This window comes from Serratia bockelmannii (genome assembly GCF_051803255.1).
Classification (GTDB): Bacteria; Pseudomonadota; Gammaproteobacteria; order Enterobacterales; family Enterobacteriaceae; genus Serratia; species Serratia bockelmannii.
In genome coordinates this window covers 1,592,797-1,650,467 of sequence record NZ_CP196512.1, presented here as the reverse complement: position 1 = coordinate 1,650,467, position 57,671 = coordinate 1,592,797, and the positions used below count along the sequence as shown (strand labels likewise).

Genomic DNA, 57,671 nt, shown 5'->3' with positions numbered 1-57,671 from the left:
TACTCGTCAGCGATTTGCTTGAAGTATGGCGCCAGCAGCAGGTTGGCGATATCGGCATCCGCCGCGTAAGCGTCGGTGATCTTCTGCAGGAACTGGGCGCGGATGATGCAGCCGGCGCGGAAGATCTTGGCGATTTCGCCGTAGTGCAGATCCCAGTTATTTTCTTTAGAAGCGGCTTTCAGCTGTGAGAAGCCCTGTGCGTAGGACACGATCTTACCCAGATACAGCGCGCGACGCACTTTCTCGATGAATTCGGCTTTGTCGCCGCTGAACGGCGCCACTTTCGGGCCAGTCAGCACTTTAGACGCGGCAACGCGCTGGTCCTTCAGCGAGGACAGGTAGCGTGCGAACACCGACTCGGTGATCAGCGACAGCGGTTCGCCCAGATCCAGCGAGCTCTGGCTGGTCCACTTGCCGGTGCCTTTGTTGGCGGCTTCGTCCAGGATCACATCGACCAGGTATTTACCCTCTTCGTCTTTCTTGGTGAAGATGTCTTTGGTGATGTCGATCAGGTAGCTGTTCAGTTCGCCCTTGTTCCATTCGGCGAAGGTTTCGGCCAGCTGCTCGTTGCTCAGGTTCAGCGCCTGCTTCAGCAGGGAATAGGCTTCGGCAATCAGCTGCATGTCGCCGTATTCGATGCCGTTGTGCACCATCTTCACATAGTGGCCGGCACCGTCAGCGCCGATATAAGTCACGCAAGGCTCGCCTTCCGCGACCGCAGCGATTTTCTCCAGGATCGGTGCCACCAGCTCGTAAGCTTCTTTCTGGCCGCCAGGCATGATGGAAGGCCCTTTCAGCGCGCCCTCTTCACCGCCGGAAACGCCGGTGCCGATGAAATTAAAGCCCTGGTCGGACAGTTCGCGGTTACGACGGATGGTGTCCTGATAGTAGGTGTTGCCGCCATCGATCAGGATATCGCCCTTGTCCAGGTGCGGAGTCAACGAGGCAATGGTTTTATCCGTCGCTTCGCCCGCTTTCACCATCAGCAGGATGCGGCGCGGTTTTTCCAGCGATTCGACAAACTCTTCTACGGTGTAATACGGCGCCAGATTCTTGCCCGGGTTCTCAGCGATCACTTCGTCAGTTTTGTCGCCAGAACGGTTGAAAATGGAAACGGTGTAACCACGGCTCTCGATGTTCAGCGCGAGGTTGCGGCCCATTACCGCCATGCCGACAACGCCGATTTGTTGCTTGGACATTTAGGAACTCCTGTCTGAGGATGACCCTGCCGGCAACGTCGGCCAGCAGGTTTTGTGATGTGGCACACATGTTAACTCAGGATTGAGCCGCGTGGGTAGTGATTGGTGCGATAGGTCACATGATGTCGCAATATATTCATATCCTCCCCACAAAAAACCACGGCACCCTAAGGTGCCGTGGTCTGCGGTTCAGTCAATCAGTACGAAACGAGGGGCTTGAGTCACCGCACCTGGGCCGCCTTGAACGCGTCTACTTTTTCCTTCAATAAACGCTCACTTTCACTGATCATATCCAGATATTGAGTATTTACGAACCCCCACAACGTGGAGGTTTGATCCTCAGCATGCCCAACCTGGAAAGGTAGAGTGGTCACCACAACCAGATTTGGCACTGACTCCAAATAGCGATCTATGGTATTGGTTTGAGCATCAACGTTACGTTCATCCCAGTGGCTAACTGCCTCTATCCCACGACGTGAGTAAATATTCATCACCGTGCTTGTCATGCGATTGATATAAATATACTCAATGCCATCGACCTCCTCGACAGCCAGAATCTCCGTATCTTCATTCAAATGCGCAATAATGCCCGAGAAAATGTGCCAATCCCAATTGCTGCGTTCCAGATAAGCAACAATCTTCTCAAGTTTAATGTCAAAGTCGTCAGGGAATAACGCATCGTCCTCGCAGATCATAGCCATTTCGGTATTACGATCGGCAAGCACAGACAGCATGTATTTATAACTCATGCCACATCCGATCCAGCCAATACGGTGTCTAACCCCCTCAATGACCTTGAAACCATGGGTAGGCTTACTGAGGAAATCTTGCTTCCGTACCGGTGTTTCCGTCAGTGAGAGGCAGAGTTTTGGAATATCCGCCTCTATCGCAGGGATAAAATCAACGCCATTTTTATAAGTTTCGAAATCAATCAAATCATTCGCCAAAAGATAGCGTTTGAAATAGCCTTCAAAGTTGTTGTCGCTATGAGTAAACAACGCAATATTTTTCTTACGGCTAGCATGATAATCTTGATCGTTCAAGAGACGATCAATTTTTTTCGCCATTGCGTCAATATCGCCAATAGGAGCAAAATCAATAACATCAATGAGAGACGTATGCTCCGCGATATCCACACTTTCTTCACTAACAATTGGCGTTCCCAACGATAGCACTTCGTAAATACGTGTGGTCTCAAGCAACGCATTCTCATAGTAATGCAGGTTAATAACCAGTTTGGCATTTTTCACCAGCCGGGTCAGCTCATCGCCGAATACACCAGAGGCAATATGAATATTAAAACGTTGTCCCAATTGTTCAAGATAATGACGACGACGCTCACAATTCGTATCACCATAGAAGAGAACGTCAATTTGCTCCTCATTGCCGTTCAACTTATGACCTTTCTGGGTCAATTTTGAGCTGTAGTCTGCAAAAGAAGCAATTGGGAGGTAGAACAATTTCTGATAAGGGATACCATGTTCTAATAAGTAATTAATGTTAGTCAGGGAATAGTCAAATATAGCCATTGCACGTTCGAGAATCGCAAAATACTCTGGCGTAAACCAACGTGGGTTAATAGATTGTTCCATTTGAAACGCAACAAAGTTTTGCGGCAGCTCAGCAAAAATTTGAGGGCAAATAACAATATGCAGTTGCCCACTGTCCGCCGGCGCTGAGTATGCTTCAATTATGGTAACGCCGCGCCCCACCTCTACAAGCGTTTTCTCAAGCAAATGGGCCACAAACAGTGTATGCCTAGTAGTGAGAATAACAATATGGTCGGTATCTATATTAACTAGCGGCATCGGCGTATTAGCGGTATTTTTCGCCACACGTAGAAGACTGCTACGCAACTCACCGAAACGGCCGGTTAGCAATAGTTTGCCTGCCACTTTAGTTTTGCGCAGCAAAGCCTTATAAGGATGCGGACTTGCACGAAACGCTTGCCAACTTTTCCCAACCAAAGAGGTCGATTTTGTCCCTTTACGCTGTCGCATGTAGTGTCTGGATATATCCCTGATTACCCCAAACTCACCGCGAATGGCCCGACCAAGCATACGAACAGGTACCGTTAGTCGCCACGACAGACTTTTTCGCATATTGTTCATGTCGGACTGACTTTCACTAAGTTGTTGACTCAGTGTTTCAATCTTTAATTTAAGAGGTTCGTCTTCAACATAATTATTATTTAAAAGAAGAACTTCTTTTTGCGCATTCTCCAACAATTGCTGAGTAACCAGCTGTTGCTCTCGCTGTTGTATAAGCGTTTCCTGAAGCAACAGCAATTGCTCTTGCATAGAAGAAATCATTGCCTGCTTTTCTTCGTTATCGATCATCAGATGATGCTCAGCAACACGAATTTTTTGTTGCATATCATCCTGCTTTTCATTTTCTTGCTTAACCTGTTTTGATAGCAACTCACCCAGAGTCAACCCCTGCATTTTTAAAAATCCTTCCTTCTCAGTAGAATAATATTCAATATGGCGACTGACTATCGCCTGTTCACTTGGCCGAGATAAACGGAATCGCAGATAATCAATATCGAAAATCAATTCGAATGGAACTAAGTATGAAAATAGATAAAATGCCAAACGATTAGTTCTTTCTTGTTCATCGTCTGCCAAGGTTATATATTTATATGAACTGTCACCAACGACTGTCGTTGGTATACCAGCGAAAATTCCTTCTAATCCCACACTAGAATTAATCGTTAAAATCTCTCGACACCGCTGGACGAAAGACAAACTGGTCGGTGAACTGTCGATCTCATACTCACCCTCCTTGAGCTGGAACTGACTACCAGGATGAGTGCGAATTAATAATTTTTTCTCTGGAAAACGTGTACGCGCATAGGAAAGCAACGTCAGATTAGTGAATTCTTCACCATAAGCAACGAGATTTGAATCGTCTTCAACCTGTAATGCGATCCCCAGATCGGCATCACACTGCTGCTCATGAGTATTTGGCACACGCAGGAAGTAACGATGCAACTCCTCTATGGAAAGATCGACCTGGCACTGTTCCTGAACCGCCAAATAGCGCTTCTCTGCCTCTGTGTGACCGTTAACACCTGAGAAATCCAAATACCCTGTACTATAATAAGAGGGCATTCTCAACGGCCCTACTTCAAAGTGCATGACAGGAATAGATAAGGACTCGGCAACGGCCTCCAGAGAAGGGCAATTGCAAATTGACAATATCCCCTCTATTTTTCCAGACTCATAGCCTTGGAGATGGTTTAGCAGCTCAGCTTCCAGCTCGGGGATTCGCTGGGTCAGCATTTTCTTGAACGCCAACATCGGATTGTAGTTTGAAGAGTCTAATAAACTCTCAAATACACTCTCTCTCAAATGGTAATAATCATGACTGGCCAATAGCTCATCAGACGGAATGCTGTAACCCAAATTATTCATTGTAGGTACATCAAATTCCCAACGTTCTGACTTGCGCCACTCTTCCGGAGACAACAAGTAATCATTACCGGCGATAAAAAGTGAACGCTGCTGCAATGAGTTAAGCAGGCGATAAAATATCCATAAATAGGGAGCTTTCACTCCCCTAAACGGATATGGCGGTAAGAATACAGCAATCATTGCTCTAATTACTCCTCGCTTAAAACACTGATAGGGGCATAAACAACCCCCCCGAGTTCACGAGAGGACCAAAACTTCAATCTCATCATTGGTCTGCGTTGATCCAACTCTTCTCGCTCGCCGCCTTGCAGCGATGCCAAGCCGCAATGAACCAGGTAATCTCCTGAGTTAATTGGCAATTTAACCTTATAAATCACATGCTGCTCACCAGCCTTGAGGATTAAAGGTTTGCCGGCTCCAATGTTGCTGTCCCCCCAAATATCTCCCCCCTGCGCTTTAGAGATGGAGATTCCCAAGGCAACATCTCGAATCTCTTCTGAAGCAAGGATAGTAAAATCCAAGGTCAGTTCATCACCAGAACGTACCAAAGGCTTATCGGAGAGTGAAGTGCCATCCGATTTTATCACTTCGAGATTTTGAATAATCGCTCGAGCACTGCCAAAGCGCTTTTCTCCCACTTCGGTATTCAACTGCCCCTGTTGCAAACCCTGCAAGTCAGATTGATTCATCACAACAGACGAGGAGATCTTGCCCGTATTCTCTCGTTTCACTGCTTGCGACAACAGCATTCCTTTCTCATAAGCCAGAACAGCAGCCAGTACGTCATAGGTGTCGCCCACTAACTCCCCATTGTTCATAACCAAACAACGGTCAGCGTATTCCAGAATACTACCGGTAGAGTGAGTCACCATGATAATAGTGACCCCCTTAGCACGAAGAGCCTCCATGCGTTTATAGCATTTATATTGAAAACCGATATCGCCTACGGCTAACGCCTCGTCCACGATAAGGATTTCAGGTTCGACACAGGCTTGGACAGCAAAAGCCAGACGAATATACATCCCGCTTGAGTATGTTTTAACGGGTTGATCGATAAACTCGCCAATATCTGCGAAGTCAGTAATCTCCTGAAAACGCTCATCGATCTGTTCACGGGAAAAACCTAGAACAGAGCCATTAAGATAGACATTATCACGCCCCGTGAACTCAGGATTGAACCCTGCGCCTAACTCAAGTAGGGCCGCAATACGGCCATTGACTTGTATTTCTCCCTGAGTTGGAGTCAGCGTACCGCATATCATCTGTAATAACGTTGACTTACCTGCACCATTTCGTCCGATAATACCTACGGTCTCACCTTTCTTAATAGAAAATGAGACATCGCGAAGTGCCCAAAACTCGCGGAAATAGCGGCGAGACTCACGTCGTACTACACGTTGTAACCTCGGAGCAAAAAACTGTTTTAAACGATCTCGTGGACGATCATAAATTTGATAACATTTGCTCAATGCAGTCACTTGGATCGCGATTTCATTAGAGGACATCAGCAAACCCCTTTCTGGTTTTCTGGAAGAATACAAAACCGAACCATGCAACTAATGATGCCGCCAGGGTGTAAACAGCTAAACCTTGCCATTCAGGCAAACGCCCCCAAATTAAGACATTCCGTGATTGCTCAATAATAAATGTTAGGGGATTAAGCATTATCCAAATGCGATATTTTTCCGGTAACGACGTGATAGGGAAAAATACTGGTGACAAAAACATCATAACCGTTGTGATAATGACAGTCGTCTGACCAACATCGCGTATAAAAACACCCAGGGATGCCAATATCCATGCCAATCCAAGGCAAAAAACGACCAGCGGCAAGAAAACTAACGGTATAAAAACGACGGTCCAGTGCAGAAAACCGTTGAATAAAAAGAATGCACATAGCAGTACAACCAAGCTGATCAGGGTATGGAACAACGCAGCGCATAACCCAATCACTGGCAACGTTTCCAAAGGGAAAACCACTTTCTTCACATAGTTGGTATTCCCTAGGATAATTTGCGGTGCCCGATTAACCACCTCGGCAAAAAAACCATGCACAATCATGCCAACAAAGAGGATTACAGCAAACTGCGTACGGCTTTCATCACCACCGACGGACCAACGTGCTTTAAAAACAACCGAAAAAACAAATGTATAGACCGTCAACATAAACAAAGGATTGAGGAACGACCATGCCAGTCCCATAGTGGAACCCTTGTATCGCCCAACAACCTCACGTTTTGTCATTTGCAAGATCAGCGATTTGAACCCCCAAATGTTACGGATCAGAGCTAGGGGTGACAGAGGTTGCGATTTATGAGGATTACTCATTACCCCACCCCGCTGCCATACCAACATTTTGCGCTTCGAAATTGCATCCAGTCATAACAAACATAATCAATACCTTAGATGTAATTGAACTCATAAAACATAGACATCATCTTCAATCATGTTACCGCTTGATTTCAGGAGAAGTCATGGGAATAGTCTTCAAACAGGTAGTATTCACCTTGGATCTCTGTGGATCGTGCCACCATCCCCATTTATTGAAATATAAGACAACTGATTTCATGTGATAAATGAATAAATTAAGGTTTTTATAAGAACCTTTACCAAAAACATGGATGATAGTAGCACCAGGGAAGTAGACAATATCGCTCATTGACAAAGCCCGGCGGCACAAATCCACATCTTCTAAATACATAAAATACCGTTCATCAAATCCTCCCAAGTTCGCTAACAACGTGGATTCAACCAGCATAAAACAACCAGAAACTGAAGGAACTGCGAAGGATTTAGTGTAATCAGCACGCTGGATTTCATAAGTGGCATCCAGCTTAGCTCCCCATTTAGGGAAAAAGCGCCGAAGAAACAAATTGGCAGGTGTAGGCAGTAAGCGGCAACTGTATTGGAATCGCCCATCGCTATATTGAATGCGAGGAGAAACAAAGCGGTGTTTTTGGTTCCGCGCAAAATTGTAGAGACTCTCGAGCGCCCCCGAGGTAAAACTGATATCTGGGTTACAAATCAAAAAATATTCACATTCATTCAGATAACGCTTCATTGCCAGATTATGGCCGTAGCCAAAACCGTTATTGGCTTCCGCACAAATATAACTAATGCGATGATTATCTAGTTTTGCAGCCCATTCAGAACCACCGTTATCAACCAAAACTATTTTTTGAACACATTTTTCGCTAAGCAAAGAAAGTAACGTGTCTTCTAGTTGGGCATAGCTATGGTTATACAATACGATTGAAGCAACAATTTGGTATTGTTTTTGTTTTGAAAACATGCCGTATGAAGTTCCTAACCAATAATCATTTAAAAACAATCAGTTACAAGAGTGTGATGGCTGATGTATTATCACTCGTCTATTGGAACGCAAACCGTCACCAATAAACAAAAACATCAAAGGGGATAAAATTATCCCCTTTTATTCCATGCAAACCAAGATCCACCTACTGCAACAGTTTGCGAATCACAGCATGTAACTGCTGGCGCCAAGCGCTAGGTTTAAGATTCAACGCGCAGATCTTATCAGTGTTAAGAACAGAGTATACAGGCCGGGACGCAGGTGTAGGATACTCTTGCGTAGTAATCGGATTCACGATGACCTGATGTGGGTATAGCCCACTTTCAGTAGCCTGTTGGAAAATTATCTGCGCAAACTCATACCAAGAAACCATTGAATCACCACAAAAGTGATAGACACCGTATTCACCTGGTTCTTGCAGCATGGAGATTATGGCATCAGCGATATCACCGGCATAAGTCGGGCAGCCTTGCTGATCGCTTACCACGCCAAGTTCACCCCTTTGTGACCCGACGCGCAACATCGTTTTAACAAAATTATTGCCGTACTCGCTAAACACCCAAGCCGTTCTTATTACAATAGTTTTTGGATTAGCCTTCAGCGCAGCAATCTCACCTTCAAGCTTGGTTTTACCATAAATGTTTTGTGGCGAGCAGGGAGCATCTTCGCAGTAGGGTTCTTCCGAACGGCCATCAAAAACATAGTCGGTTGATACGTGTACAAAAGGAATATTTCGTGCAGCAGCAGCTGCTGCCAGGTAGCCAGGCCCGTAGGTATTGATTGCTTTAGCTACATCTGGTTCAGATTCAGCCTTATCAACAGCAGTATAAGCGGCGGCGTTTACGATAACATCGGGCTCAAATTCCGTCACCGCTTGCTCAATTGCATCAGAATCACAGATGTCAAGTTGCTTGCTGTCCAGTGCTAGCAGGCTCCAATCGGTAGGAAACCTATCGCTGAAACAGCGTCCCAGTTGCCCCATAGAACCTGTCAAAAGTACACGCATTAAAAAAGCTCTCTAAGTAATTTACCTTGTAGATCCTTTGGCGATAGCAATGGCTCATCGACTGGCCAATCAATGCCAATTTCAGGATCATTCCAAAGCAAGCATGCTTCGCTAGCAGGATCATAGTACTCTGTGCACTTGTATTCGAAATCAGCAATGTCTGAAATCACTAAGAAACCATGTGCGAGACCTGGCGGAACCCAAAGTTGGTGGTGGTTATCTTCCGACAAGTGAACACCAACCCATTTTTTGTACGTCGGCGAATCGACCCTGATATCCACTACAACATCATAGACCTCCCCACGTACAACTCGGACTAGCTTGCCTTGGGGTTTGATTCGCTGGAAATGCAAACCACGCAATACTCCTTTAGAAGAACGCGAATGGTTGTCCTGAACAAAATCCACATCAATATCTAACATTTCTTGATAGCGGTTTTTTTGAAACGTTTCGACGAAAAAACCACGATGATCACCGAACACTTTCGGCTCAATCAACTTCACACCTGCGACTGGTGTCTCAATCACTTTCATTAGGTAACCTGCTAACTAATACGCTCACCTCAGAGGCCCAAAGGATGGCCGCCTGAACATGCATCCCCAGCAGTCTATCACTACCCACTCGCCCAGTTTTCGAACAGAAACTAAACGAGAATAAATTTTGGATAGCTCAATGAACGCACCGTAGACGAAGGTATCGGAGATTAGCACAATTAATCAAAATATCCGACACTCATCCACAAAAAATAGTCAAAATTTATGTGGCTCATTGAAGGATGAATCATGATATCTCATTGTTATTAAAGATATTTTAATTGCAACCAACATAGAAATGGTCAATCGAGCCCTCGTTGGTTACAATTAATTTACATTATGCCATATTTTGTCATTAACGAACTTCGCTATCAACCGGGACGATAACCCCGAGGATTGTTCTTCTGCCAATTCCACGCATCACGCATCATCGCATCCAAATCACGGGTAGCCTTCCATCCCAATTCTTTGAACGCCAATTCTGGAGCGGACCAGCATTCTGCAATGTCGCCCTCTCGACGTGGTACAATTTGGTAAGCTACATTGCGACCTGAAGCCTTTTCAAAAGCATGGAGCATCTCCAACACCGAATACCCTACCCCAGTCCCCAGATTATAGACCGTAAAACCTTGGTGATCATCGATGTGTTCAATCGCCTTGAGATGACCTTCAGCCAAATCCATGACATGAATGTAATCTCTGACACCCGTGCCATCCTGTGTCGGATAGTCGTCACCAAAAATTGACAGTTTCTCCAGTTTTCCGATTGCCACCTGAGCAATATAAGGCATCAGATTGTTAGGAATACCATTTGGATCTTCACCGATCATGCCAGATTCGTGCGCACCGACCGGGTTGAAGTAACGTAAGGCGGTAATGGAGAATTGCGGTTCGGCTTTAGCGAAATCTTGCAGGATTTGTTCTACCATCAACTTCGACGTGCCGTAAGGATTCGTCGTACCGCCAACGCGTGACGTCTCAGTCAAAGGAACTTGCTCTGGAGTACCGTACACCGTGGCAGAAGAACTGAAGATAAACTTATGCACACCCGCACGACGCATTTCCTCCAACAATACCAACGTGCCAGTGACATTGTTCTGATAATACTCTAGCGGCTTGCGCGTCGACTCTCCGACAGCCTTTAGCCCAGCAAAATGGATCACGGCCGAAATGGCGTGAGCCTCGAAGATACGGTGCAGACACTCAGCATCCAAGATATCGCCTTGGTAGAATTGAGCACTTCTGCCCGCGAGTTTCTCAACGCGACGCAGAGACTCATCGGAAGAGTTCGATAAATTATCTAACACTACGACATCTTCGCCATGTTCCAACAAAGCCAGAACAGTGTGAGAACCGATATAACCGGCCCCACCGGTGACTAAAACCGCCATAAAAACTCCTTACTCGCGCCCCTGGCGCTCAAGATGAACTGTCTTCTTTAAGCAATCAATTGATTTTAAACGAAGCTTGCACTCACGCACGCCTTTTCGATCATAATTGACCATCCATATGTCCCCAGAGTTCCCTTGGTACGATTGGCTTTGAAAACTTACAAACGAAAAGAGCTGTCTTAGACAGCCCCAGAATATTCCCTTTTGCGCACAACATGCTGATGTAGCCTGAATAACCGGGTTCATCAACCTAAGTCAATTTCAGCCAATTGTTACGTTTTTGCTAACAATATCTGCTATCTCTCGCCACGCGCCTCTTAACAAGATTATGTATGAAAATAGAACAGACCAGCGAAAGAATGAAAGGAACCACCAGCCGATAACATAACGTATTAACGCCAAAAAGAGCAGCATAGTACTACTCTTTCAGACTAATGCTCATGACCCGTCCTGAATAGCGTTGACACATTTTACTCACGCACAGAGGAAAATGTGATGAACCAGTATATTAAACGCACACAACGCGATTACTCTCTATCCTTTAAACTGGCTGTCGTCGAACAGGTCGAAAAAGGCGAGATGACATACCGCCAGGCGCAAGATCGCTACGGTATCCAAGGCAGCCAGACTGTCATGAACTGGCTGCGCAAATACGGTCAACTTGACTGGCGAACTTCTCCTTCCACCAGAACGTGCGGAGACAACATGCCCAAACTCCCCCTGACGCCCGAACAGCGTATTAAAGAACTTGAGCAGCAACTGGCTGAATCTGAAGTCAAAGCCCAGTTCTTCGAAGCTGTCGTCAAAGTGATGAACACCGACTTTGGCGCCACGCTGACAAAAAAGCAGCTAACCGCCTTATCGCGCAAACACAAGTACCGGGACTCACAGTAACGCGGGCCTGCCGATGGATGGGCATCAGCCGACAAGCGTGGTATCAGTCCCTGCAGCGTGAAGCAGGCAAAGAGGAGCAGGCCCGGCATCTCGTCGAACAGGTGACGGCCATCCGCTTGCACCAACCCCGACTGGGGACACGTAAGCTGCATCACCTGTTGCGGCAACACCCCGAACCGGCGTTGCATGTGGGCCGTGACCGGTTGTTCAGTATCCTGCGCTGCGCGCGGTTACTGGTGATGCCTAAACGGGCATATCACAAGACGACGCACAGCCATCATCGTTTTTATCGCCATCCCAACCTGCTAAAAGCGGGAGACAATCAAGTAATAGCCAGCCGTCCGGAACAGGTATGGGTGGCGGATATCACCTACCTGCCGCTGAGAACGGGGACGGCGTATGTCAGCCTGGTAACGGATGCCTGGTCGAGAAAAATCGTGGGATATCACGTGCATGACAGTCTGCATACCCGGCATGTCGCCTGCGCGTTCAAAATGGCACTGGCCGGCAGACGCACGGCGTTGCCGTTGGTGCATCACTCGGACAGGGAATACCTGCTCGGCAAGACAGAAGATATCGCGCAGGCAAGAAAGATGGTCAGGGAGTCGGTGGCCCTCTACAACACACGGCGGCCGCACCTGTCGAGAAAATACAAAACGCCCGATGAGGTTCATCGGGCGCTATCTGGCTGAAAAGTGTCAACCTATATCAGGACTAGTCATCATAGTGAATATATTGCTAACGACTGCGGGCAAAATACTGCGCCACGCGCAGCACATCCTTCTCGTCCAACGTCCCTGAGTCGCTCAGCAAGGTAATCCAGGACTTGATGTAGGCGTACTTGGCGGAGGCCAGATCGCGCTGAGCGCTATAGAGCTGCTGTTCGGCGTTGAGCACGTCAACGTTGACACGTTGCCCGGCCAGCACGCTTTGCCGGGTCGCCGTCACCTGTGTGGTGGCAGACTGTACCGCCAGCTCATAGGCCGCCACCTTGGCGCGGCTGCTGATGCACAGATTGTACTGCTTGCGCAGATCGTTGAGCGTGGTGCCCGTCTGCGCATCCATTTCATACATCGCCTGGCCATAGCGCGCCGCCGCCTGCCGGGTCGACGCCGAAACGCCGCCGCCGGAATAAATAGGCATACTGACCTGCAGGCCGATACTGTCGGTACGGTATTTCTGGTTAACCGTGTTATCGCTGCTGGAATCGTTTTCCGAATGCGAAGCATACAGCTGAACCTGCGGCATAAAGCCCGCCCGATTCCTTTCGACGTCATACTTAGCGGCATCCACGCCATGACGCGAGGCGGCTAGCACCGGGTTGTTCTCCAGCGCGATCTTTTGCCACTCTTCAAATTTGGACGGGATCAGCGGCGCCACCTTAAACTTGCCCGGCCGCAAAACCTGCAATTCATCCAGTTGGTTCAGCGGTATGCCGATAATCACTTCCAATTCGCGCTGCGCGGCGTCCAGCGCATCGCGCGCTTCGATTACCTGCGCTTCGGCCAGGCTGTAGCGCGCCTGGGTTTCTGATACGTCGGTAATGGTGCCTTCACCGGCGCTCATCAGGCGATCGTTCAAGGTCAACTGTTCCTTGTAAGCCGCCTTTTGCGCTTCGGCCAACGCGATTTGATCCTTGGAATAGGCCACTTCGACATAGGCGTTAATCACCCTAACAGCAAGATCCAGCAACTTACTGCGATAGCGCTCGTCCGACATCATCGTCTGCGCTACGCCGGCTTTGTAACGCGCGTACGCTTCATAATCGAACAGCGGCTGCGTCAGCGTGATCGAACTGGAATAACTGCGATATTGTTGCCGCCGGGTGACCTCCGAAACATTGCCAAAAAAGTCGCTCTGCGGATATTTTTGCGTCTGCCAATTGCGCGGCGAATTCTGATAGTTCAACGACACTTTCGGCAGCAGCCCCGCCCTGCCGATGTTTTCGTTCTCATCTCCCGCTTCTTTCTCTTTTATAGCCGCCCGGAAGGTCGGGTCCTTTTCTAATGCCAGCGAATATGCGTCTAAAATCCCTATCGAATAAACCGGCGCAGATATCGCAAACAAAAGGGTGCCGATAACCAGACCGGCAGCCTGTCGTTTTGATTGAATCAAAATTATTCCTCGGTTAATGAAGTATGAGCGCGATCCAAAATAGGTTTAAACAGATAACTCAGCAGTGAGCGCGCCCCCGTTTTCACGAACACCTCTACCGGCATCCCCGGCTTGATGTCCTCGCCACTGAGCATCTTCATGCCCTCCGGTGAGACCGTAACCTGCATCTGGTAGTAAGGCTCACCGTTGGCTTTGTCGACCAGACGGTCGGCGGAAACCAACGTGACCGTTCCCGGAATTTTCGGGGTTTTGTTTTGGTTGAAGGCGGTAAACATCAGATCCACCGGCAACCCGTTGTACACCTTATCGATCAGGTCGACTTTCAGGCGAGAATCCACCACCAGCGTCGCCTGGCTGGGTACAACGTCCATCAGGTGGTCACCCGCTCCCACGACGCCCCCCTGAGTGAAGATATTCAATCCGACCACGGTGCCGTCCACCGGTGAGGTGATGGCGGTGTTGCCCAGATCGAAATCGGCCATTTGCAGCTTATTGCGAAACTCACTGGCGTCCATTTGGGTTTGTGCCAGTTGCGTTCTGACCTCGCGTTGATAGTCGGCGAAACGTTGATCGATACGCTGCTGAGATTCTTGCAGCTGCTTTTGCAATTGGCCAATCCGCCCGACAGTTTCATCGATGCTGCTATTCACTTCGGCGAACTGACGCTGAACTTCCAGATAGCGATTGCGTGGCAGGTAGCCGTCCGCAGCCAGCTGCTTCATGCTGTTCATCTGTTCACGCAGGCTGGAAAGTTGGATCTGCTTGTTGACGCGTGAATCCTGTAGGCCTTTCAATTGGAAACGAATCCCGTCCATCGACTGCTTATAACCGTCAATTTCACTTTGCAGCCCCTGGCGGCGGGAAGCGAACAGCTGCGTTTGCAACGCGATAATTTCAGCCACACGCGGCTGATCCTTGATCTGGGTAAAAATGGGAGAAAAAGTGACGCTACTCAGACCATCGCGTTCGGCGAGTAAACGCCCTTCGGTGGCCAGCGTGGTGTAGTACTGGTCGCGCAGGGAATCGACCTGCGCCTGTGCCTGCACCTGGCTCAACTGCACCAGGACTTCACCGGCTTTCACCTTGTCGCCCTCTTTCACCGCGATATTTTTGATGATGCCGCTGGCCGGAGCCTGCACCGTTTTGCGGTTGCCGGAAACGGTTACCGATCCCGGTGATGCCACCCCTTTATCCAGGGGCGCAAACGCTGCCCAAGCCAAAAATCCGAACAGACCAATTCCCACGACCAGCCAGCCCATCCGGGTAAACCGCCGTTCATCCTGTGGGATCTCTTCAATATACGAGTCTTGCGGCTCGCCAATGTGCGTCGACATACCAACTCCTTTAAACTGCGGACGGCAATAAAGCCATCAGGCAATTCACGGCTTAATTAATTTGCGTTTTTGGGATATTGCCTTCATCTGGCTCAGAATTTACCGCCCTCACCGCTTGCTGAGGCTGTTGCGTCTGCGCTTTTTGCGCATTGGCTAACGCCTGAAGCACTTGTTGAGTCGGGCCGAACGCGTTGACGTTGCCATTCACCAAGAGCAACAGCTTGCTGGTCATCGACAGCAAATTGGTGCGATGGGTAATCAGAACCACCGTTTTATTACGTTGCTTGAGGAACATAATGGCCTGGTTCAACGCTTTCTCGCCCGCATCATCCAGATTGGAGTTAGGCTCATCCAAAACCACCAGCGAAGGGTCGCCGTACAGTGCGCGCGCCAGGCCGATACGCTGTTTCTGCCCACCGGACAGCCCAGCGCCACCGTTGCCGAGCACCGAATCGTAGCCGTTCGGGAAACGCAGGATCAGTTCGTGCACACCGGCCAACTTAGCGGCTTCAATGACCTTCTCTGAGTCGATCTCGTTAAAGCGAGCGATATTCTCGGCGATAGTCCCGGCAAACAGCTCAATGTCCTGCGGCAGATAGCCGATATACGGCCCCAACTCATCCTTGTTCCACTGATAGATGTCAGCATTATCCAACCGAACAATCCCTTCACTGACCGGCCAAATGCCGACCAGCAAACGAGCCAGCGTCGATTTCCCCGACGCGCTCGGGCCAATGATCCCCAGCACGTCACCAGGCTGAATGGCAAAACTCACGTTATGCAATACCGCATCGCCTTTGGATCCCGGCGGCGTGGCGGTGACGCCTTCTACGGCAAGCACCCCTTCCGGACGCGGCAAGGACATACCGGTACCACGTTGCGGGTGCGTTTCCAGCAGCTTGACCAACCGGCCATAAGAAAGCTTCGCCGCGCTGTAGCTCTTCCAGACGTTAATAACCTGCTCAATCGGCGCCAGCGTTCGCCCCATCAGAATGGAGCCGGCAATCATCATACCGGGCGTGATGTGCCCATCGATAGCCAGCCACCCCCCCAGCCCCAACACCAGTGATTGCAGCGACATGCGCACAAACTTGGTGATCGACGTGACCCGCGATGCGCGTTCGCTGGCGATGCGTTGACTGTTCAAGAATCGCTGGTGCAGACCGAACCACCGGCGTTTCAGGTTAGGCAACATCCCTAAAGCCTCGATCACTTCGGCATTTCGCAGATTGGTGCTGGCCAACGTACCGGACATAATCGACAGCTTGCTGGCTTCCGCCAGCGGCTTTTTCGACACCATTTCGTTGATCACCGCCAATGCGATCAACAACAGTGCACCGACCAGGGCGAACAGCCCCAACCAAGGGTTAAAGAGAAATATCACCAACAGATAGATCGGAAACCACGGTGCATCAAAGAAGGCGAACAGCGCGCTGCCGGTGAGGAATTGGCGCAGATTGGTCAAGTCGCTCAGCATCTGGCCGGCGTCAGAAGAACCGTTTTTCAGATTCGCCTCGTAGGCCGCAGTGTAGACTCGCGTGTTGAGACGCATATCCAGCTGACTGCCGATACGGATCACCACCATGCTGCGCACGTATTCCAACAGCGACATCATGCCGAACATGCCCAGCATGATCAGCGTCAGCATCAACAGCGTGATTTCATTACGCGAAGGAAGCACCCGGTCGTAAACCTGGAGCATATAGATAGAAGGAACTAGCATTAATAAATTAATAAATGCGGTAAATATGCCAACGGTCCAAAAAACCTTACTGCGAGTCCGTATAACATCCGCAATTTCATTGCGCGGTATAAATTGATTCACTTTCTGCCCTTACATCATGTGCACTGTCAGTCAAAATCCGCATTGGACTCTTATAAGGAAAATCCTAAAAAGGGAAAAATAAAATAAATCCTAAAGAACCCCCACCCCAGACATGCTCGAGACTGCAGATACTTTTTCTAACTATAGGTAGAGAAAGCGGATATCAGCAAGGCCGTAAGCAAAAAAAATCGCCTCACGAACTACAGAAAAAAACAAATGAAAACAGTGAGGTAAATAGTAGACAGGGCAACGCGAGTTTAGTACGAAAGGGAATAAATTAGAGATAATGACGTAGTTCACAATTTTCAAAGAATACGGGGTGTTTACACACCCCGTATTATTGATTGACTAACAGTTTCAATGGGCATTATAACCCACTGGAATTCATACTTACGCGTAGTGCAGAGTATCCACCAATTGCTGGTGGTTTTGCCCTGTCAGGTATACCACGGTATCGTTGAGGTCCAGCGTGTGGTTATCGTTGTTGTCGATAATTACATACGAGCTTGCAGTGTTACCGCCACCGCTGAATACAACGGATGCCACACCCACTTTCGCCGTCAGCGAGTTGCTGCTATCCAGACCCAAGATACCACCCAACAGGCCGATAACGCCGTTGGTCAAACCGCCCACCAGTGTCCCCAACAACGCATCCAACGTGTCGGCAGAGCGCGTACCGTAGTTCGCTACCGCAGTGCCGCTGGCGTCATCGGAAATAGTCAGGCCACCATGGTTCACGTCGACAATCGAGTCCTTGAGGCTATTAAAGTCCTTGATGGTCACACCCGCCTGCGTGTTACTCGCCTTGATGTCATAGGTGTTGGCACCTGCGCCACCGGTCAGCGTGGTGTTGCCAATCACGCCCAGGGTATCGGCAGCACTGGAGCCTTCTACGGTCATCTGGTAACCGTTCAGGCCCAACGCCGTCAATACCGGTGCCAACAGGTTGGTGGTAATGACGCTCAGCGGCAGAATGTTCAGCAATTGAACGATGATACCGTCACCGGTACCGCCATGGCTGGAGTCGAGATTCAGCCCCCCGGTGTTGGTGGACGCATTGATATCACGCACGTTGCTGAAACCGCTGCCCAGCGTCAGATCCAGCGCGTGATCACCGGTCACGTTGATGGTCTGAACCTGCGCATTGGTGCCGGCCAGTGACAGAATGTTGTCAAAGCTGCCGGTACCGCCTGAGGCCACGTTCACCGTGGTCAGAGCGGTGCCCAACAAGGCGCTGCTGCTGCTGTTAAGGGTAATGGCGCCGGCATTCACATTGGAAGAACTCACCGCATCAAAGTTGATATTGAAATGATCGGTGGCGTTCTGCACGAAGGTGAAGTTCAGCGTACTGGCGGAAGTCGCGTCCCCTTTCACTTCCAACTGCGCGGCGTTGCCGCCGGCGGCGTTAATGACGTTGACGTTAGCCAGACCGGAGATCACGAAACCTTGTGAGCCCAGGTTGGTGGCCGCCGCGTTCTGCGTAACCGTGCCGCCCGTGGTGCCTTCCACCGTAGATGTGCCGTTGGTCAGGCCAAAGTCAAAGGTGTGGGTCGGCGTTGTGACGCTGGTGGTGGTCGGTGAACCGATTAGCGGAGTCGTAATCAGCGTACCGACGGACTTGCCGATATAGCCGGTCAGGTCAATTTTCTCAAAGTTCGAGAAGTTGTTGGCGTTGCTGGTCACGGTACTGGTGCGAACGCCCAGGGCGTTTTGGTTGGTTACTACAGTTTTGGTGATGAAGTTGGCGGAGATGGAGTCCGTACCCGCACCACCATCAGCCTTAACCGTGTTCGCGACAGTGTTCGCCCCACCGGAAACCCCGTTGCCCACCCAGTGCAGGCTGTCGTTGCCGGCGCCGAGGTTGAACTGTGCGGTACCGGTAGCAATGTTTGCCGCCGATGTGACAACTACGTCATCCGCACCCGAACTGGCGTTCAGGATGACGTTGCCGTTATTCACGGTGATATCTACACCTGGATTAACACCATTGTCAGACAAGTTGACCGTTGCTGCGCTGGTGCCGTTGATGGTCAGATTCGCCAGATGGTCGGCGAACTTCAGGTTCACGATGCTAGCGGCATTGGCGTTCAGTTGAACATTCGTCAGTACCGCTGTTTCGGCGTTGCTGATTTGATGCGATGTGCCGGTGTTGACGGTGCCGGTTGCGTTACCGCCGGCGGCTGTTGCCGTCAGAGACGCAGCGGTTTTGTACAGTAGGCTGGTACCGATGTCGTATTCAAAGCCATGCTGCTGGGTTACAGTCGTGGCGTCAGTGGCCGTTGAGTTGCGCAGGTCGTTGATAATGGCCTGAGTAATCAGTGCCTTATCCGTCCCAAGCGAGCTATACGCCAAAAGCTGTGCGGCTGTCGCAGCGACACCGTGTACCCCAGTGTAGACATGTTGAATGAAATCCGTGCCGGTCAATTGAGCCCCTTTCTTCTGGAACTCAACCGAGGTCAGCAATTTTGTAGTCAATGAAGTAAAGGTGTTTCCATGTTTGCCCAGATAATTACTCCAGTCATCCAAGCCTTGTGCATCAACGTCACGCTGGGGCACAGCCAAGTAGATTGAGGCAACCTGCTCACGAGCAGCCAACCCGGCCAATTGACCAGCACTATCGGGCTGTGTCTCATTCAAGAAGAATTGCTGCGCCCCAGTATCACCGGAGCCCACTGAGCCACGCAATCCAGTAATGATAGTGACCAACACATCACCTTTAGTCCCTCCCCCGCTGAGAATTGCACTCAGAGTGGAGAACTCACTGTTGCTTGGAGCGCGTTCGTAGGCTTCATTAAACACCTTATTGATGAAATCTGTGTTTGATAACGAATTGAGCGCTGCTCGATCGGTAACAAATTTATTGGCTACTTGTGAGAAGGATTGCGTGGAAGTATTTATCTGTGTAGCCAGTGTAATAACAGTACTGGTGACAGGATCGATGCCAGCCAGATAATAGAGTGCCAATGCATCCGACACACCAGGACCAGAACCAGCGGCACTGGTGCCCGGGAATAGCACGTTATTGAGTTGCACATCGAAGTTACTCTGAGACGCAAGCGTGCCGCTATCAAAACCACTGTAATTCAGCAAAGAATTAACGGCGTCTGATATTGCATCGTTCAAGGTGCTCCCCGCGAGAATCGCCTGCAGCTGCGCTGTTGTCGGTGAGCTGCCATAGGCCGCTGTGTAGATACTCTGTAAAATTTCAACGTCTGTTTTTGATGCATAGAGTGCCTGTCCAGCACTGGAGGATAACAGACTGGAGATGTATGCCTGGGCGGTAGTTTGCCCTTTCTCTATTTGATTACCAACAGTGTCAAACACGCTTGGCGATGCATTTTGTCCAAGCACAGCTAAAAGAAGCGCTGCCGCCTCTTTCTGGTACACTAGAGAAGCCATAATCGTATCCTTAAAAAATAAAATGGTTTTAGCTAGGCAAAATCAAAACCTGATTTAAAACCTAGCGTTAGCGATAAATTGTTACCGCATAATTGAATAGCGTGCGAAAACCCCCTTACTTCGCATATAAAGAAAAGTTCAAAAACACGAAGCTGTCAAGGGAATAGGAATTTTATTACAAACCAGGTAAACAATAATAAAAACAAGAAGTTAAATAAATAACAAAAACTATAAATAAAATCAGTTAACATTAGGGCGCGAACAATTATCATCTCAACATAAAAGTTTTATTAATGCAAAACCACGCGTAGAATATAGAGCATATCCAAATATCAACAGAGCATCAGCCCCCCTCTACTCTTAAGATAGCAGTACAAACTTCGTAACCAATTGAAAATACAAAGAGCTACAATCCATCAGAAGGGATGGACCGCCTCCCCCCAAGAAACCTTACCAAGTGGAGAAAGGTTTATTTTTATAAATTAAACAACTCTAAAAGTTACAGATAAAGAGATAGCGAATAAAAACTTAAAGAGGAAAAATGAATAAAATTCATCATATCGAATAGCAGGAGAATCAAGAAATGATATGGGGAATAAAATAAGGTAGGAAAACAAACATCGGAGAAAGGATATGGGAAATAAGATAGGGAATAAACATCATAGAAAGGAGGTCGCAACGTTATATATTCAAACGTCGCGCCAAATGAACTCAAGTAAAACCACAACATGATTAGAGCCAGCCTTAACGGAGAAAATTTTAAAGCTGGCCTTCTTCAGGCATAAATAAAATGAAAAAGAAATTAATTAGTAAGCACCATCACGCTTCAAAACCACGCCTATAGTCTTAAAGAGAATAGCAATATCATTCCATAATGCCCAATTTTTCACATACCAAGCATCGAAATAAACTCTCGTATCATAATCAATATCATTACGTCCGCTAACCTGCCAAAGCCCTGTCATACCAGGTTTTGCCATTAAGTAGTAATCTACGTCACCAGCGTAACGTTCAAGCTCTGCTTCAATAACCGGTCGTGGGCCAACTAAGCTCATTTCTCCCTTTAACACATTCCACAACTGCGGTAACTCATCCAGACTTGTCTTTCTAATAAAATGGCCTATTTTTGTAATTCTAGGATCATTTTTTAGTTTGAAATCTTTTTCCCATTCAGCGCGAGCATCTACATCATTTTCTAAGAGATTTTTCAAAACCTCCTGAGAATTCACGACCATGGATTTAAACTTCAAGCATTTAAATTTAACACCATTCTGTCCAATACGCTCATGCCCATAAATAGCCTTACCACCATCTCGAGATACTTTATAAGCAAGAAAAACTAAAACTGGTGATAATGCAAGAATAATAGAAAATGAACCCACTATATCAAATAGGCGCTTAACGATTCTTGATGAACGTTTGGCAAGGTTATTATTAACACGCAAAATCATAACTTCATGGCTAAAAATAAATGACATGTCAGTCCCATATAATGGCACACCTCTCAAAGTAGGGATAACCGATACAGAACGGCAATTGTGTTTAACAAGATTCTTCAACCACCAATCGCGAAGCGTATTCTGTTCATATTCAAGTGCGACAATGAATTGCGTATTTTCAACATCAGCAATCTCCCACAACCGCTCTTCCGTTTCAATTACAGGGACATTTGCCGAAATATTATTGCGCGGAACATCAGTACAATAAAAAGCAGTTACATCAAAACCAAGTACCTCTTCACTTTGCAATGCAGCATAAGCCTCCATCGCATTCCTTCCAGAACCTATAATAATAGTATTCTTTTTCCATAAGTTGAGTTTATTCAACACGTGCTTAGTTATGATTCGACCTAACGGCACAAGAAAAATAATCAGTAACCAAGTAGACATCCAAATGTAACGCGAGAAATTCCACTTAGAAAAAGCAACCAATGAAAGATCCAAAACTGCAAAGATGAGCAACGTACGAACAGTTTCTTTCAATTCAAACCAAAAAGGCTTTCTGTAGGTATAGTGCCGTAACCTAGTGAGAAACCAAAAAATACAAATCAGAGAGAGAATAAAATGCACCAGGACTCTAACGCCATACCCATCAGATAAAAGATAAATACCCGGATCATCTAAAAACCTATCGATAAGAAAATAAGATATATATATCGATATATTAAAAAATACCAGATCAGATAAAATCAATGCAAACTTAGAAATAAAACCTTTGACATTCCCATGGCTATTTGACATTGGGTTTTCCATCCATAACTAATTTGAACAACAATCTTATTCACTATTAATAAGAATACTTAACTAAAAACCATTAATAAAAAATCGTTTTATTTTCATTGAATAACAGCCATTTTTCTCTGACATATTCACTAAACTCTTTATCAAACCTCTCAGAAGAAAACTTCAGCGCATTATTATAACAATCGGAAGGTAGAATTTTATCTTGAATTTTTTCAAAGCGATGAACACTCTCTATTAATGATTTAACATCTTGTCGCTCAAAGAATAGCCCTGTTGCCTTTCCGGTACCATGAGGTCTAACGGTTTCCAGAGCGCCTCCCCTTCCAAATGCGATAACAGGGGTTCCGCAACCTTGAGCCTCAACAGGAACAATACCAAAGTCCTCTTCTGCTGCAAATATAAATGCTTTGGCATGTGACATATAGTCGATAAGAACCGACTTATCTTTGTAGCCCAATATATGGACATTAGAAGACGCCTTCATCTTAATTTTTTTGATTTCAGGACCATCACCAATGACAACTAGTTTCTTAGTTGGCATTAACGAGAAAGCATCTACAATTAAATCTATCCGTTTATAAGGGACAAGTCGAGAGGCCGTCATGTAATAATCATCTTTTGACTCTCTAAAAACAAATTGAGAGATATCAACAGGCGGGTAAATTACGTCAGCATTTCGACCATATACTTTCTTTATCCTTCTTGCGATGAAATGTGAATTGGCAATAAAATGATCTACGCTATTAGAAGTTCTGCAATCCCAGAGTCTCATTTTATGCAAAAACCATTTAATCAACACTCCCCTCAACCCGGAATCATAGCCGGACTCTTTTAGATATTGATGTTGCAAGTCCCATGCATAGCGCATTGGTGAATGAACATAGCTAATATGCAATTGATCAGGACCAGATAAAACACCTTTAGAAACAGCATGACTGCTCGATATGATAATATCATGTTCCTTCATATTTAGCTGTTCAATTGCATAAGGCATTAATGGAAGATATGATTGATAGAGCTTCTTTGCAAAAGGCAACTGCTGTATAAATGTGGTTTTCGCAGATCTATCAAATAATTCAGCACGATCTCGTTCATTTAAAAAATCAACTACAGCGTAAAGAGTTGATTCAGGGAAAACATTAAGAATTTGTTTAATAACACTCTCTGAACCAGCATATGTAACTAACCAATCTGCTACAACACCAATATTAACATTGCTATATGACATTGTTGACCTCTAGGGATATTTTCATTTCTAAAAACACCCCATATAAGTCTATAGGGAAGAAAAGCGTGAAATTAATCAAATTATGCTATCCAAAAGAGAGTTTAACTTTTCTGCAGATTTACTCCAAGAAAATCTTCTTGCGTTCTCTCGCCCACTCGCAACTAGCTCTTCCCTTAAATTTTTATCCAACATTAGCAGTTCCATAGCAGAATATAGCTCGGCGTTACTCTCTGGCGAGAAAAAAAAGGCACTGTCTTGTAACACCTCAGGCATAGAGGCTGCATTCGAAGAAATTACTGGACAGCCGCAGGCCTGAGCCTCAATAGGTGGAATGCCGAATCCTTCATAGAGAGATGGAAACACAAACGCCACTGCATTTCGATACAATTCTGATAAAGAATTATCATCGACTCTTCCTAAAAATTTCACACGACTTGCATTTAGCTCGTCAAATTTATCACTGTCAAACGAAAGGTTAGCATGGTTTCTATCACCAACAACTCTCAACTCAACATCGTACTTTTTCGAGAAGGCTAAAAAAACATCAATTAGAAAACGTAAGTTTTTGTGATAAAGAGGCGACGATAAAGCCAGAAAGTACTTCACTTCTGTTTTAGAAACGGTTTCGCTATTGTAAATAAAACTTCTCGACACAGCATTATAAACAACATCCACATCGTCGGCATTACATGAGAAATTATGAATCAATTCATTCTTAGAGAAGTTGCTCACTGTCACAACTTTCTTGCATGAACGAATCAAAAAAGGAGTCACAAAATTATAAATACTTCGGAATTGCCATTTATAACTCTTTGGAAACCGCTTATAAGTAATATCATGGAGTGTAATAACTTTATTTTTGTAAAAAACCGGCGCTAGATTACAAAGATTCACAAGTAAAGGACTTCCCAGCGTCTCCAGGTACCGCGGTAGATCATACTGTTCCCACAGATAACCAGTATTACGACCTACAATTCTAATAGTTGCAGACTCAGCGAACTCCTGAAAAACAATGTTCTTAGGAACAAGAAAAATAATATCATCTCTGAGCAACATCAACGCTAAAGAGATCTCTTTGGCGTAACGCTGAACCCCTGTGAGTTCCTGAGTGAGAAATCTTGCATTAATGTAAATCAATTATAGCGCTCCAATCCAGCTGTGGAGACTCGTAATTGATCCAATGAACTCATAGACCAAAAGCGCCCCATCACATAGTCTAATTCATCACCGAAGCCTGTACCAAATCCTGCAGCAGGCGTAAATGTCATTTCACCAAAGTACAAACTTCCTGAATGAATATACCAATCAACCCTGACATAATCAAATTTAGCGGCCAACTTTAAGCTTTTACTCAATGCACAAGCAAGTAGCTTGCTACAAACAGCTATTCCACCCGCCCCATCTTCTTTACAAAACACAGTTTCCAAACTATTTACATAAAATGATCTACGAATCTTACCGGAGAATCTATCATCGATTACCTGTAACACGTAATTTACCCGACCATTAGTATCATTGAATATATGGAACTTGTAATCAACAGGAGCCTGTACTCCGTCACCCAATAGCTTTTCAATCAGTATTTTAGGGGGTATTTTACTGTAGTGTCTCTCTCTCTGGACTTGTGAGAAATCTATAGAAAGCCACTTATTTACCTCATTACAGATTTTATTAATAAAAAAATCATCTGCTATTTCAGGCACGATCACATAAAGCCCAGCACAGTGATTTGGTTTTATAATTACATCGCATCCGAATTTTAAATCAGAAGGTTTCACAGGATGTTCTGAATGAAAAATAAGAGGCACAAGAAACTCCGCCCCTATTGTATCACTGATATACTGTCTGACCTTATATTTATCAGCCAATATAGTAAAAGCGCTCAATTCAAACTGCCTATTTTTTCTATACAGCACTTTCTCATTGAAGCCTATCGGGTTTCTCAATCTAGGGAAACGTCTAAAATAATAAAGAAAAACCAAACAATCTTGAACCCACCAAGGAGCGAAACGGATTATTCTTTTTATCAGTCGGAATAAATATTTCTTTGCGAAAAAAAACCAACTATTCATGAAAATTCTCGGTAATGGGTTGCCGCTTTCCGGACTCATCTTTAAAGTGAATAAGCAAAACAGCCAAAATCAAAAGCTTGAAAAAGGAAAGCGAAGGCATTGGATATGGCTGAATAACGATGCTAGTACTAGCCGCCAACCATAGAATATTAAAGAAAATCGCTGTTGAAAAAATTGTTATATTTTTCATAACATTCTGATGAATAATGAGATGAATGAATACGAGAGCCATAACCAACATAAAAGAAAGACCAATAGCTCCACTATTCTTAATCTGAGTTAACATCGGCATCTGAATACTTTTTTTATAGACAACTTCCCCTTCAGGATACTGATCGATCTTTTTTGTCTCTCCTTTATCAGCAACCCCTGTCGGTGAAATATATTTCCCACCATAACCTATGCCAATAAGGTTTGCCGGGAAGTAATGTCCTGTATACTCCCAATAATCATTTAATTGACTAGAGCGAGTTCCCATCGACTTGCTGACTAGCAAAGGTGCTGTTGCTGGCAATGTTAATGCTATAACAAGTGCACTCAGCGCTATTTTTAATTTATACTTTCCGCCTGAAAACGCAGAAATTAAAATGTCATAGAATAAAAAAATAGCAGCAATGGCAAAAATAAATTTATATATATTTAAAAACATGAAGAGACCGATAATCAGTACTCCCCAGTGAATAAATTTTACTGGTTTGCTAAAGGAAAAAGTCATTGCGACAAAAATCAACACGTACATTGTAAAGTAATTATATATTTTGTCTTGATCTATAATAGTAACTTTTATCCCATATCGTTCCCATAAGAAATCATAGTAGATACCGCATGAAATTAAACCTGAAATAAAATTAATTATATCAATTACAATGAATAACTTTAAAATATCATAAAAATTATAGTTTTTTAACTCAGGATATATTTTAAAGAACAAAATTAAAATCGTCAGGAAATAAATGACACCTCGGATGTAGACAGCATGATCTTTGAAACTAGCCACTCCACCTTGTGTTAAGTGCACATAATAACCAAAAGAAGAAATAACAGCAATGAAAACTGCTTGAAGAACAATCAATGCCAGTATTTTAATTATGAATGGGTTAACATTAAAGTAATCTGCCTTTAAGATTACGACTCGAGACAGCACAAAAAATAAGAACACAATAGAAACTATGTCTAAAGGTGATAATATTGAGTAAAGTTTATAATGATAGATAAAGTTACGCGCAATTGGAATATTAAAATCATGTATTGGCATAACCATTATGTTATATGATGAAAATGAACAAATTATATAACATAGCAGAAAGAAAAAAAGATATCGGCTAAAACCACGACCTTTAGAAAACGAATACAAATAGAAGAGTGCGAAAAAAAACCCAACTAAAAAAACGAAAGAATCGATTGAGATCAACTCACCAGGCACTTCTTTAAGCTCAAGTTCTGCTGCAGACTCTTTCATATATTTTCTTATACTCGTTAGTTGTTTTTTCAATACTAAATACAATCACATCGCGCGTATCAGGGAAAGCAACATTCGGAATTAAAATCTCTCGCTCAACATCCTTTAATACCAATGGCTTTACATTGGGCAATAGAGACATCAATTCAACAATTCCGCCAATAGGATTCGTAAATACAGGTTTATTGGCTAAAGCGCTCTCAACAATAGTCCGTCCGAATGGTTCTCTCCACTTTGTAGGCAAAATAACCACATCAATTTTTGAAAGAAATTCTTGGATATCCTTATACTCACTGATTCTAACATTCGCTGCATCTGCCAAGACTTCGAAAGCATTACTATTTTTAGAGTTATTTGCTCTCCCAGCGGCTAATGCTTCTATGCTAATATTTTTATTTCGCAAGAAAATAATGGCTGAACAGAAGTCATCAAAACCTTTCTCTTCACTAAGCCGACCTATATAGCCTATCTTAACAGTATCATCTCTTTCTCTTTGTGCCTGGTTAATAGACACAGCATTGTAAATAGTTATACCATCTCTGGAGGAAAAAAAACCATTTACAGTATGGAAGTTTTTTATATAATCACTTATCCCAACAAAAAGACTAACCTTTCGTGACTTTAACTTTTTTAGAAAAGAAAAGATCAGTACGCTAACGCTACGCTCATTAGTATTTCTTCCCTTTTTATACAGCGTTGAGCTTGGATGGAAAAGATAGTAGTCTCTGGCGGTATGAATTATCTTTACACCGCACTTATGTGCTGCATCCCATACAGCAACAGAAAATCCACACAAATTGTTGGTGTGAACAATGTCAGGTGAAAACAACAAGATCTCTGATGAAATTAATTCTTTCATCATGGGATTATAATTATCTATAAAATGCCAGACTAGTCTTTCTACATATCTTCTGGGTAAATTATCGAATGGCCAGTAGACGTTTCTTAACGGCAAATAAACAACCTCAACTCCATTTATAACTGCGCACTCGCGAGTTGACCTCTTATGCAACGAGATAACACGCACATCGTCTCCATTTTTAACCAACTCTTCACTTAGAAGCTGTACTGAGCGTTCAGCACCGCCGACAAAATTGGGGGCATAAAGGGTATTAATAATGAGAACTCGCATTACACCACCTTTTAAAAAATTATTTATTTAGTGAAAACATTGATAGGTGCATTTTCCCAATTTCGCCACGCCTAAAGAAATAATTAAAAAAAGTTAAAGACGCAAACTCAGTTAATAAAATGCTATAAGCTGCGCCTATACTCCCATGGCCAGGAACAAAAAAGATAGCCGATATAATGCTGGTGATAGTAACCATCAGTGCTTTGATAGATAAGTAATGATACCCAGATTTTTTTATAATATAGCGGTATGACACAACCCCCATAACTGAGAATAGTGATGCGACAGTTAGAAGCACTAACGTATAGTAAGCTGATAAATATGCATTGCCAAACAAAAAGGACAAGACTTCCCTTCCTGTTAGTAAAACACCAACGACCGCTAATATAGATATTGAGAATGCGATCTTGTTAGCTTGTAGGACGTAATGTTCGATATTTTCTTTTGCTTTTTCTTTATAAATAATAGAAAAGTAAGAGGTAACAATTGATAATGGAATGAAAGCCCAAGAGGTAGCGATCGTACTTGCCGCTGAGAAAACACCCAATTCACTATCGCCATAATAATAGATAAGAACAAACTGCGAAAATCGTGTGTAAATAGTAACCGAGATGCCTGAAATTGCCAGAGGCACGCCAACAACCAGAGTATAGTATATATATCTTCGTCTTTGAAATTCGGAAATAATAACTATTTTGTGCTGAAGTCGGTAATTCCACTTTCTAATCAAATAAGGTATCAATGAAACGAGGATGATCGGAGCTGCTAGCCATGCCGGATCAAGACTTAATACGGCTATAACATATCGAAAAAAAATGGCAACAACCAAACCGACTAGATTTGCCAGTGTATTTTTCTTGGAGTTTAATGTCGCCTCATTGAAAACTCTTAACACATCCTGAGTTACAAAATAGACAGAGATACATGAAGCTAAAAGAAAAATAAATGTCAGATAATCAGAGTTAAAGTAGAACCAAATCAGTGCAAGCGCAGAGAGTGAGAGATGAATAAATGCACGTAATCTCTTAACTGCGCTCATTAACTTGAAGCACGAATTTTTATTAGCACATGCTCTCTTAAAAATGATACTATCAGTCCCTAACAAAGAAATTGACTGAATAACTGCAAAAATAGTTGTAGAAAATGCTAGCTTGCCAAAATTTTCCGGCCCAATATATTTAGCAACATATGAGGTAACAAAAATCAAGCCAAGTACTGTCACTATTTTTTCTGCAGAGATCCAGTACGAATTTTTTAAAATATTCAAGTTGGCATCTCTAATATGAAATCAGCTATCAAGGCATACCCAGATTTTACATGAAAAAAATCACATTCCCATATCAGCGCTTTTATCTGAGTGATATACCACCAAGCTTAGTTGAACTTATTATTCTTGCAACTCGATAAGAACTGGATTGACTGGGATCGGCAAATTATGCACAACTTTATGACTACCCACAGTAGTTGTATTATACTCCACTTTGGTGCCAGTAAGCATATTCGTCACAGCAATACCTTTAACGGACATAGGTAAAGTTAAGTTTGAAAGCCTAGGCGGCTTTTGACTATATTTTTCCATCGACCAAGCAGCTATGTATCTCGTATTGCTATTTTCATTTTTAAATTGGTAAGATATCACTCGATCAGGTGCGTAAAGCAAGGTACCATCAAAAGCTTTAGCAGGCGAATCATCTGGTCTGGCTGATTCTTGTTGAATAATGTAACTGACATCATTAGCAGGTATCAAGTTGACTGATAACGAAGCCAAACGCTGTACTGCATAATATGAAGGTTTGGGGGTCCCATCCGACCGCAACAAGCCGAAGTTATCTTCGCTGTTGACCTGACTTGCAATACCAGTGTCATTCTTGTCATCCATGAAAGAATAAACGATGCTTGTTTTAATTCCAACGCCCAAAGACTCCATGAAGCGCCGTTGTATATACACTGCTTGCTCATCCTCACTAACACCAACAAAATTTCCTCTTGAGATTGGAAAGTTCTTTTTAGTCGTCCATCCCCACTCAGTTAACCAGATGCTTTTCGGCCCACCATTCTCAATGGAGAAATTAAGCATTCTATTAATAAGTGCAGAAAAACTCCCGTCTTTGTCAGAGATAAAAGTATTTCCGTTTTTCTTGAAACTTGCTTTTGAGTCAGGATACGGCATTATTTCAGGTGTGGTTGCATAGCTATATGGATGCAATGTAATGCCATCAACATTCTTGCTGAGCCCATACCTTATCATGCGCCAGTTCATTGCAGGAAATCCACCAAGACCTATGACCTTTATCCCTTTAGTCGTTGCCTTAATCTTGTCAGCTGATTCGTTTAATAGCTGAACATAGTTGCGCATCCAGCTTTCGATTGTACCATCCTTGGCCGTACCATAAATTGTTCCTGCATTCCTTGTCCCCTGGGCGAACGAGTTTGCATACCAATTGAATGGTTCATTCAACACTTCAATAGCATCTATTTTTCCTTGTAATTGTTGGGCAACATATGCAATTGCATTGGAGTAGGCATCAGGAGGAAATTGATTATCGCTGTATATATTCGGATTATTACCATTAAATGTAATAATGATTTTTATACCATATTTATTAGCAATATTAATCCATTCGAGATCTTCTTTAGGGATGGAATAGACACCTTTTTCCTTCTCTACCTTATCCCACATGATTTCATCTCGAATCCAGCCGACATTCATAGCAGCGATTACTGGGATATACTTCTCGGGATCCCAGTGGGCCATGCTTCGCATTTTTCTTACAAAATGAGTGGCAACTCCGAAGTGATAGTTCATTTGCTGTGCAGTATTGGCTGGCTCGACATTACCTTCACTCTTCGCTACCATTTCTGCCGATAGCGCTGTCGAAGATAGTCCAAACATTGAAATCAATAAAATAAGCTTTCTCATCATTACCTCTCTATAAGTCAACAAAGAGCATGTTGAACAAAACTATTAACCAGCCTAAAAAATTGAGTGATTGATCAAGTTTACTTGAACTCTAATGAGTAGAATCCGAGTCTTCGCTTAACGAAAAAAACTGTAATTAAACTTTGAACCGAAATAGTTATTGATGTTGCCCACGCTGTCCCAACAATCCCCCAGATAGGGGTTAACGTCATTATAAGTATGAATATTAAAGGGGCCGAAAACAAAAAAACTTTCTGCACGTCTTTTTCGTGTCCAGACATCATCAGCAGGTAGCCAGCAGATCCTGTTAGCACACTAACCAATTGCCCAATTGTTAATATTTTCAATAAACTGGCGCCTTCAATGAAGTCTTTCCCAAAAAAACTCATAATCAAATCTGGGAAAAAAAATACAGCAATAACCATTGGCGCAGCACCGACAACTACCAATCGAGTCGACATTATAGCAAGCCGCCTTAGCTCGACAAGCTTACCCGAATGATAGAATGCAGCGAATCTGGGAGCTACAACCAAATTTACTGCCATTAAGGCGAAACTTGTCAGCATCGATGTACGCTGTGCGACAGCGAAACGTGCGATATCATCAGCAGGTACATAGCCGCCACTCAAAAATTGCCCAGACCACTGGACAAACTGACTCAGAACGATAACTGTCCACAGGGGTATAGCTGAAGTAAGCACAGTTCCCCATCCTATGTCTGTCTGCTCCAGTACCACCGTTAAATTAGCCTCTTTGCTTTTGCGCTGAATCGAAAGATATATAAGCCCACCAAGAATAGCAGTAATCAACGCAGAAGCAGAAAAGGCAAGCGAGGCGTCAGTACTTGAATGCATTACCCCGCTAAGAGCAATAAGAATAAAAATAATGTTTACACTAATGTTAAGAATAAATACAGAAAGAATTATTCTTCGAAGCCCCTGCAGAGCCATTGCCAACAAGGTAAAGAGTGAAACACCTACTAATCCTGGCGAAATTGATAACAAAGTGAGATCCAGTTCTGGCTTTGAAAAAAAGCTTACCGAAATAGTCTTTGAGAAAATTGCCAATATTAGTGCTAGTGCCACTGAAATAACAAAACAGCCTAACAAGGTTTTTTTTAAGATCTGGCTAGATATCAGTGTGGTATTTTGCCCTGAAGAAATTCCTGAGAACCTAAGAACTAAGTTGTCAAAACCGCACCGTCCTACTGTCGAAAGGAATGTAATAATACTTAGTGCCAAGAGAAAATAACCCGCCCCTTCAACACCCAGTACCCTAGCCACCGTCAAATTCATCAAAAAGGCTGAGAGTACACTTAGAACCCTTACGAAAAGTGAAATAATGGAGTGTACTATAACCTCCTTACTCTCACTACTTTTAAAAATTTTAATAGCCATCTCCTGCAACCTATTTCTAGTACGACTTACTTTTTAAGGACACCCAGAATTTCTTCATTATCAGTCACGATTAATGATGTAATGTTGAGAGATTCCATTTTGTCATAGGCCTTACTAATCGAAATATTTTGCGAAATGGTATGTGGCTTAGTTTTTACTATGTCCAAAACGCGCAGGTCGAATATTTCTTTTGAATGTTTATCAAGTGCACGCCTCAAGTCACCATCAGTAATGATCCCGAACAACTTTTTGGCGTCACATACAATAACCAATCCCAAGTTCCCTGAGCTGATAGCTTTTATTGCATCAATGATACTTGAGCTCAAATCAATTATGGGTAAGTTAGAGCTAACCATTTCATCTCGCACTTTCCTCAGTAATTTCCTTCCCAAGGACCCCCCTGGATGAAATCTCGCGAAATTCTCTGGACGAAAATTACGTAATTCCATCAGAGCAATAGTTAGAGCATCCCCCATAACCAACGCAGCGGTAGTAGAAGATGTTGGGGCTAATTGGTGTGGACATGCCTCTTCAGGAACCCACACATTCAGGTGATAATCTGCGCTTCTGGCTAGTGTTGATTGCTCACTGCCGGTAATTGATATGATTTTATTCTTATTATCTTCCAGGAATGGAAGCAACTTTAGCATCTCATCGGTTTCCCCTGAGTTAGATATAGCAATAAATATATCTTCTTCTTTTATCATGCCCAAGTCGCCATGGAATGCTTCACCGGGATGCATATAGAAACTCGGGGTACCTGTACTCGCTAAAGATGCAGCAATTTTCCTACCAATCAGTCCTGACTTTCCCATTCCGCTAATAATAACTCTCCCTGTCGACTGCAAGATAAGCTCAACTGAGTCCGAGAAATTTTCATCTAAAAGCTCTAACACACTCTCCAACCCACGGATTTCTGTATTAATAACTTTCTTAGCAACTTCAATTGCCTTCATTCTCTATTACCCTTTTGATATTGTTATAGTCATCAACTGTATCGATTCCATGATGTACATCTCCATCAAAGTACATCATGCCTATTTTCATTCCATTTTCTAATGCTCTTAATTGCTCAAGTTTCTCCAAAGATTCCAGTGTTCCTGTAGGCAATGAACAAAAAGCAGTTAAGCTATTTGCGCTGTAGGCATAAATACCTATATGTTTGACACATGAGCTGATATCTAGAGGCTTATCTCGGTTAAAAGGAATACGAGAGCGACTAAAATAAACAGCGTTTCCTCTCTCACCAATTGCGACTTTTACCATATTATTATTTTCTGCATCTTCAAGATTAGTTATCTTCGAGTAGGCTGAGAAAATGTCAAATTGCTTGTTCTTGAGAGAGAAATCGATGAGCTCTCTGATTAGTCGTGGCGGAATTAACGGCTCATCTCCTTGAACATTAACAACTAAAGTATCATTCGGCCAGTGGCAAAGTTCAACAACTTCACTCACTCTGTCAGTTCCAGACATATGTTGACTACCAGTCATGATAGCCTGAATACCTTCATCAACTGCTTTTTTATATATTTTATCGCTATCAGTTGCTAAATATATATCTTGGTGTTCGATGCCAGCCTCGATACAGCGTCTATATACGTGCCAAAATACAGCATGTCCTTGCAGCATGAGCAACGCTTTTTCTGGTAATCGACTAGAGGATAGACGTGCTGGGATGACAATCTTAACTTTTCTATTTTCTGGAAAAACACTCATCAGTCTTACCTACTTATACTAAAAAACTTGCCGTCTTTTGAATTCATAAAACCAGTTTGCTGCATTCAAAAAACCCAATTAACAATTATGGTTTAATCATATTAACGAGTGGTTAATTGAACGTATCCAAGCGACGCTCATACAAACATTGCATCTTGTCAACATAACCTGTCCGAGAGTACTCTCTTTTTATGTCCTCGAGAGCAGTCAATATAATACTTCTTCTTATTTCATCATTCTCGATTAGCTGTTGAATAGCCGCGATCGCCTCATCCAACTCATCAAACAAATAACCATTTTTTCTATTTTCGATTAAATCGTTATTTCCGGCACAATTCTTCGCTACCACCGGGACTCCGGATGCCATTGCCTCCAATATAGAAATAGGCATACCTTCCCACTTAGCCGTGGATACATATATATCGGATCTCCTTACTAGCTTCATCACTTCCGTTTTAGGTAGCCATCCTGTAACGCTCACCCCAGCTTCCTGCAGAAGGCGCTTTAAATTATCTTCGCCATCTCCCACCCAAGTAAAATTAACCGGCTTATTAGTTAAACTTTTTGCTAAAAGCGAAAATGAAGTAGGGTCTTTTTGGTTTCTTATTCCACCAACAGTGATTATCTCTACTTTCTTTTTGTTTTTAAGACCCAAATCAGAAACTGAAAACTCAAAAGAAGCTTCGCCATCGTAGGCATTATTTATAACTTCTATATTCTTTATGGAAAGGTTAGTTTTTATTGACTCGTATTCACTTTTTGAGCAAGCAACATAGGTCGAAGGAATGAAATTCGCAACTCTCTCTAATGTTTTAAAAACATACTCCTTTACCTTTCCAATGTCTTTCCTCATGAAAGAGATACAATGTGGGCTGTAAATAACTCTATTTTTTTTATTTCCTATATTAGCCAACCGCCCAACAAAACCAGCTAGAGACGAATGCAGATGAATAATATTAGGATTTTTTTCTGCTATTGTTTTTCTTAGTAGGATGCATGATGCAGGGAATTTTCGCATAGCCATATCAATCTCCACCAGTTCAATTCTTGGATCGAACAGTGTGGCTATGTTTTCTGGTGTGTCGGATCGCCGCGAATAGATCACATATACATCATTATTATTTTTTATCTGACTATTGGCGAGCATCGTCACTACAGATAAAGTGCCAGTCGCTGAAGACTCAATAATATGCATTATTTTCATTTTATTTTCTTCAACCCTCCATTACTGCTTATGTACACTCCAGGCTCAAAAATACTTTTTGTAACGACGCTACCAGCTCCAATTATGACATTGTCAGCAAGTTTTACCCCTTTCAAAATCGTAACATTTGAGCCGAGCCAGCAATTACGGCCTATAATTACATCTGAGACATCAAACTCAATTTTGGATACAACATAGCTATTTCCGATGCGATGATTATGGTCGTATATTTTCACACCTTCGCCAAAAAGTGTATTTTCGCCAATTTCAATCCTACCCTTTGCATTGAATGAGCAATCATTATTTATGAAGCAACCGTCTGAAATTGAAATTTTGCCTCCATCAGAAAATATTCTACAACCATTTCTAAATTTCACATTTCCAATGTATATTCGTCCATTGACTCTACATCTAATATGTGGAAGGTCTGTAGTGAAAAATATTTTCTTTGTTGAAAACTGTCGTCTAAAAATAAGCTTACTTAGTAGAACTCGACAACCAGAATACGCTACCTTTAATGCAACTATATATTTATCCATCATTTCGCCTTGAATAAACACTATCAATGAGATTAGGTGTTATAGTAAAGTTTTCATCGAAGAAGTCTATGTCTACAAGGTAATTATGTAAGTATTTTTTTAATTCAGCGGTTCCCATATTTGAATATACAGAACGCCCCATAAATACGACACTTTTATCAAATAACATCGATTCCATTCCAACTGTGGAATTTATCGTATATACACACTTTGCGTTTTTAATTAGCTCGTAAGTATTCTTCTGCGAGATAAATAATCTACCTTGGTTCTCATTTTTAATCTTGTATATATAGTCAAAGTTCGATTCAGCAGGATGAGGCTTAGTTACGATAGGTAAAATCTCTTTTTCAATGAGATGATTTAGCACATCAACATTGTCAACATCGCTATTTAGAACTATCTGGGTATCTGTCGACACCTGCATGGGGAAAAAAATGTACTCATCAGGAATAACCTTATCGTCATTAATTTCATGTGTTCTTTTTTTTCTAATCCTATTGCTTATCGAGCTCTTAGGGAATGTTTGAAAACCCCAGAATTTTGTATAGACAAAATCAATTAGATGCCTAAGAGTTATCTCTTTACCTTTAGATGCTTGGGGTAGTAGTTTATTCCCTTTTTTTTCTTCAAAAAAATCTTTCAGCCAAACGTCATGAATACCTTCATCAACAGATGGAATATTCTGCAATACTTCAGGTTTTAAATACACACTTGATGCAGCATTTACCCCCTCAGGATCAACAAATATCTTTCCTTTTAGATTTGATAATTCAAAAAAAAGTAGGCTAACCGTATTGTCTGCTTGTTTAGCTTGACGCATTACAGCACCTATTACGTTATCACCATTCCATGTCAGTAAATTTACCTTCTTGTTTTTATTTTTATCCAATATTTTTCTTATTGAAGATTGTAATATGGAGGCGAACTCCATTGCATTTTCATGCTGAAGAATATTTAAGCCAAGCTCCCTCACTCTATTGACAGGAAGACTAGTAACTTTATCTTTTTCTTGTACTTTGCTTACTTTCGATATTAAGTAAGCTTCATGTTTTTTTCGCGCTGCCAAATATGTACTTAACAGTGTGGATACAAAAATGTACTCTCTATCTTTGTCTGAGGCTGCTAAACGCAAGAAGAAACTTCCGGCTAACGCATAATCTATAACACAGATACTTATTTCTTTATGTGATGTCATGTTCATCCTCTAAATTTGAACGATTTTTTCTTCTTTCAGCAACCAACGCTTTGCAGAACACGATAAATATCCAAAAGAAAGAAGATAATATATTGAATTTAAATAGCAGCGTAATTATAACTCCATAGAGGATGTCAAGATTCTTCAGACCCAGCCGTGACAAAAAGAATAATAATAAAAGCAGGCCAAATATACCACCGGAGAAATAAATATAGGGATAGAACGATGAATCGCGAGTATGATATCCTTTTAACCCAATTTTACCAATCGGCTCATCCTCGGCCCAAAAAAATCCACTGCCAACTATATCGTTGATAAAATCGCGTGCTTCGAACTCTTTAAGGATTAAAAGCCTCGATGATATAGCATCATAATCAGAATCATCGGTTATTCTTTTTGTGTAAAAATCACCTAAATAAGGAGCCGAAAGTACAATAGCAGCGATAACCGCGCCTTTTAATAAATAGTTTTTCTTTAATCTAAAGAAAAGAATAATCATTGCCAATGCAACAATAGCCAATGATGCTATAGATAAACTCAATGCGCAACTAAACAACCCCAGTAGAACATATTTATTTATTTTCTTATTTAACAACATGAGAATCATCGTAGGACAGAAAACGCTCATGCTATAGAACGAAGGTTCTGAATACAAACCGGTAGCTCTTATCGAAAGTATGAAACCACTCAAGGCTCTCGATGCATACAGCGTCGTACTCTCCTGTTCCCTTACCATATTGTTAAAATCGATAAAGTGGCCAAATGCTTGATATGCAATTAGCTGAATAAGGAAAAATGTGAGATTGACAATGATTAAAGATTTGCAATAGAACTCAATATCAGAAATTTTAATTATGTTGCTTGTGTACATCACATAGAGAGTTGATGCAAAAAATATCATCCCCAAAAACTTGACATAGTATATCCAGTAGATATTTTGCAGTAGCGAACATGCAATAACTGAGATATTTATAAGCAAAAAATAAAAAATATCTCTACGTTTTACTACCAACGTATTTTTCCAAAATGGGGCGATAGACAGAAAAAGAAAAAAATATCCAAGAGCTGCTGCCCTATAACTAAATGTACTTAATGAAAAAAAGAATACTGCAAGAAAAGAAATTATTTTGAACATTTTAAATCACCTCACGAGAGCAGTTTATTAATTCACTATTCATTTATTCCCGCTCAAGTTTTATCCTTCATGTTCATCAGAAAATATAAAAATTTAAACACCACCCGGTATTTTAAACCGGGTGGTCGGCATAGTTGCTAATCAGTTTTTCGATGATTTATAACTGTAATCATAATAATCATACCCATAACTATAATAGTTAGATGATTTTCTGACAACAGCATTGAGTATAACACCTTTTATTTCTACGCCATTTTGGTTGAGACGTTTTATACTGATCTCAACTTCTTTGGCAGTGTTTTGCTCAAACTTTGCAACCATTAATGACGTGCCCGCCTGTTTACCAACAATAGCTGCATCGGTTACTGCCAGAATAGGGGGGGTATCAACAACAACGAGATCATAATGCTTTGATGCCCATGTAAGAAGCTCAGGGAAACGATTGTGCATCAGCAGCTCAGATGGATTTGGAGGAACGATTCCCCGAGCTATGAAGTCAAAATTATTCGCTTTTTTGATGATACTATCGACGGTCAATTTACCAGATAGAACATCTGACAACCCATTTTTTCCATCAATCCCCAACAACTCGTGCGCATACCCTTTACGCATATCACAGTCAATGAAAAGCACTCTTGTTCCAGTCTGAGCGACAACAGCCGCCAGGTTTGCGCTTATAAATGTCTTACCAATCCCAGGACTTGCACCTGAGATCATAAGTATATTATTTTTAGCCTCCATCATTGCAAAATGCAGGCTAGTTCTCAGACTCCGAATAGCTTCAATTGCTAAATCAGCTGGATTACCAAATGCTAGCAACGTATTTGAGTCTGCATTTCTATTTTTATTTTTTGCCGTAAACTCTTGATCTCGCTTACGCTGCCACTCTGAAAGAGGTACACTTGCATAAACGTTAACACCAATACTCTCCAACTCCTCTGGATTTTCAATACCGCGGTGTAAATAGGCTCTGATCAACACATAGAAGACTGAAAGAATAATACCGAAGAAGAAACTTAGGAAAAGTATAACTGCCTTCTGTGGTTTCACAGGATCTTCTTGAGTAATTGCTGAATCTATAATCCTTACATTCCCGACTTTGCTGGCTTTTGAAATATTCAGCTCTTGCTCTTTGTTCAGTAATTGCATGTAAACTTCTTGCCCTGATTTAACATCACGGCTAAGGCGCAATATTTCCTGCTGTGTTTGCGGCATTCCATTGATTCGCTTATTGAGTTTATCCTTCTCAATCTCCAGAGTCTTGCGTTTCTCCAGTAATGCCCTATATGATGGATGTTCTTTGGTATATAGCTTAGAGATCTCAGCTTCTTTAAATGTCAGCTCGTTTAGTTGTGTATCGACTGAGACAATCGAATCTAAGACTGACTTCGCCTCAAGAGAAAGGTCAACAGATTCATTCTTCTGTCTGAATTTATTTAATTTATCTTCGGCAGTATCAAGAGAGACTCGTACTTTAGGCAGCTGCACTCGTAGAAAATCTAAACTTTTCGCATCTTCTTCTGACTTTCTCTGAACATTCTGATAAACATAGTTCTGCAGAATACTATTTAGTGTTGCTTCAACTTTGGCGGGGTCACTCCCTGTTAAAGTTAGACCAAGTACCCCGGTGTCTTTACCTTTGTCGACAACATTGTATCTGTCCAAAAGCCCACTGAATGCTTTTTGTTCAGATTGTTTTGTTATAGAAAATACTGTATCCGGCTTAGCGTCAATACGGTTGACTAAAATGGTATTACCATCGATCGTTAGTACGTTCCCCACCTTTCCCTGTACAGACTTCCCATCTCCCAAAGACACGGTAAAATCATTTTTATTCAATACGACAAGTTCTAAATGAGAATCGCTATTCCACGAATCTGATGGAATAAACTCTGCCACATCTAAGTTTGATACCGGCTGCCCCGTCAGGCGGGCTATGCCTTTCCCTATAAACGGAAAATGCTTTTCTTTAACGATTGTTCTCAAGTTCAGATCATCAATCGTTTTGTTCAAAATCATTCTCGATTTAAGCAACTCAATTTCTGGAGCGGCTTCAGGTTGCCCATTAGGCAAGATTTGCGAGATATTACTCAGTAAAGAGCTACCCACATTTCGCTCTACTTGCACTATTGCATCAGCCCGATAAATCGGAGTTGCGAATAGACTATAAGTAATACCAAGTGCGATAAACACGGAGGTAACGCCTATAATGAGCCAGCGGTTATCTAACAGCTCCCCAAATAGACGCCCCAGATCAATTTCTTCGGTTTTATCACTTCCTGAAAGATTCACACGGTTCTTTTCTGACATTGGAAATCCTGGCTATCTATCGATTTAGTGCTTGCGCCCATTTTTGGGCGGACTCATCGAGAATATCATACACAAACTCAAATGCTTCTCGGCTTTTTCGGTAAGGATCGGCTATTTCTTTCTGATTTAACCAGTGGCCGAATAGCATTGTCTTTCCCCTGACTTCGGGGGCTAAGCGGCATACGGCATCAATGTGTGCCTTTTCCATGACCAAAATAAGATCATACTCTTTACACATAGAACTAGTTAATTGCTTACCTAGATGATCTTTCAAGCTTAGGCCATGCTTTTGCGCTACAATTTCAGCACTTTCATCTGCGGGTTTGTCTACTAGCGCCCCAATACCTGCCGATGAAATTTTTCTATCCGGTAAGAGCTGTTTTAGTAAACGCTCTCCAGTTGGAGAGCGACAGATATTTCCTACACAAACCACCAAGATTGAATCAAACATTTGTTAATTCCACTGTTTGATAAACCGTACAGTTTCGGTCATATCGTGAACACCAGTTATTGTCGGTACCAATTGCATTACCACGCGATTCCAGCGTACTACAGGTGCCGTTGTCACATAGACGATATCGTAGGGTTGCAACTGGAACTCTGTGCCCATAACAAGTGCAGAAGCATCAGAGGCGTTCAATTGATAAATATTAGCAATCTTCTTCCCTTCACTTCCACGTAGAGGTCGAATAACGAAGACACCCGTTGCATCAGACATTGCCTGATCCATCCCCTCCGCATTACCCAATGCTTCGGTTAAGGTCATCCCGCTCCGATCCATGCGTAGTGTCGACTGCTTTTTCACTTCACCCATGACGAATACTTTCAGATCGTCATTGCGTGGAATATACAGAATATCGCCCGGGTACAGTAAATGGTTCTGCGTGAGGTCACCCTTCTGCATTAATGCCTGCAGGGATATACGGTGCTCTTTGCCATTATGCGTTAATACCACGTTTCGCCAGTCCGCGTTAGCACTCAGCCCCCCCGCAGCATTCACTGCGTCCATAATCGTCAATGGGACGTTAGTGATTGGTTGCTGACCAGATTTCTCGACCTCACCAGTTACATAAACTTTCTGTGAACGGAAAGCGGCGATGCTAACGTCAACTTGCGGGCTCTCGATATACTGAGCGAGACGGCCGGCAATGTCACTACGCACCTGACTGACGGTCTTTCCTGCAACTTTCACTTTGCCAATGTACGGGTAGAAAATAGTCCCGTCTGAGTTGACCCAGTTACCGGTATCACTAGCACTGCGGTATTGTCCCGCCGGCGTCGTCAGCTCCGGGTGATCCCATACGGTTACCATCAGCACATCACCGACGCCAATACGATACTCGTAGTTTTGCAACTCGCGTTCTAACGAAGAATTAGGCTGCGCAACCACTGGTTTCGCTCGTAGTTTATCGATTAGACCAGGCGTCATTGGGTAAATATTGACCAACTTATCAAGATCAAAATCACTATCTTGCTGTTTTACGACGTCTTTACCACTGGTTGAAAGATGAGAGCCCGGCACGATAGTACAGCCGCTAACTACACTGATAGATACCAGAAGCGGTATCAGTTTCCATTGTTTTTTTGCCATCGAGTTATCATCACTTTCAAAGTAAAAAATGCATGTAATGCCAAGCCCCGAGCCAACCATGGCACCTACTGCGGCACTCAGCAAAATGTGTTATCAATGTTCGCGCGAAGACATCCTAAAACGCACTTTCATTGAGCAAGCGTTGAATTCAGATTTGGTAGACTCAATTCCTTGGAGCATTATTGCATAGTTCCTAAAGAAAAAAGAGCAGCCAAAGCTCTGTCGTTTTGGCCTGAACTTAGCAGCAACTGGCTGAGTATTGTTCCAAATCTGTCTTAAAGAAAATTGATGAACTTTACAGGGAGAGCTGCTCTGCCCATTCACGGAAAGCTTTACCCTGCGTAGGATGGCGCAATCCGTAAGTCACGAATGCCCGCAGATAGCCCATCTTCTCACCGCAATTGAACGACTCACCAACCAATTCAGTGGCCTCTACTATTTGCTGCTGAGTCAGCTCAGCAATAGCATCTGTCAGCTGAATGCGTCCCCAAGCGCCCGGCTCAATTTTCTCGAGAATAGGCCAAATATCCGCAGATAGCACATATCGCCCAACGGCTGAGTAGTTTGATTTTAGCGGAACATCGCGGCCCGGCTTCTCGATTATTGAACTGATACGTGAAGAATCGCCAGGTTGCAGTGCGTTATTCTCACATTCGACAACAGAATACTCACGCAGAGTATGCTCGTCGACCGTTTGAACCAGTATCTGGCTATGGCCCGTTTCTTCGAAACGAGAAATAAGATGTGGCAAATTATCTTTTCTCAGGTCAGCCTTGGCATCGTCAAGCAAAACATCTGGCAACAGAACAACAAATGGCGAATCACCGACCAACGGTTTAGCGCAGAGAACGGCATGTCCCAGTCCTTTTGGTTGCCCCTGGCGAATGTGCATCAGCGTCACGCCTTTTGGCGTTATCGACTGCACTTCATCCAACAGCTGCCGCTTCACACGGACCTCCAGCATCGCCTCCAGCTCGAATGAGGTATCGAAATGGTTTTCGATGGCGTTCTTGGAAGAATGCGTCACCAGGATGATCTCTTTGATCCCTGCCGCGACGCATTCGTTGACAATGTATTGAATCAACGGTTTATCAACGATTGGCAACATCTCTTTCGGAATCGCTTTGGTTGCCGGCAGCATGCGCATGCCCAATCCGGCAACGGGAATAACCGCTTTCAACTTCGTCATGGTAAACCTCATTCATTCTTGTGTTCGCTCTCAGCCGCGGTGGCGACAACCTGTTACTTTCCCAACGTCTGCTTCAACCAGTGGCTGAAATTCTCACCTTCCGAACCGTGACGCAGACCATATTGCACAAACGCCTTCATATAACCAAGCTTGTCACCGCAATCATGGGATTTACCGCTCATATGGAACGCTTCCACCGTTTGCTCTTTCATCAACATCGCGATCGCGTCGGTCAGTTGAATCTCGTCGCCTGCGCCAGGAGCGGTCTTTTCAAGCAGCGGCCAAATTTCTGCTGAAAGTACATACCGGCCGACAACCGCTAAATTGGAAGGTGCATCCTCACGGGCCGGCTTCTCAACCACCGCCGTCATCGGTGCGCTTTCTCCAGCAGCTATCGTCGCGCCTGCGCAATCTACCACACCATATTTGGACACATCTTGTTCCGGCACCGGTTCAACCATGATTTGGCTATAACCCGTATCATCAAAACGTTGAATCATTTTAGCCAGATTTTCTTTACGCAAATCCGCCGTAGAATCATCCAATAAAACATCGGGTAACAGCACAACGAAAGGAGAATCACCCACCATTGGTTTGGCGCAAAGCACCGCATGCCCCAACCCTTTCGCCTGTCCCTGACGCACCTGCATCACGGTAACATCCGGCGGACAAATACTTTGCACTTCACTCAGGAGCTGACGCTTCACGCGCGCTTCGAGCATGGCCTCCAGCTCAAAAGAAGTGTCAAAATGGTTTTCAATCGCGTTTTTCGATGAATGCGTGACCAATACGATATCTTTAATCCCCGCCGCGACGCATTCAGCAACAATGTACTGGATTAAGGGCTTATCGACCACGGGCAACATTTCTTTAGGAATAGCCTTGGTCGCTGGCAACATACGGGTTCCCAAGCCCGCAACGGGGATCACTGCCTTAAGTCTTGTTTGCATTTTCATTCCAATTCATCGTAGCGCTGCACTCACCTGTGCAGCGTGAACAAGGGGATTCAATCAGGCACGCTACCGCCCTTGGCTTGCAGCTACCAAAGTACTGTATTGACGCATCCACCCACGTCATTGTATGAGCCAGTAATTTTTATGCAAAACGGCACTCATTCTTCGTTTGAACTGTCATGCTGTTCACAAAAAAATAAAAAAATCGGTGCCTTTATAACCAAACGATGTTAGTTACTGCCGTTATATGACTAAGATTCTTATACTAATGCCTAAGTGATACAAGCCTTAGATCCCCCCAGCCAGCCGTTTTCAGAATAAGACTACTCATGCCACATACCGATAAGAATCATAGTTGAAGAAAATTGTTTTAATATTTTGATTTAAATATATTTAATAAGACGTTTCTTTTCTGAGCGCATGGCATCCCGGCAGATATTTGCTCCCTCGGCCCTTGATTCCTTGGGCCACTCGGCGCCGATCGATGTTTACGGCAATACGCCTGTGCTGATCCACGTCCTCCCGATTAAAGTTGAATTTTGCCGCCTCAACGCCCATCATTCCCGTGCGGCATAAGCCGTAGAACTTACAGGTGAAATTGGGCGTATGGAATGGATCGCTGATCCAACAATTTGGGCCGGCCTGGCCACTTTGGTCGTGCTGGAAATCGTGCTGGGTATAGACAACCTTGTCTTCATCGCCATTCTGGCGGACAAACTACCGAAACAACAACGAGATAAGGCCCGTGTCGTCGGTCTGTTGCTGGCGCTGGTCATGCGTCTGGCTCTGCTCGCCTCCATATCGTGGCTGGCGACGCTGACCAAACCGATGTTCATCGTCGCGGAGCACCCCTTCAGCGGCCGCGATCTGATCATGCTGGTCGGCGGGATATTCCTGCTGTTCAAAGCCACCATGGAGCTCAATGAGCGGCTGGAAGGCAAGGATGAAGAGCAGCATGGCGCGCGCAAAGGCGCACGTTTCTGGCCGGTCGTGGCGCAGATCGTGGTGCTGGACGCCGTCTTCTCGCTCGACTCGGTGATCACCGCGGTCGGCATGGTCGATCATCTGGCGGTGATGATGATCGCGGTCTGCATCGCCATCGGCCTGATGCTGCTGGCCAGCAAGCCGTTGACGCGCTTCGTCAACGCTCACCCGACTATCGTTATCCTGTGCCTGAGCTTCCTGCTGATGATTGGCTTTAGCCTGGTGGCGGAGGGCTTCGGCTATCATATTCCGAAAGGCTACCTCTACGCAGCGATCGGCTTCTCGGTAATGATCGAGGCGCTCAACCAGCTGGCGCAGTTCAACCGCCGTCGCTTCCTGTCAAAGGTGCGGCCACTGCGCGAACGCACCGCCGAGGCGGTGTTGCGTATGCTGAGCGGCAAACATGAAGAAGCAGAGGTCGACAGCCACTCCGCCAACCTGCTGGCCGATAGCGACAGCGAAAGCGGCGAGATCTTCAATCAGCAGGAACGGCGCATGATCGAACGCGTACTCGGCATGGCGCAGCGCACGGTCAGCAGCATCATGACCTCGCGTCACGACGTCGAATACCTTGAGCTAAACGATCCGCAGGAGAAGCTGACGCAGTTGCTGGAACGTAATCAGCACACGCGCATCGTGGTGGTGGAAAGCAGCGCCAGCGACGAACCGCTGGGCGTTATCCATACTATCGACGTCCTCAAACAGCAATTGGCGCAGGCGCCGCTGGATCTGCGCGCGCTGATACGTCAACCGCTGATCTTCCCGGAGCAGCTCACGCTGTTAAGTGCCCTGGAACAATTCCGTCAGGCGCAGACGCACTTTGCCTTTGTGGTTGATGAGTTCGGCTCCGTCGAAGGCATCGTCACCCTGACGGACGTGATGGAAACCATCGCCGGTAACCTGCCGGAGGCCGGCGAAGAGGTGGACGCACGCCACGACATTCAGCAAAACGAGGACGGCAGCTGGATCGCCAACGGCTATATGCCGCTGGAAGATCTGGTGCTGTACCTGCCGATGCCGCTGGAAGAAAAGCGCGAATACCACACGCTGGCGGGGCTGCTGATGGAGCACAGCCAGCGTGTGCCGCAAGAAGGCGAGCAAATCAGAATCGGTGACTACCTGTTCGAACCGCTGGAGGTCAACAGCCACCGTATCCTGAAGGTGAAGATCACCCCGCCGCCTCCACCGGAGGACTACGAGGTTTAGCATTGAGGCCGGGCATCCCCCGGCCTTTCTTTTACTGGGGAACCAGCAGTTCCGTCGCCACGATCACCACCACCAGCCCGACAATCACTGGCACCGAAGTGCGTTTTACCACGTCGAACGGCGAGATTTTCGCCATGCCGGAAACCGCTACCACCACACCGGAGACCGGTGACAGCGTGCGGCCGAGGTTAGACGCCTGCAGCATCGGGATCACCAGATAGGCCGGATTCACGCCCATCTGCGCCGCCAGTTTCGGGATCAGTTCGACAAACGCATAGAACGGCGCATTGCCGGAACCGGTGGTCATGGCCGCCAGCATGGTGATCACCACCAGCACCAGCATCATGATCAAACCGCCGGTGCCAAACGACTGCGCAAGGCCAATCAGCCCGCTGATAAAGCCGACGGTACTCAGCCCCTGCGCGAAGACACCCGCGGCCACCAGCAACATCACCACGCTGGCAAAAGCATCCGCCATGCCGCGATAGGCTACCTCCAGGCCGCTGAACACTTGTTTGGCGCTGAAGCTGCGCGCAAACTCGATCACGGCCGCCAGCAGCATGCACCCTACCAGCACGGTAATGATGTGCAGCTCCGGCCCCCATTTTCCGTCGAAGATCAGCACGCCAAGGATCGGCGTAAACGGCAATATCGCGTAGAACCCCGGCGCATGCGTTTTGATTTCGCTGACGTCCATGATGTGATGCTGTTCATTGTTCTTTTTGTCGAGGTAGCGCTGCCAGAAAAAGTGCGCCACGGCCATACAGACGATGGCGGCAATCGAGATAGGCAGCGTGGTTTTGAACGCAAAGTCCACCAGCGGCATCTCCGCCGCCTTGGCTGCCAGCACCACGTCGCCGGAGGTCGGTGCCAGAATAATCGCCGCCGGCGAAGCGCAAATGGCCGCCGCCGCCCCGCGGCTAATGCCGACGTTCACCATCAATGGGAACAGCGTCGCCATCAGCAATACGCCGAGGCCGGTGGCGGAAGAGACCGCCAATGACATCAGGCAAGCGACAAAGTATGCCGCCACCATCAGCAGATAAGGCGAGTTGATCATCTGCAACGGGCGCGAGGCCAGCTTGACCACCACGTCGTTAGCGCCGATATGCGTCATGTACGCGGCAAAGCCGCACAGCATCATGATCATCATGCCCAGATCGCCGCCACGGCTCATCAGCAAAATCTTGACGTATTCGATCATGTCGGTCGCGCGCCAGCCGGTTGAGGTGGCGCCGGACGGCAACAGCGTTTTCCCCATCAGGGCACTGATGCCGAGCAGCAGCAGCCCCCCCACCAACAAAACGCCGGTAGCGGAATATCCCTTGATGATGTAACGGCCCACGCCCGCCGCGACTGCGGCGCCAATAAGAAGCTCTATCATGTTTCCTCAACTCGTCATGTTTTCGCGCTCAGGCGCATAGTCATAGCAGAACAGCCCTTACTCTGCACAAACTGCGCGCGAGCCTTCATGACCTTCATCAAGGTAACGGAGAGAAATTACCGCGGGAATCTCGATATTGACGCGGGCCACAATGTGGCCCGCGTCGTAGGGATTACAGTTTGTCGAGCAGCTTCTTCAGATCCTGGCCTTCGCGCGAATCCTTGTTCTTTTCAGCCCACTTGTTCAACGCATCCTTGGCCCGATCCTGCAGCGTTTTTCGCAGCACTTGATCGACTTGCAGTTGATAATTCAGCTGTTGCCAAGGCCCGTAAACCCGCAGCGGAATCGGCGTTTTTTGCAGTTGTTCGATCAGCTCGCCGCGCCCTTGCCATCCGCCGGTGACGCGCACGTTAAGCGCCATATCGCACTGCTTGCCCGGCATATCGATGCTGCCGGCGCCGGTCAGCGCCAGCAAAGGAGAATCCGCCGTCAGACCGCTGAGCTTGACCGTGCCTTGATTCAGGCTGGCCTGCGCAGAGACGCTTTTGACCTCGGTATAGCGCTGATAGCTGTCTTGCCCGCGCACGCTGTTTTCGTTGCGCGCCACCGCCTGTTGGATCAGTTGCTGAATGTTCAGGCCGTGCAACTGCGCATCCTGCATCGCCAGCTGCGCCGTACCGCGCCAGCGGTGCTCAAATGACTGTGAAGAAAGACGATCGCCGGTCAGATCCCCTTTCATGCTGAATTTGCCGGTCAGCATCTGCGGCATGTCGAAGGCTTTGAGCACCGTGCCGAGTTCAACCTGGTTCAACGTCGGCTGCACGCTGATCACCGGTTTATTACCGCGCGCGTCCAGCGAGCCCGGCAAGGAGAAATCACCGCCGGCCAATTGCCCGACAAGTTTATGCAGCGTCAGTAGGCCGCGTTGATTATCCGCCGCGACGGCTAACTGGGTAACGTTCATACCGCGGTAGGTCAACTGCGCCGCCTGCAGATTCAACTGTGCATTGAAATTGCGCAGCGCTTCCAGGTTCTGCTGCCGATCGTCAACCTGGCTGGCGATCACCGGCGCGGCGGTCACGGCGGACTGCTCGGCGGTATTAGTGCTGGATTGCCAACCGGAAAGCGCGTCGAGATCGAGATTAGCCGAATTCAGATTCACCACATAGCCAGGCACCGTCCCGAGGCTGGCGCTGATATCGCCGGCCAATTGGCTGTTATTGGCACTGACGTTCAGTTGGCTGATGGCAATCTGCGCTGGCGTGTGCTGATAGACCACCTGTGCATTGCCCTCTCCCTGAATACCGCCATTAAGAATATCCGCGCCCACCAGTTGGTAATTGAACTGAGTCACTTTGGCGCCGATCTGGCGTGGGAACTGCTGTAGATCGACATCGGCCGCCATGCTGAAGGTCAGGTCACGCTGATCGCGGTTAACCCGACTGGAAAGTTCCAGCTGCGCCTGCCGTTTCTCCGTTTGTTGCAGAGTGAGATTGATATCCCGGACATTGATTTGCTCGTTGTCGGCGCGCTGCCAAACCAGCAGGCTGTCCACGACCCGTAGGTTGTCGATATCGAACTTCCAGGCCGCGTCTGCCGCGTCAGTACCGCTACCGGCGGGTGCGATCGGGGCGTCCACCTGAGAGTGCTCTTCACTGTCGGGCGTGAGGCGAATGACGGCATTTTTCAGCATCACCTGTTTAACAAACAGCTGATGCGACAATAGAGGCAATAGTTTGACATCGAGGCGCATGTTTTCCGCGCTCACTACCGGCGCCTTGGCACCCGGCGCGGTCAGCGTCATGCGCCCGGCCAGAATGCTGAGCTGTGGCCAGATATGCCAACGTAGGTCGCCTTCGAGCGTCAGTTGGTAGCCGCTCTTCTGTTCGACCTTTTTGACCATGTAACCGCGAAAATCATTCGGATTGACCAGCAGTACCAGCGCGGACATCCCCGCCACCACGACCACCAATAAAATCGCCAATGTCGTCAGTAATCTTCTCATGCCACCCTCTTGTCAGCGCCACACCGACGGTGCATCCCGCGCCGTTAGTCCTTGTCGATTCGACTGGCTACTGCGCCCTGCTGATCGCGATATTTTGCGTCCTGCCGGCTGTTATAAGGCCGGGCCGCCGGGCCGGACAACGGCTCAAAGCTCAAGGCGCCAATCAGCATCCCCGGCCGCAGCGCCAGCGGCAACTTGCCGGAGTTGTAAAACTCCAGCACGATGCGCCCATGCCAGCCCGGATCGATACGGTGCGCAGTGACGTGTACCATCAGCCCCAGGCGCGCCAGAGAAGAACGGCCGTCGAGCCACCCCACGAGATCGTCCGGCAACGTCACGGATTCGAACGTCACCGCCAGGGCCAGCTCGCCGGGATGAAGGAAGAACGCCTCGCCTTCCGGCAGGACAATCTCGTCGCTCATCACGCGATCCAACGCGGCGCTGACTTCGTCTTTCGGTCCGCTAAGATCGATAAAAGGCGCGGTATGGCCACTGAACACGCGGAACTGATTGCCCAAGCGGACATCTACTGTGGCCCCGTTGATGCGTTCGAGCGGCGGGCGCGGGGAAATCACCAGTTTCTCGCTATCCAGCCAGGCTTCTATATCGCGGTCACACAGTCTCATGTCTCTCTTCTCCATCAAAACGCATAACTAAACAAAAATTGCCACACAACGGGCGAAAGGTCTACGCCGGGGTGCAAATAGTTGGCCGCCGGCCGGAAATGCACATTTCCGGCCATTAAGGGGCATTATTCAAAGAATTGGCTGATTTTGGCTTTCAGAATATCGATCGCGATGCGGTTTTTGCCACCGCGCGGGACGATGATATCGGCGTATTGTTTGGAAGGTTCGATAAATTGCAGGAACATCGGGCGCACGGTCTTCTGGTATTGCGCCATCACCGAATCCATCGAGCGGCCGCGCTCGTTGACGTCGCGCTTCATGCGGCGCATCAGGCAGATATCCAATGGCGTGTCGACAAAGATCGAGAAGTTCATTTCCTGGCGCAGGCGGATATCCGTCAGCAGCAAGATCCCTTCCAGAATAATGACTTTTTTAGGTTCCAGGTGGACAGTTTCTTTCTTGCGCGTGTGTTCGGTGTAGCTGTACAGCGGCAGCTCGATCGCCTTACCGGCCTTCAGCATCTGCAGATGCTGGAACAGCAGGTTGTGATCCATGGCGCTCGGGTGGTCGTAGTTGGTTTTGACCCGTTCTTCCATGGTCAGGTGAGTCTGGTCTTTATAGTAACTGTCTTCTGGAATAACGCCGATGTGCTCATCGCCGACCTGCTCGCGGAGTTCGCGGTACAACGTGCTGGCGATAAGGCTTTTTCCGGAGGCAGATGCGCCAGCTATACCAATAATGACGCACTGATGCGGATTGTCAGTCATAAAATTAAAGACCTGATTTCATAGTGTGAAGGGGGGAACTAAAACGCGACAATTATAGGGAGTCGCCGGGGTTTGCGCCACTGTATATTGCGCGACGGCGGGCGAATTCGGGCTATCTCGTCTTATCGGTACTGCCGTATTTTAAGAATCTCACGGCTAGGGCAACGCGCGCTAACAAGATACACTCCTGCGCTGACTTATGCTCCCCCATTCCCCTTCATCGGAGATTGATGTGCTGGATTGGTATTTTCTGACTTTTTTCGGCGACAGCATGCTGCTGCTGCCCTGCGCGCTGATTCTGTTTTTGTTGCTGATCGCGTATCCCGCCACTCGCGCGGCAGGCTGGCAATGGGCGCTGATCTTCGGTTTCACCGGCGGGCTGGTCTGCCTGTCCAAACTGGCCTTTATGGGCTGGGGCATTGGTAGCGCAAGTTATGACTTCACCGGATTCAGCGGCCATTCAGCCCTCGCGGCAAGCATCTGGCCGCCATTGCTTTGGACGTTGACCGGTCGCTTTTCCCACCCCATACGTAGCATCGCTTTACTGACCGGGTGGATATTACCTTTCGCCATCGGCGTTTCGCGGCTGGAAATTCGCGTGCACTCGGTATCTGAGGTGATCAGCGGGCTGATTTTAGGCTACCTGGCCAGCGCACTGTTCCTGTGGTTGCAGCGGAGCAAAACGCGCCCGCATCTCTCTTGGCCGCACTTCGCCATCGCGCTGGCCTTGCCATTGGCGCTGATGGGACAGCGGCAGCCGGCTCCCACCCAGGGATTGCTGGAGCATATCGCCAAAACGCTGGCACAGATCGAACGTCCTTATACCCGGGCAGATTTGCACAACCCTGCCCGCATCCTATAAAAAAACCCGGCGTTTAAGCCGGGTTCTTGCATTGCGATAGGCTGATTACAGCGCGCGGAACGCAATCTCTGTCGGGATCGCCTCGCCCTGCCAATACATCTGCGCAGCCACACGGCCGGCCAATTGACGATACATGTCGGCGAATTCGCTGTCCGGTCGGCTGATCACCGTCGGCGTACCGCGATCCAGATCTTCACGCAGCGAAATATGCAACGGCATCTGCCCCAGCAGACGACTGTTGTATTTCTGCACCAGCTTCTCGGCGCCACCGGTGCCGAAAATCGGCTCATGGTGACCGCAGTTGCTGCAGATATGCACGCTCATGTTCTCCACGATGCCCAGCACCGGCACATGCACTTTCTCGAACATCACGATGCCCTTGGCGGCATCCAGCAAAGCGATATCCTGCGGGGTGGTAACCACCAGTGCGCCGGTCACCGGAATGTTCTGCGACAGCGTCAGCTGAATGTCGCCGGTACCCGGCGGCATGTCCAGCACCAGATAATCCAGATCCGGCCACAGCGTATCCTGCAACAGCTGCATCAGCGCCTTACTGGCCATCGGTCCGCGCCACACCATAGCATTGTCGTCGGTCACCAGATAGCCGATAGAGTTGGTCGCCAGGCCGTGCGCCATGATTGGTGCCATATGTTGACCGTCCGGCGAAGTCGGCCGCTCGTGTTCGGTGCCCAGCATATTGGGGATCGACGGGCCGTATATGTCGGCGTCCAGAATGCCGACCTTGGCCCCTTCGGCGACCAGCGCCAGCGCCAGGTTGACGGCGGTGGTGGATTTCCCCACCCCGCCTTTACCGGAGCTGACGGCGATGATATTGCGCACGCCTTTGATACCGGCCTGGCCGTTGGCACGCTTCAGCGTCGTGATATCGTGTTTAAGCTTCCAATCGATGGCGCTGGCGCCGGTCACGCGCAGCAGCTCGGGGCCAACGCTTGCCTGCAGCGCTTCAAAGCCGCTCAGCCAGGCAAACGGCATCGTCAGTTCGATATGCAGCACATCGTCCAGCAACGCGCAGTGATGGATAGCCTTCAATGCGGTCAGGTTGTTTTTCAACGTCGGGTGTTCAAAGGCGGCCAGTACACCGGTCACCAGGGCGCGCAGAACTTCGGGGTTGGTCTGCTCAGGGGATTTTGCGTTCATCCCGGCTCCTTGATTTTGAATGGGTAGCTTCCGGCTAAGCATATCAGAACTGCCCGGCGGCTGGCGCGTATAACCTGCAAGAAACCGCCCTAGCAGCGAAGGGCGCGATCGGTTAACATCGAAGGCCCTTTTATTCATTACAGAAAGCAAGTTCTCACTATGGCTCAAGTCGCGAAAAAATTATTGGTGACGTGCGCGCTACCGTACGCAAATGGTTCCATCCATCTCGGCCACATGCTCGAGCACATCCAGGCGAATATCTGGGTGCGTTACCAACGAATGCGCGGCCACGAAGTGCATTTCATTTGCGCGGACGACGCGCACGGCACGCCGATCATGCTGAAAGCGCAGCAGCTGGGCGTAAAACCGGAAGAAATGATCGCGCAGATGAGCCAGGAGCACCAACAGGATTTCGCCGGCTTTGGCATCAGCTATGACAACTATCACTCGACCCATAGCGATGAAAACCGTGAGCTGTCCACCCTGATTTACAGCCGCCTGAAAGAAAACGGTTTTATCAAGAACCGCACCATTTCTCAGCTGTACGATCCGGAGAAAGGCATGTTCCTGCCGGACCGTTTCGTGAAGGGCACCTGCCCGAAATGCAAATCGCCGGACCAATACGGCGACAACTGCGAAGTGTGTGGCGCCACCTACAGCCCGACGGAACTGATCGATCCGAAGTCCGTGGTTTCCGGCGCGACGCCGGTAATGCGCGACTCCGAGCACTTCTTCTTCGATCTGCCGGCCTTCAGCGAAATGCTGCAGGCGTGGACGCGCTCCGGCGCGCTGCAAGAGCAAGTGGCGAACAAGATGCAGGAGTGGTTCGAATCCGGCCTGCAGCAGTGGGACATCTCCCGCGATGCGCCTTACTTCGGCTTCGAAATCCCGGATGCGCCGGGCAAATACTTCTACGTCTGGCTGGACGCACCGATCGGCTACATGGGTTCCTTCAAGAACCTGTGCGACAAACGCGGCGATCTGGACTTCGACGAGTTCTGGCGCAAAGACGCCACCACCGAGCTCTATCACTTCATCGGCAAGGACATCGTCTACTTCCACAGCCTGTTCTGGCCGGCGATGCTGGAAGGCAGCAACTTCCGCAAACCGACCAACCTGTTCGTACACGGTTACGTGACGGTGAACGGCGCCAAGATGTCCAAGTCGCGCGGCACCTTCATCAAGGCCGGCACCTACCTGCAGCACCTCGACGCCGACTGCCTGCGCTATTACTACGCCGCCAAGCTCTCTTCACGCATTGATGACATCGATCTCAATCTGGAAGACTTCGTGCAGCGCGTGAACGCCGACATTGTCAACAAGGTGGTGAACCTCGCTTCGCGCAACGCCGGCTTTATCAACAAGCGCTTCGCCGGCAAGCTGGCCGACAGCCTGGCCGATCCGGCGTTGTACCAGACCTTCGTCGACGCGGCGCAAAGCATCGCCGAAGCTTATGCCAGCCGCGAGTTCAGCCGCGCGATCCGCGAAATCATGGCGCTGGCCGATCTGGCCAACCGTTACGTGGATGAACAGGCGCCGTGGGTGGTGGCGAAGGAAGAAGGCCGCGATGCCGATCTGCAGGCCATCTGCTCGATGGGCATCAACCTGTTCCGCGTGCTGATGACTTACCTGAAGCCGGTGCTGCCTTCGCTGACCGAACGCGCCGAAGCGTTCCTCAACGCCGAGCTGAGCTGGGACGCAATCCCGCAACCGCTGCTGGGCCACCAGGTGAACGCATTCAAAGCGCTGTTCAACCGTATCGATCTGGATAAGGTCAGCGAGATGGTCAACGCCTCGAAGGAAGACATGGCCGCCGCCAAACCGGTGACCGGTCCATTGGCCGATGATCCTATTCAGGAAACCATCACCTTCGACGACTTTGCCAAGGTAGACATGCGCATCGCTCTGATCAAGAGCGCCGACTTTGTCGAAGGCTCCGACAAGCTGCTGAAACTACAGCTGGATCTGGGCGGCGAACTGCGCCAGATCTTCTCCGGCATTCGCTCCGCTTACCCGGATCCGAAAGCGCTGGAAGGCCGTCTGACCATCATGGTCGCCAACCTGGCGCCGCGCAAAATGCGTTTCGGCGTTTCGGAAGGCATGGTGATGGCGGCGGGCCCTGGCGGGAAAGAGATCTTCCTGCTGAGCCCGGACAGCGGCGCGCAGCCTGGTATGCAGGTCAAATAACCGCACCGGTGCGTAACATCGAGGGTCGAGCTTGCTCGGCCCTTTTTTAATGTCTCAAACCCGACGTTATAAGCAGTAAGAAAAAGTCATAACCGCTCTGATTCCCTCGCCTGCCGCATCTCGCTATGATGCTCCGCAACAACAAATAGACGTCCAGACAGAAAGACTGCTATAACAGACCTTCACCGGGATCGTTTCCCTGCTTTTTGGAGCCTATAATAATGAAAAACGTCAAGACTTCGCTGCTCGCCCTCAGCCTGCTGGCTGCCCTGCCGTTGCAGGCAGCGGAAAACGCCGCCGTGCCAGCTGCCATCGCTCAGCATCAGGGGCCGGTGCGCATCGCGGTGATCCGCAACCTCGGTTCCGACGACAACACCACGCAATTTTTGGCGGGTGCCATCCAGGAAGGACGCAAGCTGGGCTTCAAGGTGGACACCTTCCTCAGCAACGGCGACGACGCGCGCTTCCAGGACTTCGTCAACCAGGCTATCAGCCAGAAATATGACGGCATCATTCTCTCACAGGGGCGAGCCCCCTATTCCACCGAGCTGGTCAAACGCATCGCGGCGGCCGGCATCGCCGTCGCGGCGTTCGATACCGACGTCAGTGGCAGCGTTCCCGGCGTCACCGTCTCGCAGCAGGACGACGCTTCGCTGGCCAACGCCTCCTTCGGCCAGTTAGTGAAGGATTTCAACGGCCAGGCCAACATCATCAAACTCTGGGTAGCCGGCTTCCCACCGATGGAACGCCGCCAGGCCGCCTATCAGCAGCTGCTGAAACAGCATCCGGGCATTCACGAGCTGGAATCGATTGGCGCGGTTTCATCCGACGTGCAGGGCGATACCGCCAACAAGGTGGGCGCGGTGCTGGCGAAATACCCGAAAGGCAAGATCGACGCCATCTGGGGCACCTGGGACGCCTTCACTCAGGGCGCTTACAAAGCGTTGAAAGAGAACGGCCGCACCGAGATCAAGCTGTACAGCATCGATATCTCCAACCAGGACTTGCAGCTGATGCGCGAAGCCGGCAGCCCGTGGCAGGTCAGCGTGGCGGTGGATCCGAAGCTTATCGGCGCAGTCAACGTGCGCCTGGTGGCCAACAAGATCGCCGGGGAAAGCACGCCGGACAGCTATCAGTTCAAAGCGACGGTCATTCCGCAGGCGCTGCTGCTGGCGCAGCCGGGGCCGGTCAACGTCGCCGGGCTGGCGAAGATCATCCCCGGCTGGGGCAGCAGCAGCGACTTCGTGCAACCGTGGTTCGCCACGCTGCAGGCCGAACACGGTAAATAATGCTGTTTTTGACGAGGCTGCCGACGCAGCCTCTGTTTTTAAACTAATTTTCGGCTTCCCCCTTCCGTCCTCGCCAAAATACGCTATGTTATCTGCATCGCCCAATAACTGTATGCATAAACAGGCTTCGAATGAAGGGATTCCCCTCGCTGATTAACATGCTGCTGGCCAGTTCGCTGGTGTTGACCATCGGCCGCGGCGTGACGCTGCCGTTCATTACCATCTACCTCACCGAGCATTTCCATCTGCTGCCGAAGAGCGTGGGCGTGATCCTGGGTGTCAGCCTGACCCTCGGCATCCTTGCCAGCCTGTACGGCGGCTATCTAGTGGACAAATTCAGCAAGAACCGCCTGATCCTGCTGTCGATTGTATTGTTTGCGCTGAGCTTCTTCGCCATTCCCTGGATCCCGCGCCCCGGCGGCGTGATCGTGGTGCTGGCCATCTTGCATACCTGTTATTCGGTGCTGAGCATCACCATTAAGGCCTGCTTCGCCG

The 57,671-nt window shown here is 46.8% G+C and carries 42 protein-coding genes and 1 pseudogene (2 of these 43 only partly in view); 6 read left to right on the top strand and 37 right to left on the bottom strand.

The annotated features are described in order from the left end of the window. The 8 genes from gndA to galE all read right to left on the bottom strand — a co-directional run. A protein-coding gene (gene gndA / locus ACSJLU_RS07915; RefSeq protein ID WP_025302186.1) for an NADP-dependent phosphogluconate dehydrogenase crosses the window boundary here: on the bottom strand, window positions 1–1,199 show its 5' portion. The gene continues 208 nt to the left of window position 1, outside the view; the window shows 1,199 of its 1,407 coding nt (coding positions 1–1,199); its start codon is at window positions 1,197–1,199; the stop codon falls past the left edge of the window. 221 nt (window positions 1,200–1,420) lie between these two features. Continuing rightward, window positions 1,421–4,795, bottom strand: coding sequence for a GT99 family glycosyltransferase N-terminal domain-containing protein (locus ACSJLU_RS07910; protein ID WP_049205874.1), 3,375 nt, complete (start codon window positions 4,793–4,795; stop codon window positions 1,421–1,423). A gap of 8 nt (window positions 4,796–4,803) precedes the next feature. After that, window positions 4,804–6,120, bottom strand: a complete 1,317-nt coding sequence (locus ACSJLU_RS07905) for an ABC transporter ATP-binding protein (RefSeq protein ID WP_049205871.1) — start codon at window positions 6,118–6,120, stop codon at window positions 4,804–4,806. After that, window positions 6,110–6,943, bottom strand: coding sequence for an ABC transporter permease (locus ACSJLU_RS07900; protein WP_049205867.1), 834 nt, complete (start codon window positions 6,941–6,943; stop codon window positions 6,110–6,112). The genes ACSJLU_RS07905 and ACSJLU_RS07900 overlap by 11 nt, the downstream gene beginning before the upstream one ends. Window positions 6,944–7,064: 121 nt before the next feature. Further along, window positions 7,065–7,907, bottom strand: coding sequence for a glycosyltransferase (locus ACSJLU_RS07895; RefSeq protein ID WP_072269816.1), 843 nt, complete (start codon window positions 7,905–7,907; stop codon window positions 7,065–7,067). A gap of 166 nt (window positions 7,908–8,073) precedes the next feature. Next, window positions 8,074–8,934 (bottom strand): dTDP-4-dehydrorhamnose reductase, encoded by an 861-nt coding sequence (rfbD, locus tag ACSJLU_RS07890; RefSeq protein WP_049205861.1) that lies wholly within the window; start codon window positions 8,932–8,934, stop codon window positions 8,074–8,076. Further along, entirely contained in the window at window positions 8,934–9,467 is a 534-nt protein-coding gene (gene rfbC / locus ACSJLU_RS07885; protein WP_141969905.1) for a dTDP-4-dehydrorhamnose 3,5-epimerase, read from the bottom strand. Before rfbC ends, rfbD begins: the two co-directional genes overlap by 1 nt. Before the next feature lie 371 nt (window positions 9,468–9,838). Further along, window positions 9,839–10,858, bottom strand: coding sequence for a UDP-glucose 4-epimerase GalE (gene galE, locus ACSJLU_RS07880; RefSeq protein WP_197837521.1), 1,020 nt, complete (start codon window positions 10,856–10,858; stop codon window positions 9,839–9,841). 495 nt (window positions 10,859–11,353) lie between these two features. Between galE and ACSJLU_RS07875 the strand changes: the two are divergent. Continuing rightward, a pseudogene (locus tag ACSJLU_RS07875) lies at window positions 11,354–12,470 on the top strand (IS3 family transposase). Window positions 12,471–12,490: 20 nt separating this feature from the next. On the opposite strand, the gene ACSJLU_RS07870 reads toward ACSJLU_RS07875, so the two are convergent. From ACSJLU_RS07870 to galU, 24 genes are all read right to left on the bottom strand, one after another. After that, window positions 12,491–13,867: a TolC family outer membrane protein gene (locus tag ACSJLU_RS07870; RefSeq protein ID WP_380825939.1), complete on the bottom strand. Its 1,377-nt coding sequence runs from the start codon at window positions 13,865–13,867 to the stop codon at window positions 12,491–12,493. A 2-nt stretch (window positions 13,868–13,869) separates the two neighbouring features. After that, window positions 13,870–15,201, bottom strand: a complete 1,332-nt coding sequence (locus ACSJLU_RS07865; RefSeq protein ID WP_380825938.1) for an HlyD family type I secretion periplasmic adaptor subunit — start codon at window positions 15,199–15,201, stop codon at window positions 13,870–13,872. A gap of 52 nt (window positions 15,202–15,253) precedes the next feature. Then, window positions 15,254–17,026: a type I secretion system permease/ATPase gene (locus ACSJLU_RS07860; RefSeq protein WP_025302175.1), complete on the bottom strand. Its 1,773-nt coding sequence runs from the start codon at window positions 17,024–17,026 to the stop codon at window positions 15,254–15,256. A gap of 390 nt (window positions 17,027–17,416) precedes the next feature. Continuing rightward, the gene (locus ACSJLU_RS07855) at window positions 17,417–20,425 is read right to left on the bottom strand and encodes a beta strand repeat-containing protein (protein ID WP_197835330.1); all 3,009 of its coding nucleotides are present in this window, start codon (window positions 20,423–20,425) and stop codon (window positions 17,417–17,419) included. 806 nt (window positions 20,426–21,231) lie between these two features. Then, window positions 21,232–22,665, bottom strand: a complete 1,434-nt coding sequence (gene wbaP, locus ACSJLU_RS07850; protein ID WP_439041074.1) for an undecaprenyl-phosphate galactose phosphotransferase WbaP — start codon at window positions 22,663–22,665, stop codon at window positions 21,232–21,234. Window positions 22,666–22,738: 73 nt separating this feature from the next. Continuing rightward, entirely contained in the window at window positions 22,739–23,896 is a 1,158-nt protein-coding gene (locus ACSJLU_RS07845) for a glycosyltransferase family 4 protein (protein ID WP_141997647.1), read from the bottom strand. 75 nt (window positions 23,897–23,971) lie between these two features. After that, window positions 23,972–25,033 (bottom strand): glycosyltransferase family 4 protein, encoded by a 1,062-nt coding sequence (locus ACSJLU_RS07840; protein ID WP_141997645.1) that lies wholly within the window; start codon window positions 25,031–25,033, stop codon window positions 23,972–23,974. After that, complete coding sequence (locus tag ACSJLU_RS07835; protein WP_197832367.1) at window positions 25,030–25,968, bottom strand: ATP-grasp fold amidoligase family protein; 939 nt, start codon at window positions 25,966–25,968, stop codon at window positions 25,030–25,032. The genes ACSJLU_RS07840 and ACSJLU_RS07835 overlap by 4 nt, the downstream gene beginning before the upstream one ends. Further along, the gene (locus ACSJLU_RS07830) at window positions 25,961–27,427 is read right to left on the bottom strand and encodes a hypothetical protein (RefSeq protein WP_380825928.1); all 1,467 of its coding nucleotides are present in this window, start codon (window positions 27,425–27,427) and stop codon (window positions 25,961–25,963) included. Before ACSJLU_RS07830 ends, ACSJLU_RS07835 begins: the two co-directional genes overlap by 8 nt. Continuing rightward, window positions 27,402–28,559 (bottom strand): glycosyltransferase family 4 protein, encoded by a 1,158-nt coding sequence (locus ACSJLU_RS07825; protein WP_439041073.1) that lies wholly within the window; start codon window positions 28,557–28,559, stop codon window positions 27,402–27,404. The genes ACSJLU_RS07830 and ACSJLU_RS07825 overlap by 26 nt, the downstream gene beginning before the upstream one ends. A gap of 19 nt (window positions 28,560–28,578) precedes the next feature. Next, entirely contained in the window at window positions 28,579–29,826 is a 1,248-nt protein-coding gene (locus ACSJLU_RS07820) for an oligosaccharide flippase family protein (RefSeq protein WP_197832365.1), read from the bottom strand. A 120-nt stretch (window positions 29,827–29,946) separates the two neighbouring features. Continuing rightward, window positions 29,947–31,482, bottom strand: coding sequence for a hypothetical protein (locus ACSJLU_RS07815; RefSeq protein ID WP_141997635.1), 1,536 nt, complete (start codon window positions 31,480–31,482; stop codon window positions 29,947–29,949). A gap of 77 nt (window positions 31,483–31,559) precedes the next feature. Further along, window positions 31,560–32,876 (bottom strand): oligosaccharide flippase family protein, encoded by a 1,317-nt coding sequence (locus tag ACSJLU_RS07810; protein ID WP_141997633.1) that lies wholly within the window; start codon window positions 32,874–32,876, stop codon window positions 31,560–31,562. A 26-nt stretch (window positions 32,877–32,902) separates the two neighbouring features. After that, entirely contained in the window at window positions 32,903–33,832 is a 930-nt protein-coding gene (locus ACSJLU_RS07805; RefSeq protein ID WP_197832364.1) for a KpsF/GutQ family sugar-phosphate isomerase, read from the bottom strand. After that, on the bottom strand, window positions 33,819–34,592 hold the full coding sequence (gene kdsB, locus ACSJLU_RS07800) for a 3-deoxy-manno-octulosonate cytidylyltransferase (protein ID WP_141997629.1): 774 nt from the start codon (window positions 34,590–34,592) through the stop codon (window positions 33,819–33,821). The genes ACSJLU_RS07805 and kdsB overlap by 14 nt, the downstream gene beginning before the upstream one ends. Before the next feature lie 112 nt (window positions 34,593–34,704). Continuing rightward, entirely contained in the window at window positions 34,705–35,796 is a 1,092-nt protein-coding gene (locus ACSJLU_RS07795) for a glycosyltransferase (protein ID WP_197832363.1), read from the bottom strand. Next, window positions 35,793–36,338 carry an acyltransferase gene (locus ACSJLU_RS07790; protein ID WP_197833509.1) on the bottom strand — a complete coding sequence of 182 codons (546 nt, stop codon included), beginning with the start codon at window positions 36,336–36,338 and terminating at the stop codon, window positions 35,793–35,795. The genes ACSJLU_RS07795 and ACSJLU_RS07790 overlap by 4 nt, the downstream gene beginning before the upstream one ends. Then, window positions 36,328–37,530: a capsular polysaccharide export protein, LipB/KpsS family gene (locus ACSJLU_RS07785; protein ID WP_197832361.1), complete on the bottom strand. Its 1,203-nt coding sequence runs from the start codon at window positions 37,528–37,530 to the stop codon at window positions 36,328–36,330. Before ACSJLU_RS07785 ends, ACSJLU_RS07790 begins: the two co-directional genes overlap by 11 nt. Further along, on the bottom strand, window positions 37,517–38,665 hold the full coding sequence (locus ACSJLU_RS07780) for a hypothetical protein (RefSeq protein WP_197832360.1): 1,149 nt from the start codon (window positions 38,663–38,665) through the stop codon (window positions 37,517–37,519). The genes ACSJLU_RS07785 and ACSJLU_RS07780 overlap by 14 nt, the downstream gene beginning before the upstream one ends. Before the next feature lie 141 nt (window positions 38,666–38,806). Beyond that, a complete protein-coding gene (gene wzc / locus ACSJLU_RS07775; protein WP_141997621.1) occupies window positions 38,807–40,975 on the bottom strand; it encodes a tyrosine-protein kinase Wzc in 2,169 nt (722 codons plus the stop codon). A 16-nt stretch (window positions 40,976–40,991) separates the two neighbouring features. After that, a complete protein-coding gene (locus ACSJLU_RS07770) occupies window positions 40,992–41,426 on the bottom strand; it encodes an arsenate reductase/protein-tyrosine-phosphatase family protein (protein ID WP_141997619.1) in 435 nt (144 codons plus the stop codon). 3 nt (window positions 41,427–41,429) lie between these two features. After that, window positions 41,430–42,566 carry a polysaccharide export protein gene (locus ACSJLU_RS07765; protein WP_141997617.1) on the bottom strand — a complete coding sequence of 379 codons (1,137 nt, stop codon included), beginning with the start codon at window positions 42,564–42,566 and terminating at the stop codon, window positions 41,430–41,432. A gap of 295 nt (window positions 42,567–42,861) precedes the next feature. Then, a complete protein-coding gene (locus ACSJLU_RS07760; RefSeq protein WP_380825920.1) occupies window positions 42,862–43,755 on the bottom strand; it encodes a sugar phosphate nucleotidyltransferase in 894 nt (297 codons plus the stop codon). Between the two features lie 53 nt (window positions 43,756–43,808). Continuing rightward, window positions 43,809–44,705 (bottom strand): UTP--glucose-1-phosphate uridylyltransferase GalU, encoded by an 897-nt coding sequence (gene galU, locus ACSJLU_RS07755; RefSeq protein WP_049205978.1) that lies wholly within the window; start codon window positions 44,703–44,705, stop codon window positions 43,809–43,811. A 609-nt stretch (window positions 44,706–45,314) separates the two neighbouring features. Here galU and ACSJLU_RS07750 point away from each other — a divergent pair. Continuing rightward, entirely contained in the window at window positions 45,315–46,898 is a 1,584-nt protein-coding gene (locus ACSJLU_RS07750; protein WP_025302162.1) for a TerC family protein, read from the top strand. A gap of 31 nt (window positions 46,899–46,929) precedes the next feature. On the opposite strand, the gene dcuC is transcribed toward ACSJLU_RS07750, so the two are convergent. The 4 genes from dcuC to udk form a co-directional block, all read right to left on the bottom strand. Continuing rightward, complete coding sequence (gene dcuC / locus ACSJLU_RS07745; protein WP_099817592.1) at window positions 46,930–48,282, bottom strand: anaerobic C4-dicarboxylate transporter DcuC; 1,353 nt, start codon at window positions 48,280–48,282, stop codon at window positions 46,930–46,932. A gap of 172 nt (window positions 48,283–48,454) precedes the next feature. Continuing rightward, window positions 48,455–50,287 carry an outer membrane assembly protein AsmA gene (gene asmA / locus ACSJLU_RS07740; protein WP_380825917.1) on the bottom strand — a complete coding sequence of 611 codons (1,833 nt, stop codon included), beginning with the start codon at window positions 50,285–50,287 and terminating at the stop codon, window positions 48,455–48,457. Between the two features lie 44 nt (window positions 50,288–50,331). Beyond that, window positions 50,332–50,913 (bottom strand): dCTP deaminase, encoded by a 582-nt coding sequence (dcd, locus tag ACSJLU_RS07735; RefSeq protein ID WP_019454407.1) that lies wholly within the window; start codon window positions 50,911–50,913, stop codon window positions 50,332–50,334. Between the two features lie 125 nt (window positions 50,914–51,038). Further along, complete coding sequence (udk, locus tag ACSJLU_RS07730) at window positions 51,039–51,680, bottom strand: uridine kinase (protein ID WP_004938922.1); 642 nt, start codon at window positions 51,678–51,680, stop codon at window positions 51,039–51,041. Between the two features lie 232 nt (window positions 51,681–51,912). On the opposite strand from udk, the gene ACSJLU_RS07725 reads away from it, so the two are divergent. Next, a complete protein-coding gene (locus ACSJLU_RS07725; RefSeq protein WP_060447533.1) occupies window positions 51,913–52,542 on the top strand; it encodes a phosphatase PAP2 family protein in 630 nt (209 codons plus the stop codon). 45 nt (window positions 52,543–52,587) lie between these two features. Here ACSJLU_RS07725 and apbC read toward each other — a convergent pair whose 3' ends face one another. Then, window positions 52,588–53,700 carry an iron-sulfur cluster carrier protein ApbC gene (gene apbC, locus ACSJLU_RS07720; RefSeq protein WP_043142439.1) on the bottom strand — a complete coding sequence of 371 codons (1,113 nt, stop codon included), beginning with the start codon at window positions 53,698–53,700 and terminating at the stop codon, window positions 52,588–52,590. Between the two features lie 159 nt (window positions 53,701–53,859). On the opposite strand from apbC, the gene metG reads away from it, so the two are divergent. The 3 genes from metG to ACSJLU_RS07705 all read left to right on the top strand — a co-directional run. Then, window positions 53,860–55,887 (top strand): methionine--tRNA ligase, encoded by a 2,028-nt coding sequence (gene metG / locus ACSJLU_RS07715; RefSeq protein ID WP_439041072.1) that lies wholly within the window; start codon window positions 53,860–53,862, stop codon window positions 55,885–55,887. Window positions 55,888–56,108: 221 nt separating this feature from the next. Beyond that, window positions 56,109–57,176 carry a sugar ABC transporter substrate-binding protein gene (locus ACSJLU_RS07710; RefSeq protein WP_049205821.1) on the top strand — a complete coding sequence of 356 codons (1,068 nt, stop codon included), beginning with the start codon at window positions 56,109–56,111 and terminating at the stop codon, window positions 57,174–57,176. Window positions 57,177–57,307: 131 nt separating this feature from the next. Next, window positions 57,308–57,671 carry the 5' end (the start) of an MFS transporter gene (locus ACSJLU_RS07705; protein ID WP_025302155.1) on the top strand. It continues 848 nt past the right edge of the window, so only the first 364 of its 1,212 coding nucleotides appear in the window; it begins with the start codon at window positions 57,308–57,310; the stop codon falls past the right edge of the window.

What these genes read in the sequence shown, in the direction of transcription:
- wbaP (WP_439041074.1), bottom strand. Translation starts at nt 22,665, where the DNA reads ATGTCAAATAGCCATGGGAATGTCAAAGGTTTTATTTCTAAGTTTGCA.
- rfbD (WP_049205861.1), bottom strand. Translation starts at nt 8,934, where the DNA reads ATGCGTGTACTTTTGACAGGTTCTATGGGGCAACTGGGACGCTGTTTC.
- ACSJLU_RS07765 (WP_141997617.1), bottom strand. Translation starts at nt 42,566, where the DNA reads ATGGCAAAAAAACAATGGAAACTGATACCGCTTCTGGTATCTATCAGT.
- galE (WP_197837521.1), bottom strand. Translation starts at nt 10,858, where the DNA reads ATGGCGGTTTTAGTCACCGGTGGGGCCGGTTATATCGGTTCTCACACT.
- ACSJLU_RS07830 (WP_380825928.1), bottom strand. Translation starts at nt 27,427, where the DNA reads ATGAAAGAGTCTGCAGCAGAACTTGAGCTTAAAGAAGTGCCTGGTGAG.
- rfbC (WP_141969905.1), bottom strand. Translation starts at nt 9,467, where the DNA reads ATGAAAGTGATTGAGACACCAGTCGCAGGTGTGAAGTTGATTGAGCCG.
- ACSJLU_RS07900 (WP_049205867.1), bottom strand. Translation starts at nt 6,943, where the DNA reads ATGAGTAATCCTCATAAATCGCAACCTCTGTCACCCCTAGCTCTGATC.
- ACSJLU_RS07750 (WP_025302162.1), top strand. Translation starts at nt 45,315, where the DNA reads ATGGAATGGATCGCTGATCCAACAATTTGGGCCGGCCTGGCCACTTTG.
- asmA (WP_380825917.1), bottom strand. Translation starts at nt 50,287, where the DNA reads ATGAGAAGATTACTGACGACATTGGCGATTTTATTGGTGGTCGTGGTG.
- metG (WP_439041072.1), top strand. Translation starts at nt 53,860, where the DNA reads ATGGCTCAAGTCGCGAAAAAATTATTGGTGACGTGCGCGCTACCGTAC.
- ACSJLU_RS07805 (WP_197832364.1), bottom strand. Translation starts at nt 33,832, where the DNA reads ATGAAGGCAATTGAAGTTGCTAAGAAAGTTATTAATACAGAAATCCGT.
- ACSJLU_RS07790 (WP_197833509.1), bottom strand. Translation starts at nt 36,338, where the DNA reads ATGATGGATAAATATATAGTTGCATTAAAGGTAGCGTATTCTGGTTGT.
- ACSJLU_RS07865 (WP_380825938.1), bottom strand. Translation starts at nt 15,201, where the DNA reads ATGTCGACGCACATTGGCGAGCCGCAAGACTCGTATATTGAAGAGATC.
- ACSJLU_RS07835 (WP_197832367.1), bottom strand. Translation starts at nt 25,968, where the DNA reads ATGAATAGTTGGTTTTTTTTCGCAAAGAAATATTTATTCCGACTGATA.
- ACSJLU_RS07785 (WP_197832361.1), bottom strand. Translation starts at nt 37,530, where the DNA reads ATGACATCACATAAAGAAATAAGTATCTGTGTTATAGATTATGCGTTA.
- kdsB (WP_141997629.1), bottom strand. Translation starts at nt 34,592, where the DNA reads ATGAGTGTTTTTCCAGAAAATAGAAAAGTTAAGATTGTCATCCCAGCA.
- ACSJLU_RS07855 (WP_197835330.1), bottom strand. Translation starts at nt 20,425, where the DNA reads ATGGCTTCTCTAGTGTACCAGAAAGAGGCGGCAGCGCTTCTTTTAGCT.
- wzc (WP_141997621.1), bottom strand. Translation starts at nt 40,975, where the DNA reads ATGTCAGAAAAGAACCGTGTGAATCTTTCAGGAAGTGATAAAACCGAA.
- ACSJLU_RS07760 (WP_380825920.1), bottom strand. Translation starts at nt 43,755, where the DNA reads ATGACGAAGTTGAAAGCGGTTATTCCCGTTGCCGGATTGGGCATGCGC.
- ACSJLU_RS07815 (WP_141997635.1), bottom strand. Translation starts at nt 31,482, where the DNA reads ATGATGAGAAAGCTTATTTTATTGATTTCAATGTTTGGACTATCTTCG.
- ACSJLU_RS07845 (WP_141997647.1), bottom strand. Translation starts at nt 23,896, where the DNA reads ATGTCATATAGCAATGTTAATATTGGTGTTGTAGCAGATTGGTTAGTT.
- apbC (WP_043142439.1), bottom strand. Translation starts at nt 53,700, where the DNA reads ATGAACGCAAAATCCCCTGAGCAGACCAACCCCGAAGTTCTGCGCGCC.
- ACSJLU_RS07895 (WP_072269816.1), bottom strand. Translation starts at nt 7,907, where the DNA reads ATGTTTTCAAAACAAAAACAATACCAAATTGTTGCTTCAATCGTATTG.
- ACSJLU_RS07770 (WP_141997619.1), bottom strand. Translation starts at nt 41,426, where the DNA reads ATGTTTGATTCAATCTTGGTGGTTTGTGTAGGAAATATCTGTCGCTCT.
- galU (WP_049205978.1), bottom strand. Translation starts at nt 44,705, where the DNA reads ATGCAAACAAGACTTAAGGCAGTGATCCCCGTTGCGGGCTTGGGAACC.
- ACSJLU_RS07780 (WP_197832360.1), bottom strand. Translation starts at nt 38,665, where the DNA reads ATGTTCAAAATAATTTCTTTTCTTGCAGTATTCTTTTTTTCATTAAGT.
- ACSJLU_RS07905 (WP_049205871.1), bottom strand. Translation starts at nt 6,120, where the DNA reads ATGTCCTCTAATGAAATCGCGATCCAAGTGACTGCATTGAGCAAATGT.
- dcuC (WP_099817592.1), bottom strand. Translation starts at nt 48,282, where the DNA reads ATGATAGAGCTTCTTATTGGCGCCGCAGTCGCGGCGGGCGTGGGCCGT.
- ACSJLU_RS07910 (WP_049205874.1), bottom strand. Translation starts at nt 4,795, where the DNA reads ATGATTGCTGTATTCTTACCGCCATATCCGTTTAGGGGAGTGAAAGCT.
- dcd (WP_019454407.1), bottom strand. Translation starts at nt 50,913, where the DNA reads ATGAGACTGTGTGACCGCGATATAGAAGCCTGGCTGGATAGCGAGAAA.
- udk (WP_004938922.1), bottom strand. Translation starts at nt 51,680, where the DNA reads ATGACTGACAATCCGCATCAGTGCGTCATTATTGGTATAGCTGGCGCA.
- ACSJLU_RS07825 (WP_439041073.1), bottom strand. Translation starts at nt 28,559, where the DNA reads ATGCGAGTTCTCATTATTAATACCCTTTATGCCCCCAATTTTGTCGGC.
- ACSJLU_RS07710 (WP_049205821.1), top strand. Translation starts at nt 56,109, where the DNA reads ATGAAAAACGTCAAGACTTCGCTGCTCGCCCTCAGCCTGCTGGCTGCC.
- ACSJLU_RS07795 (WP_197832363.1), bottom strand. Translation starts at nt 35,796, where the DNA reads ATGAAAATAATGCATATTATTGAGTCTTCAGCGACTGGCACTTTATCT.
- ACSJLU_RS07810 (WP_141997633.1), bottom strand. Translation starts at nt 32,876, where the DNA reads ATGGCTATTAAAATTTTTAAAAGTAGTGAGAGTAAGGAGGTTATAGTA.